This is a genomic window from Campylobacter sp. 2018MI34, from assembly GCF_016598975.1.
Taxonomy (GTDB): Bacteria; Campylobacterota; Campylobacteria; order Campylobacterales; family Campylobacteraceae; genus Campylobacter_D.
Map to the genome: position 1 here is coordinate 1 of NZ_JAENKS010000010.1, position 52,357 is coordinate 52,357.

The 52,357-nt window shown below is 27.6% G+C and carries 50 protein-coding genes and 2 tRNA genes; 36 read left to right on the forward strand and 16 right to left on the reverse strand.

The window, feature by feature from the left end; all coding sequences use genetic code 11:
* Positions 1-218: 218 nt before the first annotated feature.
* The 5 genes from JG676_RS03965 to JG676_RS03985 form a co-directional block, all read right to left on the reverse strand.
* Positions 219-782 (reverse strand): TetR/AcrR family transcriptional regulator, encoded by a 564-nt coding sequence (locus tag JG676_RS03965; RefSeq protein ID WP_200217373.1) that lies wholly within the window; start codon positions 780-782, stop codon positions 219-221.
* A gap of 95 nt (positions 783-877) precedes the next feature.
* Positions 878-1,360, reverse strand: coding sequence for an SDR family oxidoreductase (locus JG676_RS09195; RefSeq protein ID WP_200217400.1), 483 nt, complete (start codon positions 1,358-1,360; stop codon positions 878-880).
* A gap of 23 nt (positions 1,361-1,383) precedes the next feature.
* Entirely contained in the window at positions 1,384-1,623 is a 240-nt protein-coding gene (locus tag JG676_RS09200) for an SDR family NAD(P)-dependent oxidoreductase (protein WP_200217374.1), read from the reverse strand.
* A 403-nt stretch (positions 1,624-2,026) separates the two neighbouring features.
* Positions 2,027-2,491 carry a Cj1386 family hemin-binding protein gene (locus tag JG676_RS03980; RefSeq protein WP_200217375.1) on the reverse strand — a complete coding sequence of 155 codons (465 nt, stop codon included), beginning with the start codon at positions 2,489-2,491 and terminating at the stop codon, positions 2,027-2,029.
* Between the two features lie 52 nt (positions 2,492-2,543).
* The gene (locus tag JG676_RS03985; RefSeq protein WP_200217376.1) at positions 2,544-3,968 is read right to left on the reverse strand and encodes a catalase; all 1,425 of its coding nucleotides are present in this window, start codon (positions 3,966-3,968) and stop codon (positions 2,544-2,546) included.
* Between the two features lie 297 nt (positions 3,969-4,265).
* Between JG676_RS03985 and JG676_RS03990 the strand changes: the two genes are divergently transcribed.
* From JG676_RS03990 to JG676_RS04010, 5 genes are read left to right on the forward strand one after another with little or no spacing between them, the layout of a single operon-like run.
* The gene (locus JG676_RS03990; RefSeq protein ID WP_200170125.1) at positions 4,266-4,628 is read left to right on the forward strand and encodes a Rid family detoxifying hydrolase; all 363 of its coding nucleotides are present in this window, start codon (positions 4,266-4,268) and stop codon (positions 4,626-4,628) included.
* 2 nt (positions 4,629-4,630) lie between these two features.
* Positions 4,631-6,070 carry a C4-dicarboxylate transporter DcuC gene (dcuC, locus tag JG676_RS03995; RefSeq protein WP_200217377.1) on the forward strand — a complete coding sequence of 480 codons (1,440 nt, stop codon included), beginning with the start codon at positions 4,631-4,633 and terminating at the stop codon, positions 6,068-6,070.
* An 11-nt stretch (positions 6,071-6,081) separates the two neighbouring features.
* Positions 6,082-7,245 carry a PLP-dependent aspartate aminotransferase family protein gene (locus JG676_RS04000; protein ID WP_200217378.1) on the forward strand — a complete coding sequence of 388 codons (1,164 nt, stop codon included), beginning with the start codon at positions 6,082-6,084 and terminating at the stop codon, positions 7,243-7,245.
* A gap of 9 nt (positions 7,246-7,254) precedes the next feature.
* Positions 7,255-8,622 carry an adenylosuccinate lyase gene (purB, locus tag JG676_RS04005; protein WP_200217379.1) on the forward strand — a complete coding sequence of 456 codons (1,368 nt, stop codon included), beginning with the start codon at positions 7,255-7,257 and terminating at the stop codon, positions 8,620-8,622.
* Positions 8,623-8,630: 8 nt separating this feature from the next.
* Positions 8,631-9,968 carry an MmgE/PrpD family protein gene (locus tag JG676_RS04010; protein WP_200217380.1) on the forward strand — a complete coding sequence of 446 codons (1,338 nt, stop codon included), beginning with the start codon at positions 8,631-8,633 and terminating at the stop codon, positions 9,966-9,968.
* 546 nt (positions 9,969-10,514) lie between these two features.
* Here the strand turns inward: JG676_RS04010 and fldA are convergent.
* The 3 genes from fldA to JG676_RS04025 all read right to left on the reverse strand — a co-directional run bounded on the left by fldA (position 10,515) and on the right by JG676_RS04025 (position 13,077).
* The gene (fldA, locus tag JG676_RS04015; protein ID WP_200170120.1) at positions 10,515-11,006 is read right to left on the reverse strand and encodes a flavodoxin FldA; all 492 of its coding nucleotides are present in this window, start codon (positions 11,004-11,006) and stop codon (positions 10,515-10,517) included.
* A gap of 80 nt (positions 11,007-11,086) precedes the next feature.
* On the reverse strand, positions 11,087-11,737 hold the full coding sequence (locus tag JG676_RS04020; protein ID WP_200170119.1) for a TrkA family potassium uptake protein: 651 nt from the start codon (positions 11,735-11,737) through the stop codon (positions 11,087-11,089).
* Complete coding sequence (locus JG676_RS04025) at positions 11,734-13,077, reverse strand: TrkH family potassium uptake protein (RefSeq protein WP_200170118.1); 1,344 nt, start codon at positions 13,075-13,077, stop codon at positions 11,734-11,736. The genes JG676_RS04020 and JG676_RS04025 overlap by 4 nt, the downstream gene beginning before the upstream one ends.
* A 139-nt stretch (positions 13,078-13,216) precedes the next feature.
* Between JG676_RS04025 and JG676_RS04030 the strand changes: the two genes are divergently transcribed.
* Positions 13,217-13,292 (forward strand) — tRNA-Phe (locus JG676_RS04030).
* A 303-nt stretch (positions 13,293-13,595) separates the two neighbouring features.
* Here the strand turns inward: JG676_RS04030 and JG676_RS04035 are convergent.
* Positions 13,596-13,672: transfer RNA gene (locus JG676_RS04035), tRNA-Ile, on the reverse strand.
* A gap of 54 nt (positions 13,673-13,726) precedes the next feature.
* On the reverse strand, positions 13,727-14,827 hold the full coding sequence (locus JG676_RS04040; protein WP_200170117.1) for an FtsW/RodA/SpoVE family cell cycle protein: 1,101 nt from the start codon (positions 14,825-14,827) through the stop codon (positions 13,727-13,729).
* 75 nt (positions 14,828-14,902) lie between these two features.
* Between JG676_RS04040 and JG676_RS04045 the strand changes: the two genes are divergently transcribed.
* The 17 genes from JG676_RS04045 to JG676_RS04125 all read left to right on the forward strand — a co-directional run bounded on the left by JG676_RS04045 (position 14,903) and on the right by JG676_RS04125 (position 34,486).
* A complete protein-coding gene (locus JG676_RS04045; protein WP_200217381.1) occupies positions 14,903-15,868 on the forward strand; it encodes an RluA family pseudouridine synthase in 966 nt (321 codons plus the stop codon).
* Positions 15,816-17,021 (forward strand): fibronectin type III domain-containing protein, encoded by a 1,206-nt coding sequence (locus JG676_RS04050; protein WP_200217382.1) that lies wholly within the window; start codon positions 15,816-15,818, stop codon positions 17,019-17,021. Before JG676_RS04045 ends, JG676_RS04050 begins: the two co-directional genes overlap by 53 nt.
* Positions 17,021-18,196, forward strand: a complete 1,176-nt coding sequence (gene trmB, locus JG676_RS04055) for a tRNA (guanosine(46)-N7)-methyltransferase TrmB (protein ID WP_200217383.1) — start codon at positions 17,021-17,023, stop codon at positions 18,194-18,196. The genes JG676_RS04050 and trmB overlap by 1 nt, the downstream gene beginning before the upstream one ends.
* Positions 18,197-18,269: 73 nt before the next feature.
* Positions 18,270-18,935: a cell division ATP-binding protein FtsE gene (locus tag JG676_RS04060; RefSeq protein WP_200170113.1), complete on the forward strand. Its 666-nt coding sequence runs from the start codon at positions 18,270-18,272 to the stop codon at positions 18,933-18,935.
* Positions 18,922-19,728: an ABC transporter permease gene (locus JG676_RS04065; RefSeq protein ID WP_200170112.1), complete on the forward strand. Its 807-nt coding sequence runs from the start codon at positions 18,922-18,924 to the stop codon at positions 19,726-19,728. The genes JG676_RS04060 and JG676_RS04065 overlap by 14 nt, the downstream gene beginning before the upstream one ends.
* The gene (locus JG676_RS04070) at positions 19,725-20,909 is read left to right on the forward strand and encodes a murein hydrolase activator EnvC (protein WP_200217384.1); all 1,185 of its coding nucleotides are present in this window, start codon (positions 19,725-19,727) and stop codon (positions 20,907-20,909) included. The genes JG676_RS04065 and JG676_RS04070 overlap by 4 nt, the downstream gene beginning before the upstream one ends.
* Before the next feature lie 50 nt (positions 20,910-20,959).
* On the forward strand, positions 20,960-21,679 hold the full coding sequence (gene pyrH / locus JG676_RS04075; protein ID WP_200170110.1) for a UMP kinase: 720 nt from the start codon (positions 20,960-20,962) through the stop codon (positions 21,677-21,679).
* 9 nt (positions 21,680-21,688) lie between these two features.
* Positions 21,689-21,907: a DNA-directed RNA polymerase subunit omega gene (locus tag JG676_RS04080; RefSeq protein WP_200170109.1), complete on the forward strand. Its 219-nt coding sequence runs from the start codon at positions 21,689-21,691 to the stop codon at positions 21,905-21,907.
* Positions 21,894-24,086, forward strand: coding sequence for a bifunctional (p)ppGpp synthetase/guanosine-3',5'-bis(diphosphate) 3'-pyrophosphohydrolase (locus JG676_RS04085; protein ID WP_200217385.1), 2,193 nt, complete (start codon positions 21,894-21,896; stop codon positions 24,084-24,086). Before JG676_RS04080 ends, JG676_RS04085 begins: the two co-directional genes overlap by 14 nt.
* A 12-nt stretch (positions 24,087-24,098) precedes the next feature.
* Positions 24,099-25,307: a tyrosine--tRNA ligase gene (tyrS, locus tag JG676_RS04090; RefSeq protein ID WP_200217386.1), complete on the forward strand. Its 1,209-nt coding sequence runs from the start codon at positions 24,099-24,101 to the stop codon at positions 25,305-25,307.
* Positions 25,304-26,395 (forward strand): nitronate monooxygenase, encoded by a 1,092-nt coding sequence (locus JG676_RS04095; RefSeq protein ID WP_200170106.1) that lies wholly within the window; start codon positions 25,304-25,306, stop codon positions 26,393-26,395. Before tyrS ends, JG676_RS04095 begins: the two co-directional genes overlap by 4 nt.
* Positions 26,395-28,434: an N-acetylmuramoyl-L-alanine amidase gene (locus JG676_RS04100; protein WP_200217387.1), complete on the forward strand. Its 2,040-nt coding sequence runs from the start codon at positions 26,395-26,397 to the stop codon at positions 28,432-28,434. The genes JG676_RS04095 and JG676_RS04100 overlap by 1 nt, the downstream gene beginning before the upstream one ends.
* A 5-nt stretch (positions 28,435-28,439) precedes the next feature.
* Positions 28,440-30,272 (forward strand): bifunctional tRNA (5-methylaminomethyl-2-thiouridine)(34)-methyltransferase MnmD/FAD-dependent 5-carboxymethylaminomethyl-2-thiouridine(34) oxidoreductase MnmC, encoded by a 1,833-nt coding sequence (gene mnmC, locus JG676_RS04105; protein WP_200217388.1) that lies wholly within the window; start codon positions 28,440-28,442, stop codon positions 30,270-30,272.
* 118 nt (positions 30,273-30,390) lie between these two features.
* Positions 30,391-31,530, forward strand: a complete 1,140-nt coding sequence (locus JG676_RS04110; protein ID WP_200170103.1) for a hydrogenase small subunit — start codon at positions 30,391-30,393, stop codon at positions 31,528-31,530.
* A 2-nt stretch (positions 31,531-31,532) separates the two neighbouring features.
* Entirely contained in the window at positions 31,533-33,248 is a 1,716-nt protein-coding gene (locus tag JG676_RS04115; RefSeq protein ID WP_200217389.1) for a nickel-dependent hydrogenase large subunit, read from the forward strand.
* A gap of 9 nt (positions 33,249-33,257) precedes the next feature.
* Complete coding sequence (gene cybH / locus JG676_RS04120) at positions 33,258-33,953, forward strand: Ni/Fe-hydrogenase, b-type cytochrome subunit (RefSeq protein WP_200170101.1); 696 nt, start codon at positions 33,258-33,260, stop codon at positions 33,951-33,953.
* On the forward strand, positions 33,950-34,486 hold the full coding sequence (locus JG676_RS04125) for a HyaD/HybD family hydrogenase maturation endopeptidase (protein ID WP_200217390.1): 537 nt from the start codon (positions 33,950-33,952) through the stop codon (positions 34,484-34,486). The genes cybH and JG676_RS04125 overlap by 4 nt, the downstream gene beginning before the upstream one ends.
* A gap of 13 nt (positions 34,487-34,499) precedes the next feature.
* On the opposite strand, the gene pyk is transcribed toward JG676_RS04125, so the two are convergent.
* The 5 genes from pyk to JG676_RS04150 all read right to left on the reverse strand — a co-directional run bounded on the left by pyk (position 34,500) and on the right by JG676_RS04150 (position 39,665).
* A complete protein-coding gene (pyk, locus tag JG676_RS04130; RefSeq protein ID WP_200170099.1) occupies positions 34,500-35,942 on the reverse strand; it encodes a pyruvate kinase in 1,443 nt (480 codons plus the stop codon).
* A 10-nt stretch (positions 35,943-35,952) separates the two neighbouring features.
* Entirely contained in the window at positions 35,953-37,299 is a 1,347-nt protein-coding gene (locus JG676_RS04135; protein ID WP_200217391.1) for an FAD-dependent oxidoreductase, read from the reverse strand.
* 108 nt (positions 37,300-37,407) lie between these two features.
* Positions 37,408-38,040, reverse strand: a complete 633-nt coding sequence (locus tag JG676_RS04140) for a type III pantothenate kinase (protein WP_200217392.1) — start codon at positions 38,038-38,040, stop codon at positions 37,408-37,410.
* A 58-nt stretch (positions 38,041-38,098) separates the two neighbouring features.
* A complete protein-coding gene (locus JG676_RS04145; protein WP_200217393.1) occupies positions 38,099-39,097 on the reverse strand; it encodes a hypothetical protein in 999 nt (332 codons plus the stop codon).
* A gap of 1 nt (position 39,098) precedes the next feature.
* Positions 39,099-39,665, reverse strand: coding sequence for a hypothetical protein (locus tag JG676_RS04150; protein WP_200170095.1), 567 nt, complete (start codon positions 39,663-39,665; stop codon positions 39,099-39,101).
* A gap of 179 nt (positions 39,666-39,844) precedes the next feature.
* Between JG676_RS04150 and gatC the strand changes: the two genes are divergently transcribed.
* The 8 genes from gatC to JG676_RS04190 all read left to right on the forward strand — a co-directional run bounded on the left by gatC (position 39,845) and on the right by JG676_RS04190 (position 46,130).
* Positions 39,845-40,132: an Asp-tRNA(Asn)/Glu-tRNA(Gln) amidotransferase subunit GatC gene (gene gatC / locus JG676_RS04155; RefSeq protein WP_200170094.1), complete on the forward strand. Its 288-nt coding sequence runs from the start codon at positions 39,845-39,847 to the stop codon at positions 40,130-40,132.
* A 67-nt stretch (positions 40,133-40,199) separates the two neighbouring features.
* Positions 40,200-40,739 carry a CvpA family protein gene (locus tag JG676_RS04160; protein ID WP_200170093.1) on the forward strand — a complete coding sequence of 180 codons (540 nt, stop codon included), beginning with the start codon at positions 40,200-40,202 and terminating at the stop codon, positions 40,737-40,739.
* 21 nt (positions 40,740-40,760) lie between these two features.
* The gene (locus JG676_RS04165; RefSeq protein WP_200170092.1) at positions 40,761-41,231 is read left to right on the forward strand and encodes a Fur family transcriptional regulator; all 471 of its coding nucleotides are present in this window, start codon (positions 40,761-40,763) and stop codon (positions 41,229-41,231) included.
* Complete coding sequence (lysS, locus tag JG676_RS04170; protein WP_200170091.1) at positions 41,232-42,731, forward strand: lysine--tRNA ligase; 1,500 nt, start codon at positions 41,232-41,234, stop codon at positions 42,729-42,731.
* Between the two features lie 2 nt (positions 42,732-42,733).
* Positions 42,734-43,978: a serine hydroxymethyltransferase gene (locus JG676_RS04175; protein WP_200217394.1), complete on the forward strand. Its 1,245-nt coding sequence runs from the start codon at positions 42,734-42,736 to the stop codon at positions 43,976-43,978.
* Entirely contained in the window at positions 43,975-44,520 is a 546-nt protein-coding gene (locus JG676_RS04180; RefSeq protein WP_200170089.1) for a DUF1882 domain-containing protein, read from the forward strand. Before JG676_RS04175 ends, JG676_RS04180 begins: the two co-directional genes overlap by 4 nt.
* A gap of 12 nt (positions 44,521-44,532) precedes the next feature.
* Positions 44,533-45,342, forward strand: a complete 810-nt coding sequence (locus JG676_RS04185) for an SPOR domain-containing protein (protein ID WP_200217395.1) — start codon at positions 44,533-44,535, stop codon at positions 45,340-45,342.
* Positions 45,339-46,130 carry a shikimate dehydrogenase gene (locus JG676_RS04190; protein ID WP_200217396.1) on the forward strand — a complete coding sequence of 264 codons (792 nt, stop codon included), beginning with the start codon at positions 45,339-45,341 and terminating at the stop codon, positions 46,128-46,130. The genes JG676_RS04185 and JG676_RS04190 overlap by 4 nt, the downstream gene beginning before the upstream one ends.
* Positions 46,131-46,134: 4 nt before the next feature.
* Here JG676_RS04190 and JG676_RS04195 read toward each other — a convergent pair whose 3' ends face one another.
* On the reverse strand, positions 46,135-46,992 hold the full coding sequence (locus tag JG676_RS04195) for a hypothetical protein (RefSeq protein ID WP_200217397.1): 858 nt from the start codon (positions 46,990-46,992) through the stop codon (positions 46,135-46,137).
* Between the two features lie 95 nt (positions 46,993-47,087).
* Here JG676_RS04195 and lgt point away from each other — a divergent pair, with 95 nt between their 5' ends.
* The 5 genes from lgt to JG676_RS04220 all read left to right on the forward strand — a co-directional run bounded on the left by lgt (position 47,088) and on the right by JG676_RS04220 (position 52,228).
* Complete coding sequence (gene lgt / locus JG676_RS04200) at positions 47,088-47,903, forward strand: prolipoprotein diacylglyceryl transferase (RefSeq protein ID WP_200217398.1); 816 nt, start codon at positions 47,088-47,090, stop codon at positions 47,901-47,903.
* Between the two features lie 69 nt (positions 47,904-47,972).
* The gene (locus tag JG676_RS04205) at positions 47,973-48,755 is read left to right on the forward strand and encodes a fumarate reductase cytochrome b subunit (protein WP_200217399.1); all 783 of its coding nucleotides are present in this window, start codon (positions 47,973-47,975) and stop codon (positions 48,753-48,755) included.
* Positions 48,739-50,730 (forward strand): fumarate reductase flavoprotein subunit, encoded by a 1,992-nt coding sequence (locus tag JG676_RS04210; RefSeq protein WP_200170083.1) that lies wholly within the window; start codon positions 48,739-48,741, stop codon positions 50,728-50,730. The genes JG676_RS04205 and JG676_RS04210 overlap by 17 nt, the downstream gene beginning before the upstream one ends.
* On the forward strand, positions 50,723-51,448 hold the full coding sequence (locus tag JG676_RS04215) for a fumarate reductase iron-sulfur subunit (protein WP_200170082.1): 726 nt from the start codon (positions 50,723-50,725) through the stop codon (positions 51,446-51,448). The genes JG676_RS04210 and JG676_RS04215 overlap by 8 nt, the downstream gene beginning before the upstream one ends.
* Before the next feature lie 78 nt (positions 51,449-51,526).
* Positions 51,527-52,228, forward strand: a complete 702-nt coding sequence (locus JG676_RS04220) for a tetratricopeptide repeat protein (RefSeq protein ID WP_200170081.1) — start codon at positions 51,527-51,529, stop codon at positions 52,226-52,228.
* Positions 52,229-52,357 lie beyond the last annotated feature (129 nt).

The following is a 52,357-nucleotide window of genomic DNA, read 5'->3' on the forward strand; positions in this document are numbered from 1 at the left end:
GATTGACTATATGTAAAAATAAATTACACAAGTCTTAAAAAAATGCTTAAAATCATACATTTAAAATTATAAGTTTTTATAAAAACACAAGATTAATCAATAATCTAGAAAAATTGATTATTTTTTTTGACATTTTTTACAAATATCTAGAAAAACCCATTTGTAAAATAACTTTTATACATTGTTTTTATATTATTAATACTATCTATAAATATTAGTCATGCTTTAATAGCTTCCCAACTTAATTGCTTAATATACTTAAATCTCTCTTCCATATCTTCTATTAGATTATTTCTATAATCTTTTGCTAATTGAACAATTGGGTTATAACAGTATGAAAGTAGTATATAAGGCGCAATTTTTTTAAAGGTATTTTCTTTTATTTTATTTTCAACAATTGAAAAAATAGGTTCAAACATTGCCACCGTATTTGCATTGGCAATACTTGGATTTAAAGAACACATTTCTATAAATAACAAATACTCCATACGCTCTACTATAAATGTGTATAGATTGCTCATTAGTTTTTCAAATACTTTTTGACCTGAATCAGTTATGCTGATATTACGATTTATATATTGTCGCAATATATCTTTAACATATATATACACACCTTTTATAAGAGCTTCTTTGTTTTCATAATATAAATATATAGTAGCCGATGCTAATTTAGCCTTTTTTGCAATTTTTGATATGGATAAACCTTGAATTCCCTCATCAATTGCAAGAGTGATTACAGCATCAATAATTAATTGTTCTTTTTTTTTATCTCGAATACGCATCTTATAACCCTTTCATTTATGTTATAACATTATACATTTTGCTTACTTTCCTTTCAATTAACTTTTATTATTTTATATTTTAACGCAAGATAAGATTATTGTGCCGTATAACCTCCATCAATTGGCAAAACTACACCCGTCATAAATGGACATTCATCTGAGGCAAGAAAATAAATTCCATTAGCAATATCTTCTACCGTGCCTAAACGTTTCATTGGATGAATTTCTTCTAATGTTTCTTTTGTTACAGCACCTGACTCAATCGCTTCTTTTAAAATATCCGTTAAAATAGCACCTGGTGCTACTGCATTAATACGAATACCCGAAGTAACATATTCTATTGCAGCACCTTTTGTCATTCCTACCACGGCGTGTTTAGTGGCACCATATTCTCCAGCAAATGGAATTCCATTTAAACCTGCAATCGAAGCTAAATTTACAATACTGCCAGAACCAACTTTTAACATTTCAAGTAAAGCATAACGCATGCCATAATACACCCCCATGATATTTGTTTTCACCATATTACGCATATTATTTGGTGATGTTTGAGCAAAATATTTTGCTTCTCCTGTAATAGCTGAATTATTTACTAATACGTCTAATTTTCATATGTATCAACTATTGTTTTAATTAAATTTTTCACTTCCTCTTCTTTTGTTACATCAACCAAATATACCTCAGCCTCAATACCTTGAATTTTGCATTCATATAAAAAAGCTTGTTTCTTGCTTTCATCTCTTGTTGTCGTAATAACTATATAGCTATTCTTGCCAAATTTAAAAGCTGTTGCTTTCCCAATACCACTAGTACCACCTGTAATAAGAACTATTTTTTTCATAATTATTATCTCCTTTATAGCATAAAATCAATTTATAAATAAATGAACGTTCGTTTATTTATAAATTACTATATCATATTTAATTTGGTTTGTCAAATTAAATAATCCATTGATTACATTAAATTGCTATAAAAACGAAATTATCAAAAACTTAACATAAAACAGGTAAGTTTTTATACCCTTATTTATAATATATTTTAAAAAAATTAATTACTTAATAAGCTAGATAATTTGAATATTTAAAAAGAATTACACGTTTAGAGGAAATTAGTATTATTTATTAATATTTAAAAGTATTTTAAACTAGGACTATCATAACCAATTCTAAAATTATAAGTTTAAAGCATAAAAAAATTATATAAATGATTTTAATATTTCAAAATTATTTATATAATAATAAAATCTACTTCTTAAATATTTTTAATATATTTAAACTTATTTTTTTAAAAAAACTTTTCTTAGAATTTTGGAGTAAAAATTCAGCAATTTCCTTTCTTCCAAACATTAATGCAAAAGTATAAGGCGTCATCCCTAAGCCATTATTTTCATCAATATTTGCTCCATATTTAACCAAAAGCTTACACATAGATAAATATCCTTTAAAACATACTCCAGCTAAGGGTGTTTGTCCACGATCATTTTTTTCATCCACCTTTGCACCTTTTTCTAAAAGCATTTTTGCACACTCATAAGAATCATTATAAGCAGCAAGCATAAGCAAAGTATCACCTTTGTGTGTTTTTAAATTGATATTTAAACCCGCATCTAACATTATCTTTAAATTTTCATAGTCATTATTTCTTGCAAAATCAAATGCCATCTTACAAAGCTCGGCAAATCTTTTTTCTTCTTCTAAACTAAGTTGCATAAATTATCCTTTAAATAATCTTTAGTTTGCCTCAAAAAGAGGCAAGTAAAAACTACTTATTTAAAGCTTTTTTAACACCATTTGCATAAGCAGGGGAAATTTTTTCAAAATGATTTAAAGCTCTAGCAATAATTTCTTTCTCAACTCCATCCATAGAAGCAGCAATGTTATTAAAAAGTTGTTCTTTTTGATTTTCATTCATTAAATCAAATAAGGCACGAGGTTGGCTATAAAAATCATCATCCATTGCTTTGTATCTTTGAGCATTGCCTTCTGAAATCAAATCAGGCTCAAGATAACTTTTATCTTCTTTTGGGCTATCATTATAACTATTTGGCTCATAATAAGCTTTACCATTTTTGTAAATATCAAAATTCATAGCACCTGCAACATTATAAGTATTTACCTCGCTTCTAGCACGATTTACAGGTAAAAGATGATAATTAGTTCCTATTCTATATCTTTGTGCATCTGGATAAGAGAAAATTCTAGCTTGAAGCATTTTATCCGGACTAAAGCCAATTCCAGAAACTATATTGCTAGGACTAAAAGCAGCTTGTTCTACTTCATTAAAATAATTATCAACATTTTTATTTAATACTATCTCGCCCACATCCATTAAAGGAACAATCTTATGAGGCCAAATTTTAGTTAAATCAAAAGGATTAAAACCAAGTTTTTCTATGTCTTTTTCGGCTAAAATTTGAAGTTGAACTTTCCATTTTGGAAATTCTTTTCTTTCAATAGCTTCATAAAGATCTCTTTGATGACTTTCCCTATCTTTTGCTATTAAATTAGCTGCTTCTTCATTGGTTAAATTTTTAATACCCTGTAATGTTTTAAAATGAAATTTCACCCAAAATCTTTCATTTTTGTCATTGATAAAACTATAAGTATGACTTCCAAAACCATGCATATGACGATAGCTTGCAGGAATTCCTCTATCGCTCATTAAAATAGTTACTTGGTGCAAACTTTCAGGACAAAGTGTCCAAAAATCCCAAGCAGCATTATTGCTTCTTAAATGAGTGCGCGGATCTCTTTTTTGAGTATGTATAAAATCAGGAAATTTATAAGCATCGCGGATAAAAAAAGTCGGGGTATTATTACCAACTAAATCCCAGTTTCCTTCTTTGGTATAAAATTTTATTGCAAAACCACGAACATCTCTTTCAGCATCAGCTGCTCCTGCTTCTCCAGCAACGGTTGAAAAACGTAAAAAAAGCGGAGTAACTTCTCCTTTTTGAAAAACTTTTGCCTTAGTATATGCACTTAAATCAGCGCTTATTTTCATTTCTCCATAAGCTGCACTTCCTTTAGCATGAACCGTTCTTTCAGGAATTCTTTCTCTGTTTTGATGAGCAAGTTTTTCAAGTAAAATATAATCTTGCATAAGCAATGGTCCTTTAACACCTGCACTTAAAGAATTTTGATTATCAGCAACAATATTTCCAAAGTCATTTGTTAATTTTTTCATAACCTCTCCTTATATAAAATAATTTTTAAATTAATTATATTCTTTAAAAGTAAAAATAATATTAATTAATAAAAATTATTAATAAAAAATAAAAATTATTTTTATAATTAAGTATTTTTGGTATATTTTTTAATTTTACATGCTTTTTAAGATAAATATTTAGAAAATATTTTGGTTTTTGCTTATAATTTTTATTTATATTGATTGAAATTAATAAAATATATAAATTTATTCAGATGATTTTTAAATTTAAACTTTATTATATTAAAATTAAATATTTTAATTAAAGGAGATTCTATGTCAAATTATCCAAAAGCTATAGGGCCTTATTCAGCTTATAGAGAAGCTAATGGACTTTTATTTATTTCAGGACAACTTCCTATTAATCCAGCAAGTGGTGAAATAGAAGCTAAAGATATTAAAGAACAAACTAAACAATCTTTATTAAATATAGAAGCTATTTTAAAAGAAAACAATCTTTGTTTTGATAATGTAATTAAAACAACTTGTTTTTTAGCTAACATTAATGATTTTGTAAATTTTAATGAAGTATATTCAAGCTTTTTTAAAGCTCCTTATCCTGCAAGAAGTGCTTTTGCAGTAAAAGATCTACCAAAAAATGCTTTGGTTGAAATTGAAGTTATAGCGGTTAAAGGATAAAATTGCTAGGACTTGGTTTTTCATTATTTAGTATAGCTTTGCTTGTATTTATGCTTTATAAAAAAATCAATGCACATATGGCATTGCTTTTAAGTGGCTTGCTTTTGCTTTCTTTAGCTGCTATTTTTGGACTTTCTCCGCATATTGTTGCTAAGGGTTCTTTAAATCTAGGTTTTTTTGATATATTTGAAGTTTTTAATCAGACTATGTCAAAAACATTGGCTGGACTTGGTCTTACACTTATGAGTATAGCAGGTTTTTCTGCCTATATGGATCATGTAGGGGCTTCTTATGCGCTTTTTAAAGTTTTTGAAAAACCTTTAAAAACAATAAAATCTCCCTATGTTTTGCTTATAGTTGCTTATTTTATTGTGCAATTTTTGGTTCTTTTTATACCATCTCACGCAGGTTTGGCACTTTTACTTATGGTTACTATGTATCCTATACTTGTGCGATCGGGTGTTTCAAAACTTTCTGCCTTAAGTGTTATTGCCATTTGTCAATACATTGATCATGGTCCTGCAAGTGGAAATGTTATTATGGCATCAAAGATAGCTGAGATTGATCCTGCAATTTATTTTGTTCATTATCAACTTCCTGTAACTTTACCAATTATTATAGTTGTAGGTGTTACAGTATATTTTTGCAATAAATTTTTTGATAAAAAAGATAATTTTATTTTTAATATACAAGAAATTGAAAAAGAACTCAACGAAAATGAAGACAAAGAAAAAGAACTTAAAAAGCCTCCTAGAATTTATGCTATTTTGCCTATAATCCCTTTGGTTTTAATTTTAGGATTTAGTTCAGTGCTTGATAGTATATTAGTTTTAATGGGAATAAGTAGTACCCAAGAAGTAAAAGCAGCTACTAGTACTGCAATTAAAATGAATGTTCCAGTAGCAATGATTATTTCAACTTTTGTGGCTATTATTTTTGAAATGATACGCTATAAAAGCGTAGTAGAAACACTAAATTCCATTATGATTTTCTTCAAAGGAATGGGACATTTATTTGTTATTACAGTTTCACTTATAGTTTGTGGTCAAGTATTTGCAAATGGTCTTTTATCTGTTGGTTTCGTAGATACTTTAATAGAATTTTGTAAAAATGCAGGATTTGGAGTTTTTGCTATTATTGTTGTGGTTTCAATTTTGCTTGCAATTTGTGCTTTTTTAATGGGTTCAGGAAATGCAGCATTCTTTAGCTTTGCTCCACTTATTCCAAATATAGCAAAACATTTCAACATTGAAACTATTATTATGATAGCACCTATTCAAATTATGACTGGTTTTGGAAGGTGTATTAGTCCTATTGCACCTGCAATTTTAGCTATTTCATCTATAGCAAAAGTTAGCCCTTTTGTTATAATTAAAAGAACAGCCATTCCTATGTTTGTAGCAACTATAATAAATATTATTATGACTTATATTTATATTTAAAAGGAGAAAGAATGAATTCAAAAACTAAACTTATTCATTGTGGTAGAGGCGATCAAAGTGTTGAAGCAAGATCGGTTAATCCTTTACTTATGCGTGCATCAACTATACTTTTTAAAGATCATGCTAGTTGGCAAAAACATAAGGAATTAAGAAAAACAGAACGTGTTTTAAGTTACGGTGCTAGAGGAACAACAACAAATTTTGAACTTGAAAAACTTATTTGTGCTTTAGAGGGTGGTTATAGAGCCCAACTTTTCCCAACAGGTCTTGCAGCACTTGCTATGGTGCTTTTAAACTATGCTAGTAAAGATGCACATTTTTTAATTACTGATGCTATTTATGGCCCTGTTAGAACAATTTGTGAATTATTTTTGGAAAAAATAGGCGTTGAAGTTGATTTTTTAAAAGCTGATGCAAGTGATATTGAAGAGAAAATTAAGCCTAATACTAAACTTATTTTATGTGAAAGCCCAGGCTCTATTCTTTATGAAATTATAGATTTACCAAAACTTTGCAAAATTGCTCACGCACATAATATACCAGTAGCTATTGATAATACTTATTCTAGTGGATATTTTCTAAATCCTTTAGAGCTTGGAGTAGATATTTCGGTTATTGCTGCTACAAAATATCTTAGCGGACACTCTGATGTAACTATGGGTATAGTAGTAGTAAATGAAAAAGAGTGGAAAAATTTTAACAGGCTTCCAGAAGTTTTCGGTTTTACAACAAGTCCTGATGATGTTTATTTAGTGCTTCGTGGTATGAGAACTTTGGATATAAGAATGAGAGCTCACGAAAAAAGTGCTGATGAAATTGTAGAATTTTTACAAAGCAGAAAAGAAATTAAAACTATTTTCTACCCAAAACTCAAATCTCATCCAAATTATGAAATTTTTATGCGTGATCATAAGGGTACCAATGGTATGATTACTATAGAATTTATAGATAGTTATGATAAAGATGATGCTATTAAATTTGTAGATAAATTAAAATACTTTTCAATCGGTGCAAGTTGGGGTGGATATGAAAGCTTAGCCACTGTTACTACTCCGCCTAGAACTGCAATAGATTTAAGCACAAGAGGTCCATTTGTAAGATTTCATATAGGTCTTGAGGATACTAAAGATTTAATTGCTGATTTAACACAAGCTTTTGATAGTATTAAAAAATAAGGAGATAAAATGACAGGAATTAGCGTATTTGATCAAAAATTATTGGCAAATTCTTGGAGTACTGAAAGTATGCGTGAGATTTTTTGTGAGCAAAATCGCATACAAAAATGGCTCGATGTTGAAGCAGCATTAGCAAAAGCACAAGCAAAACTTAAAATTATTCCTAAAGAGGCAGCTGATGAAATAGCAAAAAAAGCTCATTATAAATTTATGGATATGGATTTTATTTTTGCTGAATTCAAAAAAACTAAACATCCTTTAGTTCCAACTGTTAGAGCTTTAGAAAAAGCTTGTGATAATAATTTAGGCGAATATGTTCATTTTGGGGTAACTACTCAAGATATTATTGATACAGGGCTTGTCTTGCAATTTAAAGAAGCGATGCAACTTATAAAAAGTGAATTAAAGGACATTGCAAAAGCTTTAGTAAAATTAGCTAAAACATATAAAAATACTGCTATGATGGGAAGAACTTTAACTCTTCAAGCTTTGCCTATTACTTTTGGTCATAAAGTGGCTATTTGGTTAAGTGAGCTTGAACGTCATTTTGAAAGAATACTTGAACTTGAAAAAAGACTTTATGTGGGTAGTATAGTAGGTGCTGTAGGAACTAAAGCAAGTTTAAGTGATCAGTGTAATGAAGTAGAAAGACTTACCTTAGAAAATCTAGGACTTAATGTACCTAATATTTCTTGGCAAAGTGCACGTGATCGCTTTGTAGAACTTGGTTTTGTTTTGGGTAATATTAATGCAACTTTTAACAAAATTGCACATGAAATTTTAATTCTTTCACATAATGAGATTGATGAAGTTGCAGAACCTTTTGGTAAAGGACAAGTTGGAAGCTCTACTATGCCACACAAAAGAAATCCTGCAATAAGTGAAAATGCAGTTACAGTAAGCAATGCTTTTAGGGCAAATTTAGCAATTTTAAGTGATATTGAAAGACACGAGCACGAAAGAGATGGACAAGTTTGGAAAATGGAATGGAAACTTTTGCCTGAAATGTTTTTAATGCTTTCTGTAATTTTAGCAAATATGAAATTTGCTCTTAGTGATTTACAGGTAAAAAAAGATAAGATGCTTAAAAATTTAAATACTCTTAATGGCTTTGTTTTAGCAGAACGCATTATGTTTGCATTAAGTGATCATTATGGAAAACAACACGCTCATGAGATTGTTTATGAAAATGCAATGCTAGGCATTGAAAAACAAAAAACCTTTAAAGAAGTTTTACTTAAAGATAAAAGAGTATCTAAGGTATTAAAAGAAGAGGAAATTGATGCTTTACTTGATGCAACAACCTATGTAGGATACGCACCAAAACTTGTAGATGAATTTTTAGAAAAAATTAAAAATAGTGCTATTTTAAAATAGGAAAAATTATGTTTTATAGCGAAATTTTAGCAGATTTTATTTTTAATCTTAAATATGAAAATATCCCTAATGTGGTTATTCAAAGGGCTAAAGAGCTCATGCTTGATAGTCTTGGAACCGCGATAGCAGCAAGCAAAGAAGAATGTGTTTTAAATGTTTTTAAGACTTTTGAAAATTTAAGCATAGAAAAAAATACTTCTGTTTGGATAAATGATCAAAAATTAGATCCCATATATGCCACTATGCTTAATGGCATTGCTTCTCATATGTTAGATTTTGATGATACGCATACAGAAGCTATTTTGCACGCAAGTGCAATTTTAACTCCGCTTTGTCTAAGCTATGGTTTTTCTATCAATCAAGATGCTAAAAAAAATATTAAAGCTTTTATAGTTGGCTGGGAAATTGCAGCTAGAGTAGGTATTGCAAGTAAAGGCACTTTTCATAAGCGTGGTTTTCATACTACTGCTATTGCAGGAATTTTTGGAAGTGTTAGCACAAGTGCAATTTTACTAGATCTAAATAAAGAGCAAATTATTAATGCTTTAGGACTTGCAGGAAGCTTTGCAAGTGGGATAAATGAGTTTTTATCTAATGGATCTAATTCAAAAGTTTTACATATTGCTAATGTCATTAAAAATGGAATTATAATTGCTCATTTTGCTAAAAATAACACGAGTGGACCTTTGAGTATTTTTGAAGGCAGAGATAATATATTTAAATGTTTTGGCATAGAAGAAGAGTGCGATAAAACAGAACTTAATAAAGGTTTAGGTGAAATTTGGCAAACTATGCAAGTTTCGATAAAGCCTTATCCAAGTTGTCATTTTGCTCACGGGTTTATTGATTGTGCTATTGCTTTAAGAAATGATGGCTTGAAGGCTAATGAAATTAAAAATATTCATTGTTTTGTTGATGAGGTTCCTATCTCTTTTATTTGTGATCCTTTAGAAATAAAATATACTCCAAAGAGTGCTTATGAAGCTAAATTTTCTATGCCTTTTTTAATGGCTTTAGGATTTTTTGATGGTCAAATTACTTTTAAATCTTATGAAAATTTAAAACGTAAAGAAATACTTGATTTTGCTAAAAAAATTACTTATGAAAAAAGAAAATCTCAAGGTTTTCCAAAATATTTTCCAGGACATTTAAAAGCTATTTTGCAAAATGGAAAGATAATTCAAAAAGATGTTTTTATTAATAAAGGTAATTTTGATAATCCTTTAAAATTTGAAGAGCTAAAAACTAAATTTTTAAATAATGTTTGTATAAAACTAAACAATAAAGAAGCTAATGATTTGTTTGATTTTATTATGAATTTAGAAAAACAAAATAAATTTTTATAAGCTTTTAAAACTTAGCTTTTTACATTTTGAGTAATTAAATAAAGTATTAAAATTATTAGTATTTTTAAAGATTGATAAGTAAAAAATATTAAATTTTAGATAAGAAACTTATTTTTGACTTGTTGAAATATTCAAAAATTCAAAATTTAAAGTAGCTAAAATATAATTTATTTTTAATTTTTTTGTAGATTTTCTTTTAAGGGGAAATTATATAAATTCAAGTATTTTTTGCAATAATCTTAGAAAAATAAGTTACATTAAGAATAGTTTTTAAAAACTTATTAATTAGAAATTTTATATAAATAATATTTTATTTTTTAAGCTTATTGAAGACAAATTTAATAATTAATATAAAAAGTAGTATTTTTACAATCAAAAATTTAAAAATAAATAATATAGTAGCAAAAGTATAAAATTAAATTTTTAAAACTTTTGATATTTTATTTACTTTGCAATTGATTAGAATTTTGTTAATACAGTTTCAAATAATATATAATTTAAATTGAAAATTATTTAAAGTTTGCATTTTTGCAAACTTTAATGAGATTAAGAAAAATAAGGTTTAATTTGCTCAACCCAAGCATCAATTCTTGATTCTGTTTGATCTTCTTGATTGTCATTGTCTAATGCAAGTCCTACAAATTTACCATCAACTACAGCTTCGCTTGCTTCAAAAGTATAACCATCAGTTGAAACTTCACCTACTAAATTCGCTCCAGCATTTTTTAAATTTTCGGCTAATTTTCCCATACCACTACAAAATGTGTCAGAATAACTTTCGCTATCACCCATACCAAAAACCGCTACAGTTTTACCTGAAAGATTTAAAGCTGAAAAATCAAAACTATCCCAATCATCTTGTAAATCACCACTTCCCCAAGTTGATGTTCCAAAAAGAATTTTATCATAAGAATTTATTTTATCAGCATCAATATCACTGATATTAAAAACATCATTAATTCCAAGTTTTGAAGCAATTGTATTTGCAGCACCTTCAGTATTTCCCATTGAGCTTCCATAAACTATTGCTATTGACATTTTATCTCCTTTAAAATTTTTAAATTATATATGGTATTTTATCATAATTTTGTTAAGTTTTTGAATATTAATATTAATTATTAATATTCAAAATTTTTTAATTCTTTGCTTGTTCCAAGTAAAATTACAACATCGCCACTATAAGCAATAATTGTTTCAAGATCTGGCATTATTTCCCAAGCTCCATTTGATTTTTTATAAGCAATTATTTTCATATTTTGTGCTATATGCTTAAGTGAATTTCCTGCCATTTTATCATCTACTATCATTTTAATGGCACGTATTGTATTAGCAGATAAATCAAAAATTTCGAAATCTGTTGAACGTAAAAGAAATTCTTTTACAAGTCTTTTTGCGCTTTCTTTTTCTGGATATATAACTTTAGATGCTCCTAATTTAGAAAGAATTTGGCCATGCATAGCAGAAGTTGCTTTTGCAATAATAGTATTTACTCCTATGTCTTTAAGAGCCATTAAGGTTAAAATACTTTTTTCAACATTTTCTCCAATACTTACAATAACAATTTCAGCTTCATGAAAACCAGCTTCTTTAAGAGCTGTGGTATTAGCAGAATCTAAAATATAAGCATAATTTGTAGAATTTTGGATATTTTTTAAAGCTTCTTCATCTTTATCTGCAACAATAACAGTATGCCCTTGAGAAATTAATTCTTCAGCAACAACTGAACCAAATTTTCCTAATCCAATAATCCCATAAGTAATATTTTTCATAAATTTATCCTTCCTTCTGGATATTTGATATACATAGTTTTATCTTTGTTAAATACAGAAAGTAAAAATGCAAAAACTCCTATTCTTCCACTAATCATTAAAATAATTAATATGATTTTACTTGGCTCATTTAATAAAGCACTTAAAGAAAGTGATCCGCCATCTCCCACTGAAACTCCGACCGTAGCAAATGCTGAAGAAGTTTCAAATAATAGGGCAATAAAACGTATATCTGGATTTAATAAAGAAAGCAAAATTACGCATACGATGATATAAACAGCTGAACCAATAGCAATAATAAAAGCTTTATTGATAGTTTCTTGTGGAATTTCATAATTAAAAATTCTTACACGGCCATTTTTAATAGACCAATAAGCATAGATCAATAATACAACTATGGTAGTAACTTTCATCCCCCCAGCAGTTCCTCCTGGTGCTCCACCTATTACCATAAATAAAGATCCAAAAAACAAACTAGCATCTCTTAAACCACCTAAATCAAGCATTGAAAATCCTGCTGTTCTATAATTAATTGCTGTAAAGTATGAAGCAAGTAATTTATCAAAAAAAGAGAAATTTCCTATTGTTTTGGCGTTAGAGTATTCAAAAGTAAAGATGATAAAAGTTGAAAATAAAATTAAAAATATTGTTGCAATAATAACGATTTTGGCATGTAAGCTAAGATTTTGCAATCGTTTTTTTTGAAAAAAATAAAGTTCAATTAAAACAAAATATCCCAAACCTCCAATAATAATTAAGGTTGTGATAATAAAATTTATAGCCAAATCATTTTTATAATCTGCAAGCCCTGTTTTAATGATGGTGAAACCAGCATTATTAAATGCACTTATAGAGTGAAATAAACCAAACCATAAAGCTTTTAAAAAGTTCATATCTAGAGCAAAGCGTAAAGTTAATAATAAAGCTCCGCATAATTCTATAGCAATAATAAATAATAAAACTTTTTTAAAGAATTTAAATAAACCATCCATAGATGGGTAAAGCAAAGTTTCTCTTAATAAATTTTTACCGTCAAAACTTACTTTTTTTCTAATTAAAATATAAACTAAAAGTCCTATTCCTACATAACCTAATCCACCAATTTGTATAAGAGTTAAAATAATAATTTGCCCGTAAATTGTAAAATCAGTTGCAATATTTTTAGTTACAAGCCCAGTCATACTAACAGCTGAAGTACTTATGAAAAAAGCATCTAAAAAACTGATAGGTTTTGTATGAGCCCAATTACACAATAAAAATAAAGCTCCTATCAAAGCAATAATAATATAACCAATTAATAATATTTTGAAAGTACGTCTATCAAGTCCGAATTGTTTCAATAAAACCTCATTTAAGTTTTAAATTTAATAAATCTTGTAATTCTAGCTTCTAAAACTTTAATAAAAATAAAAATAAAATTTAAAGTTATATTAAAGATAAAAAGATAGAATTACACTCTATGAAAAATTTTCGAAGAATGGTTGGATAGCTCAGTCGGTAGAGCAGCAGACTGAAAATCTGCGTGTCGGCAGTTCGATTCTGCCTCTAACCACCATTTTTTTCTTCATATGTAAAAATATTCCTTTTCTTTATTTTTTAATAAATTTTTTAAGATATAAATTTAAATCATTTTATTTTTTATTGGTAATTTAAATAATTATAACACTATTTATTTTTATAAAATTTTTATTTTTCAAAAAAATAGAGACAAAAAGATAAGCAAGTGAAAATATTTTTTTGTATTACTAGATTTTTTTAATTTTTAAGAATTTATTATGTAGATAATTAATTTAAGTTTTAGTTAAAAATCTATTAGAGTTTCTATATAAATTTATTTTACTAGCTGATAGAGAGATAGTGGTGGATTTAGCAGGACTCGAACCTGCGACCAACCGGTTATGAGCCGGTTGCTCTAACCAACTGAGCTATAAATCCGTTATTTTATTAAAAATGAAGTTGTAATTATAATTAAAATTTCTTAAAAATATTTTATTTTTTGATTTTTTGTGTCCAAAAAAATCTAAAAGTAATTAAATGTTGCAAAATTCCAAAAAAAACCATAAAGGTTGTGAAAGAGCTTCCACCGTGGCTAAAAAATGGTAAAGGAACTCCAACTACGGGAGCAAAACCTATAGTCATAGAAATATTAACCGCCGCATAGATAAAAATAAAAAGTGCTACAGCATTAATGGCCACTCTAGCAAAATAATCTTCTTTAAGTTTATAATTTAAGCTTAAAAGATGAAGTATAAGTAAAATATAAAGTATGATTAAGACAAGACCTCCTAAAAATCCAAATCTTTCTATCATATATGCAAATATAAAATCACTCGTAGAAATAGGCAAGAATTTAAAATGAGTTTGAGTAGCTTCTTCATAAGTTTTTCCAGTTAATCCTCCATTGCCTATAGCTATCATTGATTGAACAACTTGATAACTCGGTTTTTCCGATAAGAAATCGTGAATTCTTTGTTTTTGATACGGTTTTAAAAAATGAGTATAAATCAAAGGAGAACTTAAAGACAATGCTAAAAAAATACTAAGCCAAATTTTATAATTTACTCCAATGATAAAAAGTATTCCAAAACCAACTATAAGTAATATTGTAGCAGTTCCTAAATCCGGTTCTTTGGTAATAAGCAAAAAAGGTAAAAGTATATAAAAGCTTAGTTTTAAAAATTGCTTGACATTGTAGCCATTTCTTGATGGAGGATTTTGGTGGATAAGATAAGCAAGCATTAAAATAAAAAAAGGTTTAAATATTTCAGAAGGTTGAATAGTAAAATGTGTAAAGGGAATTTCAAGCCATCTTTTGGCTCCAAGTTTTTCAACTCCAAAAATATCTACGCTCAAAAGCAAAGCGATATTAAGCCAATAAAATACAGGTATAAGCCATATTAGCTTTCTAAGTGGCAAAAGAAAAAAAAAGCTAAAAGCTAAAAATCCTACACAAGTATAAATAAATTGTTTTTCAGCTAAAAAAGTATTTGCTTCAAATACAAGAAAAAATGATATTAGTATAATAGGCAAAATTAAAATAGGTTGAATATAGTCAAAATGTGTTAAAATACGTCTATCTAGTTTAAACAAAATTAGCCTTATAATTTTAATATATTGAATTATATGTTAAAATTCTTTAATTTTACAAAGGGTTTTAAAAAAATAATGCAAAATTTTTTAGTAAGCAATGATACTCGTTTGGATATTTTTCTAAGTAAAAGCTTAGAACAAAGTCGTAATCAAGTAGCTTTACTCATTAAAAATGGTTATGTTTTAGTTAATCAAAAAATTCAAACTAAAAATTCTTTCAAGCTAAAAATAGGGGATATAGTTGATATTAAAGAAGTAATTTTACAAGAAAAGAAACTTAAATATGAGATAGATTTTGATATAGATATTTTATATGAAGATGATGATGTAATAGTATTAAATAAACCTCCTTATTTAGTCGTCCATGGGGCAAAAAGTGTTAAAGAAGCTACTTTGGTTGATTGGCTTATGCAAAAAAATTATACTCTTTCAAATTTAGGAGGTGAGCTTAGAGCAGGTCTTGTACATAGATTAGATAAACAAACAAGTGGAGCGATAATTGTTGCAAAAAATAATTACTCTCATAAAATTTTAAGCGATCAATTAAAAGATAAATCTATGGGTAGAATTTATCTTGCATTAATTAATTTACCTTTAAAACAAGATAAAATAATAATAGAGAAATTTTTAATAAGATCTCCTAGCAATCCAATTAAGAAAATAGCTATAAATGAAGATTTGGCAGGTGCAAAAAATGCAAAAAGCGCTTTTGTTAATTTAATGATCAATGATGAATTTTGCTTAATTGGAGCGAAGCTTTTTACAGGGAGAACACACCAAATAAGAGCACATTTAGCAAGTTTAAATCGTTATATTTTAGGAGATTGTTTATATGGATATAAAGGAAAAGATGACTTAAGGGTTATGCTTCATGCTTATATTTTATATTTTATTCATCCAAGAACAAAGAAAATGTTATTTATTAACGCTCCTTTGATGGATGATTTTAAAAATAATTTATTGAAAAAATACACTTTAGGAGAATTAGATGAAAAAATTTCAGCTCAAACTTTATTTTCTTTGTTTAATTCTTTTGTTTGATATTGTAAAAGCAAAAGAAGTTTTAATTAACGAATCTCTACCAAAAATAGAAAATTTAAAAAGTATTAGTGAAATGAGTAGTATAGGTTTTGAGTGGGATCCTTTATATGATCAAAATATAGCTGGATTTTATCTTTATCGTGCCAGCGATAGTGAACCAAATTTTAAAATTGTTGCTACAATTAAAGATAAATTTCAAACACATTTTGTTGATACAAAATTAGATCCAAATACTAAATATTTCTATAGCTTAAGAAGTTTTAATGATCAAGGTCATATTTCAGAAGAAGGTAAAGTAATAGAAGTTTATACTATGCCACGTCTTGAAAAAATTCCTTTTGCTGAGGCTATTACAAATTTGCCAAATCGTATTAAGCTTATTTGGCGTCCTCATCCTGATTTGCGTGTAAATTCTTATATTATCGAAAGAATGAAAGAAGGAGAAGGAGAGTTTAAAAAAATAGCAGAAGTTAAAAATCGTTTAAATGCAGAATATATAGATGATAATTTAAAGCCAAATGAAAATTTTACTTATAGAATTTTTGCATTAAGCTTTGATGGTGTAAAAAGTGAGCCAAGCAATATTTTAAATTCAAATTCAAAGGCTTTACCGCCAGAGGTTACTTCCCTAAATGCAAGTTTTGATCAGGTAAATAAAATTTTATTAAATTGGGATAAAAGTGATTATAAAGATTTTTCTTATTATAAGATTTATTCTACAAGTTCAAGCTTCTTGCCTTATACTTTGCTTGCAAAAACTCAAGATAATAATTATGAAGATATAGTAAATGGAAAAAACAAAAGTAAGTATTATAAAGTAACTATAGTAGATAAAGATGGACTTGAAAGTCCTATGCCAAAAAATGCTATAGAGGGAAAAACTTTAGGAGACCCTTTGGCTCCAAGTATTATACTTGCGCAAATTAAAGATGGTGCAATTGAGGTTGAATGGATAGATAATGATAATAGAGCAGTTGAATATATGGTAAAAAGATATGGTGGTGGTAGTACTGCTATTTTTAAAGGTCTTAAAGAAAAAAAACTTAGAGATATTAAAGCTTTACCAGGGGTAGAATATACTTATGAAGTTATTTCTATTGATAATCAAGGTTTAGAGTCTGAACCTTCTAAAAAAGTAAAAGCAGCTCAATAATGCCAAATTTTAAAACTAAAACAATTAAAGAATTAACGTTGCCTTTTTGTAGCAATGGAGTAGAATTTTTATGGAAAGCACATAATAAAAATATTATTTTAATTTTTACAAAAGTAGAAGAAGAAAGTTTTTTTTTACAAATCAAACAAGATGATAAAAATTTTATCATTAAAGCTGACAAGCATTCTAAACCATCTAAAATAACGTATGTACAAAAGGCTTTATTATGTTTTAAAGAAAATTTTTGCAATGATATTGTGAGCGAATCTTTTGCTTTTAAAAAAAATGCTTTAGATAAAAAAATTCCTTTAATAGCATATGATTTTAATGAAGTTTTTGAAAAATTACAAAATTATAAGAAAATTTATATAGAAATAGGTTTTGGCTCAGGAAGACATTTGCTTTATCAAGCTAAAACCCATCAAGATGTTTTGATTTTAGGTATAGAAATATATATCCCAGCTATAGAGCAGGTTGCTAAACTTGCTTTAAGTCAAGAAATAAATAATATTTTATTGATACAAAGTGATGCAAGATTATTATTAAGTGTTTTACAAAAACAAAGCATTGATAGGATTTTTTTACATTTTCCTGTTCCTTGGGATAAAAAACTACATCGTAGAGTAATGAGCGAGGCATTTTCTAAAGAATGTGCTAGAGTGCTTAAAAGCAAAGGGACATTTGAACTTAGGACGGATAGTTATGAGTATTTTAAATATAGTTTAAATATTTTTTTGGAATTTATAAATCCAAAATTTACTATAAAAAAGAATGAAGATTTAAAAATTTCAAGTAAATATGAAGACAGGTGGAAAAAACAAAATAAAGATATTTATGATTTGATTGTTTGTGATCTTAATTTTTGTGAACAAGAAAAAAATATTATAGATTTTGATTTAAAATCAATCTATTTTTCCAAAGAACAATTAAATTCTTTAAATGTTTTTAAAAATAAAACATTTAAATATAAAGATTTTTTTCTTCATATTGAAAATTTTTATTCTACTTTAAATGGTTTGGTTGTAAAAATAGCCTTTGGAGCTTTTAATAAACCAGAACATACTTATATTTTTTTAGGAGATGAGTGTTATTTTGTATTTAAAACTCCTTTTAAAACTTTAGAGAATTTAAAAGCCATAGAAGAATTTAAAAAAATAATTTATCATAAAAAATAAATTATTTTCTTGAATTTTAAGTGAAAATAAAGCAAAATGTTTTATTCGAATTTTTTATTTTTAAGGAAAATTAATGTCTGACCTTATAAAAGCACAAAAATTATCTTTGGGTTATGATGAGTTAGTGATTAAAGAAGCAAGTTTTGCTTTTAAAGATGATGACTTTGTTTTTATTACAGGTAAAAGTGGAAGTGGTAAAAGTACGCTTTTAAAATCATTTTATGGAGATTTAGATTTGCTTTCAGGTCAGCTTGAAATTTGCGGAAGTAGTATGAAAAAAATAGGAAATTTAGAACTTTTAAAATTAAGACAAAAAATAGGTATTATTTTTCAAGATTATCGCTTAATTAAAGAATTTAGTGTTGAAAAAAATGTTATGCTTCCTCTTATGATAAAAGGTTATAGTAAAAAAATATGTCAAGAACAAGCAACTAAACTTTTAAAGCATGTAAATTTGACTTTTAAAGCAGATAAAAAACCAGATCAACTTTCAGGAGGCGAACAGCAACGTGTTGCTATGGCAAGAGCGTTGGCTCATAATCCTAAGCTTTTGCTTTGTGATGAGCCAACTGGAAATTTGGACGAGTATTCATCTGATATTATTTGGACTCTTTTAAAATCAGCTAGAGAGCTTTTAGGAACTTGTGTAGTAGTTGTTACACATAGAATCCCAAGTAATTTAAGGCTTAATTACAGAAGATTTAATATAGAAAATGGAAAAATGAATGAAATTTTTTAAAACACACTTATCTTTAATATTACCTTTACTTTTTATGATGTTTGCTTTTGAGTTTATTTTGTTAACTAATGCTACTTTAAAACATTATGAACAAGTTTTAAACAAAGAATACAATATTATAGTAACTAGTTCAAATGAATTAAGTCAGAATTTGATTAAAACCAAAATTACATCTGTGATATCAGTAGAAGCTTTAGATCCTAAAAAACTTATTGAGAGACTTAAAAATGATATTTCAGATAAAAATTTAAAAACTTTAAGAGCTTCTTTGCCAAAATTTTATACCCTTAAGCTTGATTATCTTCCAACTCAAGAGGAATTAGCGCAAATTAAGACCAATCTTTTAACAATACCTGGAATTAATAAGGTTGAAACTTTTTCAAAGACCCACGATAAAATATATTCTTTGCTTGTTTTTATTAAAGTGATATTTTGGTTTTTTATGTGTATTATTATCTTGCTTTCATTTGTGTTATTTTTAAAACAAATGAGAATATGGCTTTATGAGCATACACAAAGAGTTGAGATTATGTGTTTATTTGGTGCGCCATTTTGGTTTAGATCTTTTATGCTTTATAAAATTGTTTTAATTGATTGTTTAATTGCATATTTAATTTTGCTTATATTTTTTACACAAATTTATAATTTTTCATTCATACAAGAAAGTCTAAATTCTATTGATCTTATTTTGCCTAAAATTAATTTTATTTTACATTTAAGTGGAATTTTTATTTTTACTTTGTTAATTTGCTTAATTTGTGTTAATTCTGTAATGTTTAAGGTTAAAAAATGAAAAAAATCTTTTTTCTTTTTTTTTGTTTTTTAAGTTTATTTGCTAATGAAATTTCAGAAAAAACTAAAAATTTAGAAAGCAATAAAAGAATTCAAGAACAACTTAATAAAAAATTAGAAGATTTAGCAAATGATATTTTAAATGGGGAAAAAAAATTAAAAGAACTAAATAATCAAATTCAAACCTTAAGTTTGCAAACAAATAAATTAGAAGCTAATGCTAAAACACAAAATCAAGAGCTTCAAACTTTAACTTCTCAAAACAAAGAATTGCTTAAAAGTAAAGCTTTAATGGAAAATAAACTTATAGTTTTAATGGCTAAAGATTTTGCCTATGATTTACCTATTCCACAAGGTTATATAGAGAGCCAAGAAAGCTTTATGGCTTTTGAAGTTTTAGGAGGACTTGATAAAGTTTTAGGTGAAGAGATCTTTAAACTTTCAAAAGATTATGAAGATGTAACACGTCTTATTGATGATAAGCAAGCTCAAATTCAAAAAATTAATCTTAGTCTTAAAGATTATAATGAACAAATTACTAAATTACAACTTCTAAAACAAAATCAACTTAATGAAATTAACAAACAAAAAACAGATAGAAGTATTTATGCTAAAAAATTAGATGATTTGCAAGCTCAACAAGAAGAATTAAGAAAAACTTTAAATCAATTAAAAATTATCCAAAGTAAAAAACAAGAAGAAGCAAATGATAATAAGTTAAAACCTTCAAATAATAATCAGCAAGCTATCAGACAACTTGGCTCAAGTTATCAAGGTGGCAATATTAAAAAATATACTGGAAAAAAAACTATAGCTCCTTTAGACTCTTTTACTGTAAAACAAAAGTTTGGTAATTATTTAGATCCTATATATAATATAAAAATTTTTAATGAAAACGTTATATTAAGAAGTACAAAAAGTGATGCAACGGTTCGAAGTGTTTTAGATGGCAAAGTTGTATTTGCTAAGGATACTTCTATGCTTCAAAGGGTTGTTATTATAGAACATAGTAATGGTATTCATACTATTTATGCACATTTAGACAAAATAGCGCCAACAATCAAAGTAGGAAAAAATGTTAAAAAGGGTTCGGTTGTTGGGAGAATTAAAAATGATTTAACTTTTGAAGTTACTCAAGAAAATTTCCATATTAATCCGTTAGAGCTTATTAGTTTAAATTAGCTAATTTTAATAGAAGTTAAAATATAATTTTATAAGTTTAAGGAGGAAAAATGCATCAAGATAAAAAAAGAGTTTTAGTAAAATTTTCAGGAGAAGCTTTGGCTGGGGAAAATGGCTTTGGAATTGAAAATTCTATTTTAAAATTCATTGCTGCAGAAATTAAAACTTTAATTCAAAATCAAATTGAAGTTGGTATTGTTATAGGTGGAGGCAATATAATAAGAGGTGTTTCTGCATCAAAAGGTGGTCTTATTAAAAGAACAAGCGCTGATCATATGGGAATGCTTGCAACGGTTATTAATGCTATTGCAATTCAAGAAGCGTTAGAAAGCTATGGACTTGATGTTAGAGTTCAAAGTGCTATACAAATGGAAGCTTTTTGTGAAACTTATATCATGAGAAGAGCTCAAAGACATTTAGAAAAAGGTCGTGTTGTAATTTTTGCTGCAGGAACTGGAAACCCTTATTTTACTACCGATACAACTGCTATTTTAAGAGCTGTTGAAATTGATGCTCATATGGTTATTAAAGCTACTAAAGTTGATGGAATTTATGATAAAGATCCAAATAAATTCGAAGATGCAAAATTTTTAAATACTCTAAATTATGATGAAGCAATGCAGGATAATATAAAAGTAATGGATGATACTGCAATTGCTTTAGCAAAAGATAATGCTTTACCTATTGTAGTGTGCAATATGTTTAAAGAGGGAAATTTGTTAAAAATAATACAAGGCGATACTAGTCTTTGTTCTATAGTAAAAAATTAAAGGATAAAAATGTTAAGGATTGAAGAAATTACTGCCAAAGCTTTAAAAAAGATGAATAATGATCGTTATAGACTATCTTTAGTTGTTGCAAAAAGAGCGGAACAATTAGCTAATGGTGCTACTTGTTTAGTTGAACTTGATAAAAATAAAGTAAAATTAACAGATATTGCTTTATATGAAATTGCAAATGATAAAATTACCTTAGAGGGTTTAGTTGAAGTTAATTGATGAAGAATTACTACTTGAAAAACTAATAGAACAAGTTAAAAATTGTAAAAATCTTGAAGAAGCAAAACAGCTTCTTTGTGCTATTTTTAAACCTGATTCTATATTGGAAAAAGCAGTAAATTGTTGTATCACTTATCATAAAGGGCAAGTACGAAAAAGTGGGGAACCTTATGCTGTACATCCTATTTTGGTAGCTGCTTTGGTAGCTTTTTTAAGTGATAATAAGTCTTGTGTAATTGCTGCTTTACTTCACGATGTGATTGAGGATACTTACTGCACAGAAGAAGAATTAGAAGAAAAATTTGGTTCTGAGGTTTTAAAACTTGTTTTAGGGCTTACTAAAATTATTGAGATTAGAGAAGATAATCTTATTAGTTCAAAATCTAAACAAAATTTAACTAAATCAGCTTTGACATTTAGAAATATGCTTTTAGCAGGAATTGAAGATGTTGGAGTCTTGGTTGTAAAGCTTTGTGATAGACTTCACAATATGCTTACTCTAGATGCTTTAAGAAGTGAAAAGCAAAAAAGAATTAGCGAAGAAACATTAGTTGTTTATGCTCCTATTGCTCATAGACTTGGAATTTCAAGTATTAAAAATCATCTTGAAGATTTAAGCTTTAAATATTTAATGCCAGATGAATATAATCAAATTAATCGCTATATTAATTCTAATAATCAACATATGCAACTTGGTCTTAATGAATTTATTTCTAAAATAGAACTTTTATTTTTAAACAATGGTTTTAGACAGGGAAGTTTTGAAATTCAAAAACGCATTAAACATAGTTATTCTATATATCTTAAGATGCAAAGAAAAGGTATAGGTATTGAGGAAGTTTTGGATTTATTAGGTGTTAGAATTTTAGTAGAAAAAGTAAGTGATTGTTATCTTGCTTTGGGGATTTTACATACACATTTTAATCCTTTAATTTCTCGTTTTAAAGATTATATAGCTTTGCCAAAACAAAATGGATATCAAACATTGCATACAACTTTGTTTGATACAAAAAATATTATTGAAGCACAAATTAGAACTTTTGATATGCATAAAATTGCAGAATATGGAATAGCAGCTCATTGGAGATATAAAGAGGGAAATGTAGCTGTGCCTAAACTTGATTGGATAAATGATCTTTCTTCAAATGAAGTTTTAAATTCGCAAGATTATAGTGCAATAGAGCTTTATGAATATGCTAAAGATAGCTTATATGTTGAAGATATAGCCGTTTATTCTCCTAAAGGAGAAATTTTTACTTTACCACGTGGAGCAACTGCTCTTGATTTTGCTTATGAAATACATACTAAAATAGGACTTCACGCAAAAAGTGCTTATGTAAATCGAATCAAGGTTCCGCTTTTAACAGAACTTAAGAATGGGGATATTGTTCATATCATAACAAGTGATGAAAAATTTTATCGTTGTTCTTGGATAGATAGTGTAAAAACTGGAAAAGCAAAAGCTAGTATAAGGGAATTTTGTAAACAAAAATCAAGAGAAATTAATCTTATTAATGTAATTAATATTTTATGTTTTATTTTTGGAACTTCTAAAAATCAGATTGAAAATTGGATTGAAAAAGAGAATCTAAAAAGAAGGATAAGACAAGCTTCTAATGATAAAGTATATTTGCAAGATATTGTTAATGGGCTTAAAAAATATGCAAAAAAATCTTATTGGTTTGATAAATACGAGATTAAAGAGCAAAAGATAGGGAATTTTATTCTTTATTCAAATCATAAAATTTCAAATATAGAATTTGACTATTGTTGCCATCCAAAATATGGAGACTCTATAATGGCTTTTGTTCATTCTGGAAATGCTATGGTTCATCATAAATTTTGTGAAAGAGCTGATAAGATGCTTGAAGAAAATAAAGATATGGTTTTTATAAAATGGGATGCTAAAATTCCAAAAAGTTATAAACTTCTCTTTTCTTTGGAGAATAAAAAAGGTGCTTTAGCTGAATTTTTGGCTTTACTTGCTAAAATGCAAATAAATTTATTAAAAATTAATTTATTTAATGAGAAAAGTTCTATTGTAGATTATTTTGAAATTATAATAGAATTTTTAGATGATATTAATCCTGAGCTTATAAAAGATAGATTAAAAACTCATTGTAAAATTTTAGATTTTGTATCTTTAAATGATGCATATAAAGAAAGTTGGTGTATATAGTAAAGGATAAAAATGGATATAGTAAATATTTTAGCCGAGATCAAAAGAGGATGTGCTGAGATTATTGATGAAGAAAAAATAGAAAATTTAATTAAAAATTATTATGAAAAAGGCGAAAATTTTTTTATCAAAGCAGGTTTTGATCCAACTGCTCCTGATTTGCATTTAGGTCATAGTGTAGTTTTAAATAAAATGGCTTTTTTACAAAAACATGGAGCTATAGTGCAGTTTTTAATTGGTGATTTTACGGGGCAAATTGGCGATCCAAGTGGTAAAAATGCTACTAGAAAAAAACTGGATAAAGAACAAGTTTTAAAAAATGCAAAAACTTATGAAGATCAAGTTTTTAAAATTTTAGATAAAGATAAGACTCAGATTCAATTTAATTCTGTTTGGCTAAATGAACTCGGAGCAAGTGGATTGGTTGAACTTACTTCAACTTTTAGTGTAGCTAGAATGCTAGAAAGAGATGATTTTACCAAACGCTTTAAAGAGCAAAGTCCTATTAGTATTTGTGAGTTTTTATATCCTTTGCTTCAAGGTTATGATAGTGTTGTACTTAAAAGTGATATAGAAATGGGTGGAACGGATCAAAAATTTAATCTTTTAATGGGAAGAACATTGCAAAGAATTTATAATACAAATAAAGAACAAGCTATTATAATGATGCCTCTTTTAGAAGGCTTAGATGGCGTTAATAAAATGAGTAAAAGTTTAAATAATTATATAGGTGTTACAGAAAAAGCTAATGATATGTATGCTAAAATTTTAAGTATTAGTGATGAACTTATGTTTAGATACTATGAGCTTTTAAGTCAAAAAAGTTTAGCTGAACTTGATACCATAAAAGAAAATATTAAAAATAATAAACTTCATCCTAAAGTAGCTAAAGAAAATTTGGCTTTAGAAATAGTGGAACGTTTTCATTCTAAAGAACAAGCAAATAATGCAAAGATAGAATTTGATAAAATTCATAGTTTTAATGCTTTGCCAAGTGAAATTGAAGAATTTGAGTTTAAAGGAGAAAGTATTTGGCTTGCCAAGGCTTTGGTATTTTGTGGCTTAGAAAATTCAACTTCTTCAGCAAGAAGAAGTATATTAGCTAATTCTGTAAGTATTAATGGCAATAAAACCAAAGAAGAACAAATGCAACTTTATAAGGGTGAATATATTATACAAATTGGTAAAAGAAAATTTGCGAAGTTAAAGGTAGTTCAATGAGTTTTAAACCTTTAAAAATAGGAAAACATACTATAAAATACCCTATATTGCAAGGTGGTATGGGGCTTGGTATAAGCTGGGATAGGCTGGCTTCTGCAGTATCTTTAAATGGGGGACTTGGAATTATTTCATCCGTTGGAACAGGATATTATGGGAATTTGCAATATGTAAGCAAGGAATTTAATTCAAGACCTTATGGAAGTGAAAATTTTTATTCACGTAAAGGCTTGCAAGCATTAATTGATAATGCTAGAAAAATTTGTAAAGATGCACCTTTAGGGTGTAATATACTTTATGCTAGCAATGATTATGCTAGAATTGTGCGTGATGCTTGTGAAGTCGGTTTTAATGTTATTATTTCAGGAGCAGGTCTTCCTACAAATTTACCAGAATTTACTGCAGATTTTCCAGATGTAGCCCTTGTTCCTATTATTTCATCTGCTAAGGCTTTAAGGATTATTTGTAAAAGATGGCTTGGGCGTTATAATCGTTTGCCAGATGCTGTTATTTTAGAAGGACCAAAAAGTGGAGGACATCAAGGTTTTACTTACGAGCAATGTTTAAATCCTGCTTATAAACTTGAAAATTTAATTACTCCTGTATTAGAAGAAGTAAAAAATTGGGGTTCTTTTCCTGTTATAGCTGCTGGTGGAATTTGGGATAAAAATGATATTGAAAAAATGCTTTCTTTAGGGGCAAGTGGGGTTCAAATGGGGACAAGGTTTATTGGGACCTTTGAATGTGATGCAAGTGATGAATTTAAAAAAGTTTTACTTGAATGCAAAGAAGATGATATTAAACTTATAAAATCTCCTGTAGGATATCCAGCAAGAGGAATTCAAACTAATTTGCTTGATTTGGTTGAAAAAAGAATGGGACCAAAAATTAATTGCGTAAGCAATTGTGTTTCTCCTTGTGAAAGAGGTAAGGAAGCTACAAAAGTAGGGTATTGTATTGCTGATAGGCTTTTTGATGCTTATTATGGAAAAAAAGAAACGGGATTGTTTTTTACAGGAGCTAATGGCTATCGTTTAGAAAAATTAATAAGTGTTAAAGAGCTTATAGATAAACTTGTTAATGGGGAATAATGCCTAAAATTTTAGTATTATTTTTTATTTTTGTTAATTTTTGTTTTGGTGCTTTTGAAAACGAATTATCAAATTTTGATAAAAATTTTATTAATGCAAACAATCAAGAACAAGTTAAATTTCATCACCAGCTTAAAAGTCTTTATATACAAAGCGTAATACAAGATGATGAAAAATCTAAAATAGAAGTTTTAAAACGTTTAATCATTAGTTCTAATGCTCTAAATTTAGATGATAAGTCTTATGCTAATGAATTAGAAGAAAGCGGAGTGAAACAAAATGTTATTAATGCTTTAAGAGAAGTCATTATAAAACTTAAAGATGAAAAATCTAAAACATCAACAAAGGTAAGTTCTAAAAATGATACTCAAATTATTCAAGCATCAAATTCTTTAAATAAAAAAAATAAAGAAGAACAGGCTAAACCAAAGCAAATTAAGCAAAATGAGATTGAAGATCAAGATAAAAAAATAATAGATAAAAATTTAACAAAAAATATCAATCAAAATAAACAAGATACTAATTCTCAAAGTGATATTAAAAAGGATAAAATTTATATTTTATCTTCAAAAAAGAATGATCAAGGTGTTGAATTAAGTCTTAATTCAAATTTAAAAAAGGAAGATATTAAAAATTTTATTTTAGATGAAAAAAATAATTTTCGTTATATTATTGATTTTGGAGCTATTTTAGAAGGTGGAAGAAAAAAATATGATTTTAATGATTATAGTATAGTAATTTCTCAATATAATCCTAAAACAACGCGTATTGTTGTTTATGCTAAAGAGAGATTTCCTATTAATTTTAAGCTTGATGAGAATAAAATAAGTATTTTAGCAACACAAAAGGAGCAAGAAAAAAAGAAAAATTCTATTCAAGAAAAAAGTAAACAAGAAAATATTATAGATAAAAAAATAAGCAAACAAGAAGTAAAATCTCGGACTACGGAAAAAAAACAAATTCAAAATATAAATGAGAAAAAAAATCAAAAAGAAGAAACACTTTATGTTTTAGATGTGGATAAAGTTTTAAATGGAGTAGTTTTAAATTTAAGTAAAGATGTTGATGAGAAAGAAATTAATTCTTTTAGCTCAAAAGAACAAAATATTTTTAGACATATTATAAGTTTTAAAGGTGTTTTAGAAGGATCGCGCAAAAGTTTTAGCTTTAAACAAAATACAATTACAGTAGCACAATATAATCCTAAAACTATTCGTATAGTTTTAAGCGGACCAAAAGAATTTCAATTTACACAAGATGTAAGTGATAAAACTTTAATGATAGCTTTTCAAGATTCAAAAAATACTACAAAAATTAATTCTAATAAGAGTGCTTTAAATTCAAATTTTAGATCTAAAAAACTTATAGTAATTGATGCAGGACACGGAGGAAAAGATAGTGGTGCTTTAAGTGATAAAGCAGGCACTTTAAAAGAAAAAAATATAGTATTAGATACAGCTTTAAAGCTTGGCAATGAACTTAAAAAAAAGGGTTATAAGGTTCTTTATACTAGAAGTACAGATAAATTTATCAATCTAAGAGATAGAACTAAATTTGCTAATGATAAAAAAGCTGATTTATTTATATCAATCCATGCAAATGCAGCTCCTAATGCTAAAAAAGCTAAAAGTGCTGAAGGGGTTGAAACTTTCTTTTTAAGTCCAGCAAGAAGTGAAAGAAGTAAAAAAGCTGCTGAAAAAGAAAATCAGGGAGATTTTGAAGAAATTAATTATTTTTCAAAACAAAGTATCTTAAATTTTTTAAATCGTGAAAAAATTATAGCGTCAAATAAATTTGCTATTGATGTTCAAAAAAATATTCTTTCTCAAGTAAGAAAAAAATATAAAGTTGTTGATGGTGGGGTAAGAGAGGCTCCTTTTTGGGTTTTAGTTGGGGCGCAAATGCCAGCAATTTTAATTGAAATAGGCTATATTACTCATCCAAATGAAGGTAAAAGAATAGCAAATAAAAATTTTCAAGATACTTTAGCTAAGGGAATAGTAGATGGAGTGGAAAGTTATTTTTATAACAATCGTTAAAGAATATGAAAAAAGCTAATATTATTTTTAAAGATAATACTCCTTTTTCTTTAGATTTTGATGATTTTTATTTTAATTCTAAAGATGGCTTAAACGAAAGTAAATATATCTATAGTGAAGCTTTTGAATTTACACAAGAAGATAATTTTGTAATTGCTGAATTAGGTTTTGGTATAGGCTTAAATTTTTTTCTTACTTTAAAAAGATTTTTAAAATCCACAAAAAGACCTAAAAAACTTTTTTATATTAGCATAGAAGGTTTTTATATAGAAAAAGAATTTTTAAGAGAAATTTATAAAAAATTAGGATTTTATGATGAATTTAAAGAGTATTTAGAAGAATTTTTGAAATTTTATCCAAAATGTAAAAAAGGGTATTATCGTTTTTATTTTAAAGATTGTTTTTTAGATCTTGTTTTTAGTGATATTAATGTTTTAAACGATCTTGAGTTTAAAGCAGATGTTTGGTATTTAGATGGTTTTTCTCCTAATAAAAATAAAGAAATGTTTGATGAAAAGCTTGTATTTAATATGACAAGATTATCAAATTTTAAGGCTCAAGTTTGCACTTTTTCTGCTTCAAGCTTTTTAAGAAAAAACCTTGAAAAATTTGGCTTTGAAACAAAAAAAGTTGCTGGTTTTAAAAAAAGAGAAATGCTTAGAGCTTTTTTTAAAGGATATTTAGTTAAAGATAAAGAAGCTTATTTTGCCAAAATAGATCAAAAAGCAAAAAATAAAAAAGTTGCAATTATAGGATCAGGCATTTGCGCTGCATTGCTTGCTTATGAGCTTAGTTTAAGAGGATTTGATATTAGCATTTTTGAAAAACATTCTTCTTTAGGTTGTGGCGCAAGTGGCAATGAAAGTGGAATTTTAAGCTCTTTAATCTTAAAACCTAATGTTTCTTTAGGAGAATTTTCCCAAGAATCTTTTATTGAAGCAAGTCGTTTTTATAGACAAATTCTTAATTTATCTTTTGATGGGGTATTTGAATTTGCTCATAATGATTTAATGAAGCAAAGATTTTTAAGTCAAAAAAATAACCCTTTATTTGCTATAAAAGATAATCAAGCTTTTTTAGAAGATGGTGGCGTTATAGACCCTAAAGAAATTGTAAAAACACTGTTTGCAAAAAGCAATGCTAAAATTTTCTTTAATCATCAATTTATAAGTTATGAATATGCTAATGATCTTTTTTCACTTCAATTTAAAGAAGCTGAAAAGAAAGATGGTTTTGGAATTTTAATTTATGCTTTAGGCTCAGATGCTAAAGATTTTATAAATTATGATGGGATGAATTTAAGCAAAGTTAGAGGTCAGGTTACTCATTTAAAACCTGTTTTAGATATTAAATATTCTTTGTCTTCAAAAGGTTATATTTGTCCTATAAAAAATGATATACAAGTAATTGGAGCAAGTTATGATCGCTTAGATGATAGCTTAACTCCTAAAGATTTAGATGATAAAGAAAATATAGAAAAAGTCAGCGAATTTTTAAAAGATAAAAACATTGCTATTATTGGTTCAAAAGTAGGTTTTAGATCTTATTCAAGTGATAGGTTTTGTATAGTAGGAGCTGCTTATGATGAGCAGTTTTATAAAATAAATTATAAAAATTTATTATGGACTAAAAACAAAGAACAAAATTTTGGAAAGAATATTCCTAATCTTTATTTAAATTTTGCACATGGATCAAGAGCTTTTGGAACAAGCATTTTAGCTGCTAGGTATATTTGTTATCTAATCAATAAAGAGCCTTTAGGTTTTTTTAAAAAATTTGTTTCTGATATACATCCTGCAAGATTTTTGATTAGAAAACTAAAAAAAGGTTTATTATAAAATTAGTATTTAATTTACAAAATATTATAAATAATAAATCAAAATTTAACTTTAATTTAAATTTCTTTATTTTATTATACATTCATAATAAAATAAATTTACCATGCAAGGAATAAGGATGATTGATTATAAAAAAATTGATTTCCGTTTAAAAATGCTTGAAAAACTCCCTTCTTTAAAAACTAATGATTCTATAGTAAATGCTTTAGAAAAATCAGGTTTTACTAGAAGAGATTTTATGAAATGGGCAGCAGCTATGACAGCTTTTTTGGCGCTACCAGCAAGCTTTACTCCTGTAGTAGCTCGTGCTGCTGAATTGGCTGATAGACTTCCTGTTATATGGTTGCATATGGCAGAATGTACAGGTTGTTCAGAGAGTTTATTAAGAACGGATACACCAACTATTGATAGTTTGATTTTTGATTATATTTCTTTAGAGTATCATGAAACTATTATGGCAGCAGCAGGTTGGCAAGCTGAAGAGAATTTAGAAAATGCTATTGTTAAATATAAAAATAAATATATTTTAATGGTAGAAGGGGGTATTCCTTCCGGAGACACAGAGTATTTTTTAACTATAGGCCCAAAAGGAAAGAGTGGATTTGAAATAGCAAAAGAAGCAAGTGAAAATGCTTTAGCTATTTTTGCTATAGGAACATGCTCATCCTTTGGAGGAATTCAAGCAGCAAGACCAAATCCAAGTAATTCTAAAGCTTTATCGAAAATAACAAATAAAACTGTTATTAATATCCCTGGTTGCCCTCCTAGTGAAAAAAATATTGTAGGAAATGTTTTACATTATATACTTTTTGGAGAACTTCCATCTTTAGATGTTTATAATAGACCAAAATGGGCTTATGGTTTAAGAATTCACGACCTTTGCGAAAGAAGAGGGCATTTTGATGCAGGTGAATTTGTCCATTCTTTTGGAGATGAGGGTGCTAAAAATGGTTATTGTCTTTATAAAGTAGGTTGCAAAGGACCTTATACTTTTAATAATTGCTCAAGAGAAAGGTTTAATCAACATACTTCATGGCCTATTCAAGCTGGACATGGTTGTATAGGTTGTTCAGAGCCTGATTTTTGGGATACTATGGGGCCATTTGAAGAACCTATGGCAAGTCGCAAATTTGATACAGTATTTGGTTTAGGTGCTGATAGTGTTTCTGATAAAATTGGTATAGGGGTTCTTACTCTTACAGGTGTTGCAATTGCGGCACACGCTATTATATCTTCTGCACAAAAAGACAAGGAATAATAATGAATCAAAAAATTATTGTAGATCCAATTACAAGAATTGAAGGACATTTAAGAGTTGAGGTTGTTGTTGATGAAAACAATATAGTAAAAGAAGCTTATGCGGGTTCAACCTTATGGCGCGGTATTGAGGTTATTGTTAAAGGACGTGATCCAAGAGATGCTGGTTTTATGACCCAAAGAATTTGTGGAGTTTGCACCTTTTCTCATTATAAGGCAGGAATTGTTGCTGTTGAAAATGCTTTAGGGATTACTCCTCCGCTTAATGCTTTGCTTACTAGAACTTTAATGAATGCTGCTTTATTTTTACATGATCATATAGTTCATTTTTATCAACTTCATGGTCTTGATTGGGCTGATGTTGTAAGTGCTTTAAGTGCTGATGTAAAAAAAGCTAGTGATATTGCATTTGATTATACTTCTAATCCTTATGCAACAGGAGCAGATAAACTTTTAGAAGTACAACAAAGACTTAAAACTTTTGTTGATAAAGGAAATTTAGGTCCTTTTGCTAATGCTTATTATGGACATCCAACTTATCGTCTAAGCCCGGAACAAAATCTTATAGTGCTTTCTCATTATCTTGAGTGCTTAAGAATACAAAGAACAATTGCTCAGTGTATGGCTATTTTTGGTGCTAAAAATCCGCATCCTCAAAGTTTAACCGTAGGGGGAGTAACTTGTGTAATGGATTTATTATCTCCTTCTAGAATGGGTGAATATATGAGTAAATTTCAAGAAGTTGCAGATTTTGTTAATCGTGCTTATTATCCTGATCTTGTTATGGCAGCTAAGGCTTATGCAAATGAAGCAAGTGTCTTAAATGATGTAGGTGTTTCAAATCTTTATACTTTTAAAGAATTTCAACTTGGAAGAAATGAATGGCTTTTTGAAAGTGGTATTATTAAAAATGGTGATTTAAGCAAGGTTTATGAAGTTGATGAGGATAAGATTACAGAAGAAGCAACTCACTCTTGGTACGCAGATAATGAAGCTTTACATCCTTATGATGGAAAAACTAATCCAAATTATACAGGTCTAATAGATGGTGAAAGCATAGATCACAAAGGAAATAAGGTATCTTCTAAAGTATTTGATACTAAAGGTAAATATAGCTGGATTAAAGCACCAAGATATGATGGAGAACCTATGCAAGTAGGACCTTTAGCAAATATTGTAATTAATTATGCTAAAGGCAATAAAAATGTTATTCCTGTTGTAGATGAATTTTTAAAAGAAACAGGACTTCCTTTAAATGCTATATTTAGTACGCTTGGAAGAACAGCAGCTCGTTGTTTAGAAGCAAAAATAGTAGCAAATAATGCTTTAAGAGCTTTTGATAATTTAGTAGAAAATTTAAAGATAGATCAAAGTACTTGTGCTCCATATGTAATTGATAATTCTAAAGAATATAAAGGTCATTATATGGGACATGTACCTCGTGGAGCATTAAGTCATTGGTGTCGTATTAAAAATGGAGTAATTGAAAATTGGCAAGCGGTAGTTCCATCAACTTGGAATGCAAGTCCAAAAGATGCCAAAGGAGTAGGTGGAAGCTATGAACAATGTTTAATAGGCTTAAAAATTGCTGATGTAAAGCAGCCACTTGAAATTATTAGAAAAATTCATTCTTATGATCCTTGTATTGCTTGTGCTGTTCATGTTATGGATACAAAAGGTAATAATTTAAGTGAATATAAAGTCAATGTAAATTTATAGGAGGCTTTTATGTTTAATCAAAATTTTAAAGATGATAAACTTCGAAAAGCAGAATATGAATTTAGTATAGGCTTACGTTTAACACATTGGATTCGTGCTATTGCTATTGTGATTTTAGTAGGAACAGGGTATTATTTATCTTATGTATTTCAAAGTCCTATTAGCAATGGTGAGCCTATTAATTTTATGCAAGCAAAATATCGCTTAGTGCATCAAGCAGTAGGCTTTATTTTGATCGCTTGTATTATTTTTAAAATATATTTATTTTTTTGCGATAAGGTAAGTGCTAAAGAACGTAAAAGTATATGGGATATTTTTAATATTAAGTTATGGATAGAACAAATAAAATTTTATATTTTTTTAGGAAAACATCCCCATTTACAAGGAGTTTATAATCCTTTGCAATTTGTGACTTATTTTTTGTTTTATCTTGTAATATTAGGTATTATTTTAACTGGACTTATTCTTTATACTCATACTTATCACGAGGGTTTAGGTGGAATTTTATATAATATATTAAGACCGCTTGAAGCTGCAATGGGTGGTTTAGCTGATGTAAGGACTTATCATAGAATTTTAATGTGGGTGATTATAATTTTTGTTCCAGTGCATATTTATATGGCAATTTTCAATGCAATAAAAGGCAAAGATGGTGCTATGGATGCTATCGTTAGTGGATATAAATTTGTAAAAGAAAAACATTGAAATTTCTTATTTTAGGTATTGGCAATATTATGTTTGCAGATGAAGGCTTAGGCGTTCATCTTTGCAAACTACTTGAAAAAAATTATGAGTTTTTCCATCCAAAAGAATATATTTTAGATTTTATTGATGGAGGAACTTTGGCTTTGCAATTGAGTTATATTATTGCCAAATATGATAAAGTAATTATTCTTGATTGTATTGAAGCTGATGATTCAAATATCGGAGAAGTATTTTTTTTCCCTTATGATGCTATGCCCAATAAAATTAAATGGAGCGGAAGTGCTCACGAAGTTGAAATGCTTCAAACTTTGCAATATATGGAACTTTTAGGGGATTTACCTGAAACTAAAATTTTAGCCTGCGTTCCAAAAAGGATAGAGCAGATGAGTTTTAAGATTTCAGATGAAATAATCAAAAGCACTCAAGTTATGGAAAAAATTCTATTAGAATTTTTAAAAGAACAAGGATTTTCTTATATTAAAAAAGCAAATTATTCTTTACAAGAATTAGCTTATATTTCTTATAAAAATTAAAATCTTGATTTTATCAATCAAGATAATGAGTTATTTGTTCTTCTTTAAGTATGCGGATAAGATTGCTTGATCCTTCTACTCCAGTTGGAAAACCTGCAGTTAATATATAACATTTACTTTTATCTATAAAACCTTTTTGAACACTTGATCGTATGGAATCTTTTAATAAGGTATTAAGATTTTCACTTTTATTAACTAAAATAGCAGGATGAACTCCCCATACAATACTTAAAAAATTTAAAGTTTTTTCAGAATGAGCTATAGCAATAATTGGCATATTTGGTCTATATCTTGCCATTTTAATTGCTGATTTTCCGCTACTAGTTAATGCAAATATAGCATCTACTTTTAAATCTTTTGCTAAATGGGCACTTGATTGCATTATTTTATCTGTGTCATCCTTATAATCAAAAGTGTTAAATTTATTATAGGGATAAGTTTTTTCTATTTCTATAATAGTTTTACTCATAATATCAACAGCATTAACAGGATCTATTCCTACAGCACTTTCTTCACTTAGCATGACAGCGTCTGTTCCATCTAAAACTGCATTAGCAACATCTGAAATTTCAGCTCTTGTAGCCGTTTTGCTTTTAGCAAGAGAAAAAAGCATTTGTGTTGCTGTAATTACAGGTTTACTTGCATTATTGGCTTTTTGAATGATTCTTTTTTGTATATTTGGAACTTTATAATAAGGAACCTCTATCCCAAGATCTCCTCTAGCTACCATAATTCCATCGCTTGAATCTATAATTTCATCTATATTTTCTACAGCATCAAATTTTTCTATTTTAGCAAAAATAGCTATTTTTGAGTTGTTATCTTTTAAAATTTTCTTTACTTCTTTAATATCGTGAGCATTTTGAACAAAAGAAATGGCTAAAAAATCCACTTCATTTTCTATGCCCCAAAATAAATCCTCTTTGTCTTTGCGTGTAATAACATCAATATTTATTTTAGTATTTGGAAAATTAATTCCTTTATTTGAATTTAAAAATCCATCATTTTCAACTATAGTTTGTATATAATTTTTTTCAATGCAAGAGACTTTAACTCGAATACTTCCATCATAAAGATAAATATAATCATCAATTTTTAACATATCAAGAATTTCTGGGTGATTTATACTAATTTTATAATGTTTATCATTAATTTTTTCTCCAAGAATTTCTTCTTTATAAAAATCAAGTCTATCATCTTTTTTAAGATTGAAAGCCTCTTTTAATTCTTTAGTTCTAATTTTGGGTCCACTAATATCTTGAAGAATTCCAACTCTTATATTAAGTTCTTGACTAACTTTTCTAATTGTTATTAAATTTTTTTTGTGATATTCATGGTTGCCGTGTGAAAAATTTAGTCTAAAAACATTGACTCCTTTAATAATCATTTGGCGTAAAGTATTTTCATCTTCGCTTGCTGGACCTATCGTTGCAACAATTTTTGTTTTTTTTATCATAGATATCCTTTTAATTTAATAATTCCGAATTTAATTTATCTTCATCAAGATATGTTCCTAAATACTCACATATTATTTTTATATCTCTTTGAGCATTGTATAAGCAACTTGTTGCACCTGGGCTTGGAGTCATATTAAAAATTATACCTGGTATATCATTAATACTTGACTCTCCTAACATAAGTTCTTCTTTATTTTTATCAACGACTTGCGGACGAATTCCACCAAAACCTTTAGCATAAAAAATATCATCAGTTTTAAGTGAAGGGATAATTTTTCTTATATCTTTAGCAAATACTTTTTTATTAATAAAAGGGATTTCAAAAAGATAATTATAAAATATATAATTACGAATTGTTGGATCTTTTAACATTTTTATACATACTTTTAAAACAGTTTTATCTAACTTTAAAGCTTCAAAAAATTCAGGAACAGATTTTAAACCTTTATAACGTTCCAATTTTGGTATAACAAGAGCGGTTGGTCCAAAACGTGTATTCATATCTGCCATTAAATCTGGATCCCCGTGAAGTGCTGCAAAAGGAAGTTTTGGGTTTTGAACGGTATAAACTTTTCCGTTTAAAAGTCTTTTTTTTGTCAAATAAAAACTTCCAGCGACTGGCCAACAAGATTTATCAAGACCTAAATTCATTTTATGTGCTAGATATAAAGAATGAGCTCCTGCATTTACAACTACAAATTTAGCTCTATATTCTTTAAAATCAGAACTTCTTGCAATAAAGATATCATCTTTTTTTTCTATATGGACAATTTCTTGATTAAAAATCACAGCAGTATTTTTATTTTGTTTTTGAGCTTGCTCAATGAGGCTGTAGCTCATTTTTTCAAAATCAACAGTTGTGAAAATTTCATCTTTTTCAACCCCAATGGCTAAGATATTTTCTTTTCTTGTATTAACTCCATCAGGTCCTAAAGCAACTTTTGGTTCGATTTTTTTTATTTTATCTTTATCAAATAGCTTAATATAAGGATAAAGTTCTTTAAATTCTTCATAGCGTTTTTTTATAAAGTCACATTCAGTATCTCCTACACCTAGAACCATTTTTTGATGAGAAAACATAAATTTATTTTGTGCATTTTGCAATAGACCATATTTTATAATCATATCAGCACTAATTTTTACTTTTTTTGCCTTTTCCAAAGTGTAATTTGTTTCAATATCGCCACAATGTATAGTTTGAGAATTACTTGTGCTTTTGCTATTTAAACTAGCTGGTACATTATATTTTTCTACTAAAGCAATATTTTTAATATTTGTATATTTTGCAATTTGATGAAATAATGCTGCACCAGAGATCCCAGCTCCAATAATTAATACGTCAAATTCCTGATTCACTTTCTTCCTTGTTTTTTTGGATAAGTTTAGTAAAAGTTTAATTTAATTTATTTTATAAATAAATTAAATAAAATAATAATATATTATTAAGAGAGTATTTTTGTAACATTAACTAGATAATAAGCTAGGATTTTCTTGAAGTACTTTTTTCATTCCTCTAAAAATTAAAAGTTTATCATAGATTGAAAATTCAAAAAAATTAGCAAGAAATTGCCCATCTCCGCCGGTAAAATAAATTTTTTTATTTTTGGCAACATCTTTGATAAGCAAATAAATCCCTTTGAATACGCCATAACTTAAGGCATCCATTGTTTTTTGTGGAAAAGCATCAAAACTTACTTGAGTATTTAATTCGCATTTTAATCTTGGAGAAATATGCGAAAAGATTTTGCGAAAGTTAGCAATCCCTGGCAAAATAAAACCACCCAAGTGAATAGAATTTGAAACAATATCAACACTTATTGCACTCCCTGCATCAACTACTACCCCATCTGTTATAGTATAACAAGCAGAAATCCTATCGACCCCTAAACCTTGATATATAGTATCAAAAGAGAAGTAAGGTTCAAGATCTATAAAGTGTGGCGAAGATTTAAGATGTTCTTTTATTTGTTCATTGACATTAATATAAAAAATTTTGTGTTCTGTTTTAAATTCTAAAAATTGTTTAATATTAAGAGAGAAATATTTATTATTATCTAAAAAATTTGCATTAGAATTTCCAATATCACATAAAATCATAAATTTATAATCCTTTGTAAATCTAGTTGCAAATTTTAGAAATTTTTAAGTTAAAAAACTATTTAAATTTTAAAATTTTATTATCATAATAAAATGCTTCATTATTCATAAATGACATTTTATCAACAGCATTGCCCAATTCATAAATTTCCATATTATCTAAATTTAAATCACTTTTAATTAAATATCCAGTTTTTTCAAATATATACAAATAATCATCATAAATATTTACTTTTGTAAAGATAGCAAATTCAAGTTTTTTTTCTGTTATTTTGTTAAGATTTAAATCTGTTTTAATAATGTTTCCATCTTTATCAAATATAAAGATATTGTTATGGTTTGCAACAATATCTTTAATATCTGCGTATAAATAAAATGTTTGATTTTGGGTTACAACTATAACTTTCTTTGCACTTGCAGCAATGAGTTTATCGTCTATAACATTAAGATAGATGATATTATTAAAAAAATCTTCAGCAGAAATAACTACATCTTTTAAAATTCTATAATCATTTTTTGAGATGATAATAATTCTTCCATCTAAAGTTGGATAAACAATGATATTATCTAAAAATATAGGAGCAGCGATTCTATTATCTTGTGCTATAGATGGGCTTAGTTTTTGGGAAAATTTAATTCCTAGTGTTCTATTTAAAAGAACAATAGAATTATTGGCTAATACCAAAGCCATATCATCTCCATTTGATGCTATGCTTACAACACTTGCATCAAATTGATAAGAATAAATTTCTTGATTTTCGTTATTGTAAATTTTTAAATTTCCATTATTATCAGCAATAAAAAATTCATCATCTTGAATATTTAATAACATATAATTCTTTTCAAGTTTAAAATTTTTAATAAGACCTTGGTTTTTAAAAATTACTTGATTATTTTTAAGTTTAGCTGCAAAAATATTCCAATCAATAATTGTTGAGTTTAAACTTTCGCTTTTGTTGAGTCCTTTATCAATGTGTTCTGGTTTAAAATATTGTCTTTTTGTGCTACAAGCATTAAATAAAAAAATACATAAAAAAATTAAAATTAATTGTTTCATTTTAGTTGATACCTTGATAATGTTTTAAATTGTCTGCAATTTGTTTTAATTCTGAATTGCTTTTAATTTGAGTTAATAAAACTCTGGCTTCTTCGATTTTATTTTGTTCTAAAAAGTTATAAGCTTGTAAAATTTTAGAATAATCTTTTAAAAACAAAGATTTTTGATGAAGTTCAAGATCTATAATATTTTTTATTAATAAATTTATTTTTGAGTCTTGACTTATTTGTTTTAATTGCTCAATAATTTTTAAATCATTTTTATTATTTAACTGATTTAACAAAAATATAGCATAAAGATTTATATTTTTTTCTTTTAAAGCAGAAGAAATTTCAGTATTATTTGGATTTTGTATTAAATTTAAATAAATTTGATTATTTTCTTCAGTATTTTTTTCTTTAATTTTTTCATTGATTATAGAGGCGGCTAGCCAAATTAATAGACATATAATGATTCCTAAAATATAAAACTTGTATTTTTTAAAAAATCTTTCACCTTGAATAAATGTTTTAAAAAAATCTTCTTGAATATTGAGATTTTTAGCATTTGATTTATCTTGAAAATTCAATTGTTTATCCTTAAATTTTATTATTTTGTCTAATATTTAAAACAACTTTTGATTTTAAATTATATCTTATAAATTAAAATGTATTTTAACATCAATTAAATTAAATATTCTTAAACTATTTAAGAATATTTATGATATAATTTAAAGATTTGACTGCTTTTTTATAAAAGGACTAAATTATGCAAATTGATACAAATTTGTTAGAAAAACTTGAAAGATTAAGTGCATTAAGAATTGCAGATGATAAAAGAGAAAAACTTATTTCTGAGCTTAGTGAAATTGTTGATTTTGTTGAAAAATTAAATGAAATAAACTTAAATTCTTTAGAAAGTGCTATTAGTCCAATCGAGAATAGCATTATTTTTAGGAATGATGAAGTTAAAAATAGCAATGTGGTTAATGAAATTTTTAAACATTCTCCAAGTTGTCAAGAACATTTTTTTATCGTGCCAAAAATTATTGATTAGAATTGATTAAATATTTATTTTATTATTATAGAATTTTTATCAAAAATAATTTTTAGATAGGATTTTTATGAGTTTTTACTGGTTTGATTTATTTGTTTTGGGATTTACCTTGCTTTTAGGCCTTAAAGGTATATTAAATGGTTTAATTAAAGAAATCTTTGGACTTTTGGGTGTGATTGGAGGTATTTTTATAGCTTCTAAATATTCTATTGAAGCTACCAAACTAATTCAAAATTCTTTTTACAAAATAGAAAATGAATCTTTAGCTTCATTTGCCGGTTTTATGGTCATTCTTATTTTATTTTGGGTTTTTTGTTTGATATTAGGAAGCTTTCTTTCAAAGCTTGTTAAATGGAGCGGTTTAGGTTTTATTGATCGTATAGGAGGTTTTTTATTTGGTGCAGCAAAAATATTTTTAATTTTTGCTATTTTTGTTTTTTGTGTTTCTAAAATAAGCTTTTTGAATGATAAATTAAATAGTTTTGCTCAAAATAGTTATACTTTAGATTTATTGAAAAATGTGGGTTCTTATATTATGAATCAACCTTTAACGGAAACATCTATTGATATGATGAATAACAATTTAAAAGAACTTAATTCAGATTAATGCTTTATAAGGATAATTTTAATGCTCGTTGAAAATATAGAATATGACGTTTTGCTAGAAAGTTTTAAAAAAATTTTACGTAAGGGTGGTTTAAAATATACTAAGCAAAGAGAAATTCTTTTAAAAACTTTATATAATAGTGATACGCATTATACCCCAGAGAGCTTGTATATGGAGATTAAGCAAATAGAGCCTAATTTAAATATAGGTATAGCTACAGTTTATAGAACTCTAAATTTACTTGAAGATGCTCAAATGGTAACTTCTATATCTTTTGGTTCTGCTGGAAAAAAATACGAATTAGCAAATAAGCCCCATCATGACCATATGATATGTAAAAATTGTGGAAAAATTATAGAATTTGAAAATTCAATAATTGAAGAGCAACAATCTGTAATTGCACAAAAATATAATTTTAAACTTACCGGTCATTTAATGCAACTTTATGGAATTTGCAATGAATGCAATATAAAAGCAAAAACAAGGATATAAATGTTTGATAATATTTTGGAACAACAAAGAATTGAAAAAGCAAATGAATTTAGAAAAATAAATATTAATCCTTATCCACATTTTTTAAAAAAAGAAATGACTCTTAAACAATTTAAAGATCATTTTCTTTATGTAATGGACAATGAAAACAAAAGAGATGAAAATTCTATTGTTGCAACAGCTGGACGCTTAAAACTTTTTAGAATCGCAGGAAAATCTGTTTTTGCAAATATAGAAGATGAAGAATCAAATTTGCAAATTTACTTTAGTAAAGATAGCGTTGGCGAGGAATATTTTAATTTTCTTAAAAAAAATCTTGAAGTAGGGGATATTGTTTTAGTAAAAGGTTTTCCTTTTGTAACTAAAACAGGAGAATTTAGTATGCATGTTAAGGAATTAAAATTAGCTTCAAAAGCTATTGTTCCTTTACCAGAAAAATATCACGGTTTAACAGATATTGAGCAAAGATATCGAAAACGTTATGTTGATATGATAATGAATAGCGAGGTAAGAAGAGATTTTTTTCTAAGGTCTAAAATTGTAAGTTTAATACGTGCTTTTTTTGAAAAAAAAGGATTTTTAGAAGTAGAAACTCCTATGATGCATCCTATTGCTGGAGGAGCTAATGCTAAACCATTTAAAACTTTTCATAATGCTTTGGGTGTTGAAAGATTTTTAAGAATTGCCCCAGAGTTATATCTTAAGAGATTAGTTGTTGGAGGATTTGAAGCTGTTTTTGAAATCAATCGTTGTTTTAGAAATGAAGGTATGGACTTAACTCATAATCCAGAATTTACTACTATAGAATTTTATTGGGCCTATCATAATTATAAAGATTTAATGGATTTAACAGAAGAGTTATTTGCCATGCTTTTAAAAGAATTAAATTTAGGTTTTAAGATAGAATTTGATGGGAATATCATTGATTTTTCAAAACCATTTGAGAGAATTTCTTATAAAGAAGCTTTGAAAAAATATGGAAATTTACAAGAAGATCTTATAGAAGATAAAGAAAAGATTCTTTTAAAATTAAAACAAGATGGTTTTGAAGCAAATGAAAAGTTAGATTTAGGTCATTTACAAGCAGAGCTTTTTGATCATTATGTGGAAGATAAATTAATTAATCCTACTTTTGTTACAGAATTTCCAATTTCTATAAGTCCTTTATCAAGAAGAAGTGATGATAATGAAAATATAGCAGAAAGATTTGAACTTTTTATTTGTGGTAGAGAATTAGCCAATGGTTTTAATGAGCTTAATGATCCTATTGATCAGTATGAAAGGTTTTTAAAACAAGTTGAAGCAAAAAATAATGGCAATGAAGAAGCTTGTGAAATGGATGAAGATTTTATAAATGCCTTAGGATATGGAATGCCTCCAACTGCAGGAGAAGGTATTGGAATTGATAGATTGGTTATGCTTTTAACTAATAAAAAATCGATTCGTGATGTTATATTATTTCCAGCAATGCGCCCAATTAATCTCAATATTAAAGGATAAATATGAGTTTAGAGCATTTTGATAAAGAAATTTATGAATTAACTAATGAAGAATTAAAAAGACAATGTGAAGGGCTTGAAATGATAGCCAGCGAAAATTTTACTTTGCCAGAAGTTATGGAGGTTATGGGAAGTATTTTAACCAATAAATATGCTGAAGGCTATCCTTTAAAAAGATATTATAGCGGATGTGAGATTGTTGATCAAATTGAAACTTTAGCTATAGAGCGTTGTAAAAAGCTTTTTAATTGTAATTTTGCAAATGTTCAACCTCATTCTGGATCACAAGCTAATCAAGGTGTTTATGCAGCTCTTTTAAATCCAGGGGATAAGATTTTAGGTATGGATTTAAGTCATGGAGGTCATTTAACACATGGAGCAAAAGTAAGTTCATCAGGTCAATTTTATGAGAGTTTTTTTTATGGAGTGGAACTTGATGGAAGAATAGATTATGAAAAAGTAAGATATATTGCAAAAATTGTTAAACCTAAATTAATTGTTTGTGGTGCTAGTGCATATCCTAGGATAATTGATTTTAAAATATTTAGAGAAATTGCAGATGAAGTAGGTGCATATTTATTTGCGGATATAGCGCATATTGCAGGTTTAGTTGTAGCTAATGAACATCCAAGTCCTTTTCCTTATGCACACGTAGTAAGTTCAACAACTCATAAAACATTAAGAGGACCAAGAGGTGGTATCATTATGTGTAATGATGAGGAAATTGCTAAAAAAATAAATTCGGCAATTTTTCCTGGAATTCAAGGTGGACCTTTAATGAATATTATAGCTGCAAAAGCTGTAGGGTTTAAATTTAATTTAAGTGATGAGTGGAAAATTTATGCTAAAAATATTATTAATAATACTCAAGTTTTAGCTAAGATTCTAATAGAAAGAGGATATAAGCTTGTTAGCGATGGAACAGATAATCATTTGGTATTAATTAGTTTTTTAGATCGTGATTTTAGTGGAAAAGATGCAGATTTATCTTTAGCAAATGCTGGCATTACAGCGAATAAAAATACTGTTCCAGGAGAAAAACGTAGCCCATTTATCACAAGTGGTTTAAGATTGGGTACGCCAGCTTTAACAGCAAGAGGTTTTAAGGAAGAGGATATTCAAATAGTTGCTAATTATATAGCTGATATTTTAGATGATATAAATAATACAAATTTACAATTAAACATAAGAGCAAAATTAAAAGAACTTGCGAGTAAATTTACAATTTATACAAAGGCTATGTTTTGATTTCAATGATGGATTTATCACTTATTAAGATTATAAGTAGCTATTACTATATACAAAGAGATAGAGTTGTTAATAAATATGAACATCGTGGTAGATATTTTTTTGATAAATTTGAAAAAATTGATGCTCCTTTAACTAGCAATCTCATTAGAGAACACTGTGAAAAGAAAATTACTATTGCACACGATCTTATATCAAAAACTAATAAAGTTGAAAATATAGTATTTGATTATAATGGCTTTAATGCCGAAAGATTTTGGCATAGAGCGCAACTTATTTTGCGTGATCAAGGTTTTATTAATTTTACAGCATATAAAACTAAGACTCCTGGACATTTGCATTTATATGTTCATAAGGGGCATACAGATTTAGTAGAGGGGTATTCTTTAGCATCGAGACTCTCTGCTTTATTTGCAACTAAAATGCCAGTTGAATGGAGGGTTTTTCCAACTATGGATTTACCTAGAGATTTTAATATTTTAATTTTGCCTTATGAAGTGTATAAAAAAGAACGTGGGACTTCTTGGTCAAAACATATGTAAGAAAGGAAAAAAATGGAAAATAATAAAAAAAATGAATTTGATGATATTATCTTAGATAGAGCTAATAAAAGCGAAAAAATTAAAAAAATTCTATTAAGGGTTATTGCTTTAGTAATTTTATTTTTGGTGATTATGATTGTAATGAAGCTTATTAATGGAAATGACAGTAATGAAAATAACATATTACCTTCAGAACCTGTAAATGTGAGTGTTGATGAAAATACTGATGGTCAAAATTCTTTTGAAAATATACCTATTACTCAAGAAGATTCTGCTGAAGATCAGTTTGAAATTTTAAAAAAACAAATTCAGGGTGAAGATACTACAAATGAAAATAACACTAGTGACCAATTGGTATCAAATATTCCGCAAGAGCCAGCACAATCAATACAACAACCACAGCCACAAATTCAAGAAAAAGAAAAAACTATCGTTTCTCAGCCAAAGGAAAATAAAGTAGAAAAAAATACACCAAATTCTAAAAATAATATAACTCCAAAAGCTAAAGAAGAATCAAAATCTAAAACTCAAGATCCAAAAGAGCTTTTTCAAAAAGTTGATCCAAAAATAGAAACTTCAAATGATTTAACTCCGGGAATATATGTTCAGATTTTTTCAGTTTCTAATGTTGATCAAAAATCTAAAGAGCTTATGGCAGTGAAACAAAAAGGTTATGATTATAAGCTTTATAAAACTACAATTAATGGTAAAGAAATTACAAAAGTTCTTATAGGTCCTTTTAGTAAAGATGCTATTACCAATGAACTTGCAAAAATTCGCAAAGATATAGGAAAAGATGCATTTTCTTTCACTTTAAAATGAAACTTTTTAGCGTCATAGGCAATCCTATTATGCATTCTAAATCTCCTAGAATGCATAACAATGCTATTAAAAATTTTGGATTCGATGCGCTTTATACACGTTATAATTTAGAAGATGAAGATAAACTTAGAGATATATTATTTAACTTAAGGCTCAGTGGAGCTAATATTACCCTACCTTTTAAAGAGAAAGCTTTTAAGATAGCAGACGTTAAAGATGAGAGCATATTTGATATTAAAGCTGCTAATACTTTAATTATAAAAAAGTCTAAAATTTATGCTTATAATACAGATATATTAGGATTTTTAAAAGCCATTGAAAATTTTGAAAATTTGAATAAAGTATTGATTTTGGGAGCTGGTGGAACTGCAAGAGCTATTGCTTATGCTTTAAAGTATAAAAATATAAAAGAAATTCATATTGCAAATCGAAATTTAAAAAGATTTAGTTCTTTTAAAGATTTTATTACTATGCTTTATGAGGATATTGATGATTTTAATTATGATATGATAATTAATACCACTTCTGCTGGTCTTTTTGATGAGAATCTAGCTTGTGATAAAAAAATATTAGAAAAAATTTTTAATTATAGCAAATATGCCTTTGAGGTAATTTACAATAAAGAAACACCTTTTATAAAGCTTTGCAAAAAACATAATTTAATATATAAAAACGGTCTAGAAATGCTTTTATGGCAAGGAATTTTTGCTTTTGAACTTTTTTTTGAAATTAAAAATCAGCAAAATAATATTAAAAAATTTATGTTAGAAGGTTTAAATTTAGAGTAATAATTTATTCAAAAATTATTACTCCATCGTCATTTTTATTTTGAGAATGTTTTTCTTCACTAGTTTCGCTAGTATTGTTGTGATTTGTTTTATTATCTTTTTCTTCGAAATCTTGTGCATTAAATTCATTAAATTCTTGTTTATTTTGTACAGAAGGTTTTCCAATATCTAAAGCTTTTGGAAGATTAGAGTATAAAGTATTTAAAAAATTCTTATAAAAAGCTAAAAAACTTTTATCAATTTCAAAAGCAGGGCGTTCTAAACCTTTGTTTAGTTGTGTTGGAACACTGCTCATTGATGTTTTAAACATATTGATCCCATCATCACTTTTAATAGGATAGGTTAAACTGATTAAAGAGTCAAGTTTGGTATTACTTGTCATATTTGTTTTATTTTGTGGATCATAAATATTAATAAATTCAGCATTAGCTTTAAAAGCCATCCCTAGTTTAGAATTAATAAAATCCCCACTAAGAAGTTCATTTGTTTTTTGTATTTCTTTTTCTTCAATATAAATGCTTATGGTAGTTTTAAGTTTGTAATCTGGTTGTTTATCATCAATTTCATAACCTGCTAAAAGAGCTATAGTTTTGATTTGCTCTTCTAAATTTTCTTTTAAAAGATCAATTTCTTTTTCAATTCTGAGTTTTAAAACAGAATTTTCAAAATAATCAGAATAATTATTATTTTGTTCAATGTTAATCGGCTCTAGACTAATTTTAACATTTGATTGTATAGGTTCAATTTTTGTAGGCACTTGAGGTTTAAAATTTGGCAAAGAAACATTAACAAAATTAGAGCTTGTACTAGAACAGGCACTTAAAAGTATCATAAAAATACCAATAGTTATAAATTTTTTCATGCAACTTACCTTTAAATTATATTTTAATGAAATTATAGCAAGATTAAATTTTTTTTGGTATATTCTAGTTTATTTTACTTTTGGATTTTAAAATTATGGAAAAATGGCAAAATATTTATTCGAATTTTAATGTAGTGGCTTTTGAATTATTTGGTTTAAAGGTTCATTGGTATGGGATAATGTATATTTTATCTTTAATAATAGCTTTATTGTTGGCAAAATTTTTTGTTAAAAAATTTAAAATCAATATAAGTTCAAAGATGTTGGATAATTATTTTATATGGGTTGAAATAGGAGTTATTTTAGGAGCACGTTTAGGATATATTTTAATTTATGATTCTAATACTTTATGGTATTTGGCTCATCCTTGGCAAATTTTTAATCCTTATTATAATGGAGAATTTGTAGGAATTCGAGGCATGAGTTATCATGGTGCTATAATAGGTTTTTTAGTAGCCACATTTTTATTTTGTAAAAAATATAAACAAAATATGTGGATTTATTTAGATCTTGTAGCTTTGAGTGTTCCATTGGCTTATATATTTGGCAGAATTGGAAATTTCTTAAATCAAGAGCTTTTTGGGCGTGTAACAGATGTTCCTTGGGGAATTTATGTTAATGGAATATTACGCCACCCCTCTCAACTTTACGAAGCATTTTTTGAAGGTTTTGTTGTCTTTTTAATTGTTTATTATGCAAATTTAAGAAAAAGTTTTAACGGAGAATTAATTATTATTTATGCTAGCGCTTACTCCTTAGCAAGATTTTTTTGCGAATTTTATAGAGAACCTGATTTTGGTTTGGGTTACATTATTTTTGGTTTAAGTATGGGGCAAATTTTAAGTTTATTAATGTGTATGTTATCTTTGTTATTTTATATTTATCTTAAAAAATATAAAATAAATATTTAATTTTTATTAAAGATTTGTTACAATATAATTTGATATTTTTTAATTCTTTAAAACTACCAAGGAGTAAAAATGGGTTGGCTTATCGAAGGATATCTAGGTAGAAGTATTGAGGGTAAAAAAAGTAAAATTCCTGCAAAATTGGATTTTATCCAAAGTGCTTCTGGGCTTTTTTTAGGATTATTTATGTGGATGCATATGTTTTTTGTATCTACTATTTTAGTGAGTGAAGATTTTTTTAACTCTGTTGTTCATTTTTTGGAATTAAAATTTATTTATGATAATCCAATAATGAGTTATATTACTTCTTTTCTTGCAGTTTGTGTTTTAATTATTTTTATTATTCATGCTGGTTTGGCAATGAGAAAATTTCCAATCAATTTTCGTCAATATCAGCTTTTAAAAACTCATATTAAAACTATAAAACATCAAGATACAACTTTATGGTGGACTCAAGCATTAACTGGTTTTGTAATGTTTTTTTTAGGGTCTGCTCATCTTATTTTTGTTATTACAAATGCAGATAAAATTAGCGGAGATTTATCAGGAGATAGAGTTGTTAGTCATTTTATGTGGCTTTTTTATATAGTACTATTAATTTGTGTTGAGCTTCACGGTAGTATAGGTCTTTATAGACTTTGTGTTAAATGGGGCTGGTTTGAAGGAAAAAATGCTAAAGAAAGTCGCAAAAAACTTAAAACTGCTAAATGGGTAATAAGTATTTTCTTTTTAGTTTTAGGCTTTTTAAGTCTTGCAGCTTTTGCAAAAATCGGTTATAAAAATTATCAAGAACAACAAATACAAAGTGTAATGATAAAAAATTATGATGGAGTAAAACATGAATATACAATATAGTGATGCTTTAATCGTTGGTGGAGGTTTGGCTGGACTTAGAGCAGCAATTGAAGTAGCTAAAAGTGGGCAAAGTGTTACACTTTTAAGTATTTGTCCTGTGAAAAGATCACACTCTGCAGCAGTTCAAGGTGGAATGCAAGCAAGTTTGGCAAATGGTGCTAAAGGTGAAGGAGACAATGAAGATTTGCATTTTGCAGATACTGTTAAAGGAAGTGATTGGGGTTGTGATCAAGAAGTAGCAAGAATGTTTGCACAAACTGCTCCAAAAGCGGTTAGAGAGCTTGCTGCATGGGGTGTTCCTTGGACTAGAATTAAAAAAGGACCAAGATCTGTGGTTATTAATGCACAAAAAACAACTATAGAAGAAAAAAGCGAAGCTCATGGGCTTATTAATGCAAGGGATTTTGGTGGAACAAAAAAATGGAGAACTTGTTATATTGCTGATGCTACTGGTCATTGTATGCTTTATGGTGTAGCAAATGAAGCTATTAAGTACCAAGTAAAAATTATAGACAGAATGGAAGCTGTGCGTATTATACATGATGGTAAAAAATGTTTAGGCGTTATAGCAAGAGATCTTACAAATGGCCAACTTATTGCTTATGTGGCAAGAGGAACTATGATAGCAACAGGTGGTTATGGAAGAATTTATAAACAGACTACAAATGCTGTTATTTGTGAAGGAACTGGAGCTGCTATTGCACTTGAAACAGGACTTTGTAGGCTTTCAAATATGGAAGCGGTTCAATTTCATCCAACTCCTATTGTTCCAAGTGGAATTTTACTTACTGAAGGTTGTCGTGGAGACGGTGGTGTTTTACGTGATGTTGATGGATATCGTTTTATGCCAGATTATGAACCAGAGAAAAAAGAGCTTGCAAGTCGTGACGTTGTAAGTCGTCGTATGATGGAGCATATACGCAAAGGAAAAGGAGTTAAAAGTCCATATGGAGATCATTTATGGCTTGATATTTCCATACTTGGGCGTGCTCATATTGAAAAGAATTTAAGAGATGTTCAAGATATTTGTAAAACTTTCAATGGCATAGATCCTGCCGATGAAGGACCAAAAGGATGGGCTCCTGTATTGCCTATGCAGCATTATTCAATGGGTGGTATTAGAACTAAGCCAACAGGTGAAAGTCAATGGCTTGAAGGGCTTTTTGCTTGTGGGGAAGCAGCTTGTTGGGATATGCACGGTTTTAATCGTTTAGGTGGAAATTCTTGTGCTGAAACTGTTGTTGCAGGTATGATAGTAGGTGATTATTTTGCTGATTATTGTAAAAATAATGGTGAAGTTATCGATACAAACATTGTTAAAGATTTTCTAAGTAAAGAATACCAATATTTAAAATCTTTAGTTGATAAAGAAGGTAAATTTGATGTTTTTGAAATCAAAAATAAAATGAAAGATATTATGTGGGAAAAAGTTGCTATTTTTAGAACAGGAGAAGGTTTAAAAGAAGCTGTAGATGAACTTGAAAAGTTATATCAAGAATCTTTAGATCTTAAACTACATAATAAAGAATTAGACTGTGCAAATCCAGAATTAGAAGAAGCTTATAGAGTTCCAAGGATGCTTAAAATTGCTTTATGTGTTGCTTATGGCGCGCTTTTAAGAACAGAAAGTAGAGGGGCGCATTTTAGAGAAGATTATCCAAAGAGAGACGATTTAAATTGGATGAAAAGAACAAATACTTATTGGGTTGAAGGTGAAACTTTGCCACGTGTAGAGTATGAAGATCTTGATATTATGAAAATGGAAATGCCTCCGGCATTTAGGGGTTATGGAGCAAAAGGAAATATTATAGAAAATCCTTTAAGTCAAAAACGTCAAGAAGAAGTTGATGCAATTCGTGCTAAAATGGAAGCTGAAGGTAAAGGACGCTATGAAATTCAAGAAGCTTTGATGCCTTATGAGTTACAAGAAAAATATAAAAAACCAAATCAAAGAATAGGAGTTGATTATGAGTAGAAAATTAACAATTAAAGCTTTTAAATATAATCCTTTGAGCAAGATTTCAAAACCTCATTTTGTTACTTATGAACTCGAAGAGACTCCTTTTATGACAGTTTTTGTTTGTCTTACTTTGATTCGTGAAAAAATGGATGCAGATTTGAGTTTTGATTTTGTTTGTCGTGCTGGGATTTGCGGATCTTGTGCTATGATGATTAATGGTGTTCCAAAACTTGCGTGTAGAACCCTTACTAAAGATTATCCTGATGGAGTTATAGAGCTTATGCCACTTCCTGCCTTTAGACATATTAAAGATTTAAGTGTAAATACTGGTGAATGGTTTGAAGGTATGTGTAAAAAGGTTGAGAGCTGGGTACATCACGATAAAGAAGTTGATATTTCAAAACTTGAAGAGCGTATAGAACCTGAAGTAGCTGATGAGACTTTTGAACTTGATCGTTGTATTGAATGTGGAATTTGTGTTGCTTCTTGTGCAACGAAATTAATGAGACCAGATTTTATAGCAGCGACTGGACTTTTAAGAACAGCACGCTATTTACAAGATCCACACGATCATAGAAGTATAGAAGATTTTTATGAGCTTGTGGGTGATGATGATGGAGTTTTTGGTTGTATGTCATTACTTGCTTGTGAAGATAATTGTCCAAAAGAACTACCTCTTCAAAGCAAGATAGCTTATATGAGAAGACAACTAGTTGCTCAAAAAAATAAATAATCCCAAAAAAGGGATTATTTAAATTTGTTTGTTAAATTGTGTTATAAATCAAATTTATAACACTTTTTAAGGAAAATAATGAAAAAAATCTTTTTAATTTTGCTTTTCTTTAATACTCTTTTTTCTACCGATCTTGATAAGGCTTTAAAATTTTATGATAATAAAAACTATCAAAAAGCTTATGAAATTTTTAATAAACTTTGTGAAAAATCAAATTCAAAAGCTTGTTTTTCTCTAGCTTATATGTATGAGAATTCTCAAGGAATTACAAAAGATCTGCAAAAAGCTTATAAATTTTATGATAAATCTTGCTCCTTAGGATTAAAACAAGGTTGTTCTAATTTGGCTTTTTTATTACAAAATCAAGGTTTTTTTAACGAAGCTATACTAGCTTTTAATAAAGCGTGTAAATTAAATGATATACAAAGTTGTAATACTATAGGTCTTTTTTATGAAAAAGAAAAAGATGGAGAATTAGCTTTAAGTTTTTATAAAAAATCTTGTTCTTTAAAAGATTCTAGAGCGTGCTATAAAATAGGTTTTTTATATGAAAAAGGTACCCTTATCAAACAAAATTTAGATCAAGCTTTGTATTTTTATAAACAATCTTGTTCTTTTGGTTTTGGAGAAGCTTGTTATCTTTTAGGTCGTTATAATCAATTTGAAAAAAATGATTTAAAAACAGCAAAAAGATATTTTGGAATAGCTTGTGATCAAAAACATTTGCAAGCTTGTGAAGCTTATAAAGATTTAAACAATCAAGATATAAAAATTTATTAATTTTATAAATTGATTTAAAATATTAAATTAAATTTATATTTTTGTTCACAAATTTAAAAACATTTGTTTTTTGATATAGGAATTATTTTTAAATATTTTAATATTTTTAATATGATAAAACTTTTATAT

Bases quoted from the DNA above. Each gene is read 5' to 3' on its own strand.
- pyk (WP_200170099.1), bottom strand. From the start codon at position 35,942: ATGATAAAAAAAACAAAAATTGTTGCAACGATAGGTCCAGCAAGCGAA.
- JG676_RS03965 (WP_200217373.1), bottom strand. From the start codon at position 782: ATGCGTATTCGAGATAAAAAAAAAGAACAATTAATTATTGATGCTGTA.
- JG676_RS04205 (WP_200217399.1), top strand. From the start codon at position 47,973: ATGGGTTGGCTTATCGAAGGATATCTAGGTAGAAGTATTGAGGGTAAA.
- JG676_RS04100 (WP_200217387.1), top strand. From the start codon at position 26,395: ATGCCTAAAATTTTAGTATTATTTTTTATTTTTGTTAATTTTTGTTTT.
- JG676_RS04165 (WP_200170092.1), top strand. From the start codon at position 40,761: ATGCTCGTTGAAAATATAGAATATGACGTTTTGCTAGAAAGTTTTAAA.
- JG676_RS04210 (WP_200170083.1), top strand. From the start codon at position 48,739: ATGAATATACAATATAGTGATGCTTTAATCGTTGGTGGAGGTTTGGCT.
- JG676_RS04045 (WP_200217381.1), top strand. From the start codon at position 14,903: ATGCAAAATTTTTTAGTAAGCAATGATACTCGTTTGGATATTTTTCTA.
- JG676_RS04110 (WP_200170103.1), top strand. From the start codon at position 30,391: ATGATTGATTATAAAAAAATTGATTTCCGTTTAAAAATGCTTGAAAAA.
- JG676_RS09200 (WP_200217374.1), bottom strand. From the start codon at position 1,623: ATGAAAAAAATAGTTCTTATTACAGGTGGTACTAGTGGTATTGGGAAA.
- JG676_RS04175 (WP_200217394.1), top strand. From the start codon at position 42,734: ATGAGTTTAGAGCATTTTGATAAAGAAATTTATGAATTAACTAATGAA.
- JG676_RS04020 (WP_200170119.1), bottom strand. From the start codon at position 11,737: ATGAAAAATATTACTTATGGGATTATTGGATTAGGAAAATTTGGTTCA.
- trmB (WP_200217383.1), top strand. From the start codon at position 17,021: ATGCCAAATTTTAAAACTAAAACAATTAAAGAATTAACGTTGCCTTTT.
- JG676_RS04080 (WP_200170109.1), top strand. From the start codon at position 21,689: ATGTTAAGGATTGAAGAAATTACTGCCAAAGCTTTAAAAAAGATGAAT.
- purB (WP_200217379.1), top strand. From the start codon at position 7,255: ATGACAGGAATTAGCGTATTTGATCAAAAATTATTGGCAAATTCTTGG.
- JG676_RS04190 (WP_200217396.1), top strand. From the start codon at position 45,339: ATGAAACTTTTTAGCGTCATAGGCAATCCTATTATGCATTCTAAATCT.
- JG676_RS04065 (WP_200170112.1), top strand. From the start codon at position 18,922: ATGAAATTTTTTAAAACACACTTATCTTTAATATTACCTTTACTTTTT.
- cybH (WP_200170101.1), top strand. From the start codon at position 33,258: ATGTTTAATCAAAATTTTAAAGATGATAAACTTCGAAAAGCAGAATAT.
- fldA (WP_200170120.1), bottom strand. From the start codon at position 11,006: ATGTCAATAGCAATAGTTTATGGAAGCTCAATGGGAAATACTGAAGGT.
- JG676_RS04000 (WP_200217378.1), top strand. From the start codon at position 6,082: ATGAATTCAAAAACTAAACTTATTCATTGTGGTAGAGGCGATCAAAGT.
- JG676_RS04195 (WP_200217397.1), bottom strand. From the start codon at position 46,992: ATGAAAAAATTTATAACTATTGGTATTTTTATGATACTTTTAAGTGCC.
- JG676_RS04220 (WP_200170081.1), top strand. From the start codon at position 51,527: ATGAAAAAAATCTTTTTAATTTTGCTTTTCTTTAATACTCTTTTTTCT.
- lgt (WP_200217398.1), top strand. From the start codon at position 47,088: ATGGAAAAATGGCAAAATATTTATTCGAATTTTAATGTAGTGGCTTTT.
- JG676_RS04215 (WP_200170082.1), top strand. From the start codon at position 50,723: ATGAGTAGAAAATTAACAATTAAAGCTTTTAAATATAATCCTTTGAGC.
- JG676_RS04070 (WP_200217384.1), top strand. From the start codon at position 19,725: ATGAAAAAAATCTTTTTTCTTTTTTTTTGTTTTTTAAGTTTATTTGCT.
- JG676_RS04060 (WP_200170113.1), top strand. From the start codon at position 18,270: ATGTCTGACCTTATAAAAGCACAAAAATTATCTTTGGGTTATGATGAG.
- mnmC (WP_200217388.1), top strand. From the start codon at position 28,440: ATGAAAAAAGCTAATATTATTTTTAAAGATAATACTCCTTTTTCTTTA.
- JG676_RS04115 (WP_200217389.1), top strand. From the start codon at position 31,533: ATGAATCAAAAAATTATTGTAGATCCAATTACAAGAATTGAAGGACAT.
- JG676_RS04145 (WP_200217393.1), bottom strand. From the start codon at position 39,097: ATGAAACAATTAATTTTAATTTTTTTATGTATTTTTTTATTTAATGCT.
- JG676_RS04140 (WP_200217392.1), bottom strand. From the start codon at position 38,040: ATGATTTTATGTGATATTGGAAATTCTAATGCAAATTTTTTAGATAAT.
- tyrS (WP_200217386.1), top strand. From the start codon at position 24,099: ATGGATATAGTAAATATTTTAGCCGAGATCAAAAGAGGATGTGCTGAG.
- JG676_RS04160 (WP_200170093.1), top strand. From the start codon at position 40,200: ATGAGTTTTTACTGGTTTGATTTATTTGTTTTGGGATTTACCTTGCTT.
- JG676_RS04010 (WP_200217380.1), top strand. From the start codon at position 8,631: ATGTTTTATAGCGAAATTTTAGCAGATTTTATTTTTAATCTTAAATAT.
- JG676_RS04185 (WP_200217395.1), top strand. From the start codon at position 44,533: ATGGAAAATAATAAAAAAAATGAATTTGATGATATTATCTTAGATAGA.
- gatC (WP_200170094.1), top strand. From the start codon at position 39,845: ATGCAAATTGATACAAATTTGTTAGAAAAACTTGAAAGATTAAGTGCA.
- JG676_RS04050 (WP_200217382.1), top strand. From the start codon at position 15,816: ATGAAAAAATTTCAGCTCAAACTTTATTTTCTTTGTTTAATTCTTTTG.
- JG676_RS03985 (WP_200217376.1), bottom strand. From the start codon at position 3,968: ATGAAAAAATTAACAAATGACTTTGGAAATATTGTTGCTGATAATCAA.
- lysS (WP_200170091.1), top strand. From the start codon at position 41,232: ATGTTTGATAATATTTTGGAACAACAAAGAATTGAAAAAGCAAATGAA.
- pyrH (WP_200170110.1), top strand. From the start codon at position 20,960: ATGCATCAAGATAAAAAAAGAGTTTTAGTAAAATTTTCAGGAGAAGCT.
- JG676_RS03980 (WP_200217375.1), bottom strand. From the start codon at position 2,491: ATGCAACTTAGTTTAGAAGAAGAAAAAAGATTTGCCGAGCTTTGTAAG.
- JG676_RS03990 (WP_200170125.1), top strand. From the start codon at position 4,266: ATGTCAAATTATCCAAAAGCTATAGGGCCTTATTCAGCTTATAGAGAA.
- JG676_RS04095 (WP_200170106.1), top strand. From the start codon at position 25,304: ATGAGTTTTAAACCTTTAAAAATAGGAAAACATACTATAAAATACCCT.